The sequence below is a fragment of the Burkholderia paludis genome (genome assembly GCF_000732615.1).
GTDB classification, from domain to species: Bacteria; Pseudomonadota; Gammaproteobacteria; order Burkholderiales; family Burkholderiaceae; genus Burkholderia; species Burkholderia paludis.
The window spans coordinates 1-50,413 of record NZ_JPGL01000074.1 but is presented as its reverse complement, the minus strand read 5'-3'; the positions used below and the strand labels follow the sequence as shown (position 1 = coordinate 50,413).

The following is a 50,413-nucleotide window of genomic DNA, read 5'->3' as shown; positions in this document are numbered from 1 at the left end:
ACTGCCATTGAGCTTACGAATCCGCCGACCAAACGCGTCGTATTCGAAATGCGTCGTCCCGATACCCAGACGATCCTTCGTCACGACGGTCTTCAACTGGTTCCAATCGTCGTACTCCAGAACCAGTTCCTTGGCCGGCCCATGACCACTCACCTTGCGAACCAACCGCCCATACGCGTCATACTCGAAGCGCTTATCCTCGAACATCTTGAGCCGGTTGTGCTCGACGTAGCCACCCGGGTGATCACTCGACACCAGGTTAGCCGCCGCATCCCAGCGAAACACTTCCGACGGCAATCCCGGCCCCGCCGCCTGTTCAATACGACCAGTCGGGTCATACCGATAGTTCGTCGTGCCATAACGCTGATCGCGCTTCTGGATCACATCGCCTGCTGCATCGTATTGCCACTGCTTAGCAAGCAGATCATCAGCCGCATGGCCACGCTGCGCAGCGTGCCGCGCACGACGACCTACCGCGTCATATCCGAAATGACTGGTCAGTTTGCCCTGCGTTCGCAGCACCTCGCGATGCAGATCGTCGCGCTCGATGTCCGCGACCGCTGCGCCGTCAACGCGGATCTGGTGCACGTGTCCCGACCCGTAATGCAGCCAATCGATCGTGCGCTCGCCGGAGATCGTGGTGCTGACGCGATTGCCGAGTTCATCGTAGGTATGCGCGAGCCAGCCGGTCGGCGTGTATTCCTCGACGACCTCACCGCGTGCGTCGTATTTCAAGCTGACCCGATTCTTCAGCGACGGGCCACGAGCAGCCAGTGTGTACAACTCGGCTGATACGATTCGGCTCGCCTTGTCGTACAGATATTCACAACGCTCGTGCGCAGTTTGCTTCGCCGTCAGTCGACCGATCGCATCGCGCTCGTATCGCGTCTCGATCTGCCCGTCCCGGACGCTCGTGCCTTGGCCGCACACGTCATATTCGTACGTACGCTTATGGCCATCGAGGCCGATCTGCGCAGCAACCAGATCGCGGCGGTCATACTGGAATCGATACGTCTCACGATTCTCGTTGGTCAGGCTCGCGAGCCGGAACGCATCGTCGTACCCGAACCGCACGACGCGATCAGCCGCATCCGTGCGAGCTATCAGCAATCCACGCGGATTGAGTTCATAACGCGTGCTGCGCTGATTCGCATCGACAACTTCGACGAGCCGTCCAGCCGCATCGTATCGAAACATCTGCCGCGCACCGTCAGCGGTTCCGATCCCCGTGACGCGCCCCATTGCATCCGTTTCATACACAGTGGACTGGCCCATCGCGTCGGTCACGCGCGCGAGCGCACCCCGCGCATCGTATGCAAACCGCGTGACCTTGCCTGAACAATCCGTGTAAGAGGTCAGTTGCGCACGGCCATTCCATTCGAGGAACTTGTACCCCCCGCGCGCATCGCGGATCGTATGCACGAGCCCACGCTCATCCCGGTGATACTCGGTCGCGAAGCCTGCCGGATCGCGCGTCATCGTCAGGTTGCCGCGATCGTCGTAGCGATAGATCCAGCGCGAGTTGGCCGGATCAGTTTCCGCGACAGGCAGATCGTAGTGCCCGTTCCACTCGGTTCGCTCGACCTGGCCCAGCGCATCGATGCGCTGCGTCTGCCGCCCGCGCTCGTCATACTCGAAGCGGGTCGTGTTCCCTGCCGGGTCGGTCGTACTGACCAACTGCCGCATCGCATTCCATTCGAGTTGCCACACGTGGCCTTCAGCGTCCGTATGACTCGTCGGCTGCTGATCCTCGTTCCACGTCCACTGCGTCACGCGACCGATCTGATCGGTGATCGTCACCGTGCGTCCAGCGAGGTCCGCATTGAACGTGTACGCTTCGCCGTCATTGGTCCAGTGGCGCACGACACGCGCGTTGCGACCAACGCCCTCCCACGCATAGAAACACTGCAAACCACCGCGCAACGTGTGCTGAACCATCAGTCCACGCTCGTACGCAAAGCGTCGCGCGGTATGGCCACTGCGGTCGGTAACAGCCACCAACTCGCCGGCATCGTTGTACGCGTAACGCACCAGCGTATCGGGTTGCTCACCGTCCACACCGCGGGTCAACTCGATCGCGGCAATGCGTCGAGCGTGCGATTTATCGTAGACGAGCGTCAGCATGCGACCCGCGCTGTCATGCAGCCGCGCAGGCCGCATAACCTCACCGGCGGCTTCCTGCTCGACCTCGATCCAGTTGCCGTTGCGATCCTCGAGACGCCACAGCTTGAGCGCCTCGCTGTCCGCATCGCTACGAGCACGGCCAAAGTCGCGATACACACCATCGACCGTTTCGACCACATAGTGGCCACCCGCAGTGCAGATCAGATAAATGCCTTCGGGAACGCTGAAATGGCTCTCGCCGGGCGGCACTGCCGGGAACACGATGTCGCGCCCCTGCTCGTCCCAATACGTGATCGACGTAACCGCGCCATGCTCACGCGCCACCCGCAGCTCGACGCTGATCGGCACGCTCCATCCCGTCCCGAACAGGCTGTCGGCGCGATCGTCGAGGCTGCTATAGAAACGCTGCCACACGATCGGCAACGGCCCCGGCAGTACGAAGTCGGTATCGTCCGTTCCATCGAGAACCTTGCTGCCGGTAATGACGTTGACCGGATGCCCCGCCGACGGCTTCTTCGAACTCCCGAGCCAGGTACCAAACGCGCTCGCCAAAAAATTGATCGCGAGACACGGCACCTTGCTCTTCAGGAACTGCCCCCAGCCCATCTTCCCGCGCCCGCACACCGCGAGCGCGATACCGAGCGCCGCTCCGAGCCACCCGAGCCGGGTAGCCGACTTCACGTCCCGCACCCGCTGCGTACCGCCGCCGATGAAGACGTTGTCCGACCCTTCGGCAATCGTCCCGTCGCACGTCGTCTTGTCCCCGACCCGCGCGGCCGGCTGATCGTTGATATAAACGCTCCCCGACCCGTCGGCGATCATCTGCGGCCCGGGATGATCGGTACACGCAACGGTATCGAGATCGCCCGGCTTCGCCGCCCGCGCCGCCGCCTCGTTGTTGACGTAGACGTTCCCCGATCCGCTCGCGATCCTGCCTTTGATCACGGGCGGCACCATCGAATTGGCCAGTGCCTTCGCGCCGTCGTCGATGGCATCGTTCATGCCGCTCGCTTCCATCAGCGCGCCCGAGCCGACGGCCACCCCCACGCCGATCGCGATCACGAGCGGCGTCGCCAGCCCGGCCGTGCCGATCTCGAGCACGGCGAGGCCGGCGAACACGAGCCCCTCCATGGCCTCCGCCACCAACGTGCCGACGATGGCGCTGCCGACTACCGCCCCGACCGTGCCGACCAGCTCACCCAGGAGCGACGTGTGCTGGATCGGATCTTTGCAGCGAGCGGCCGCGAAGTTCTCCGCGCTCACGACGCATCACCCGGCCCGAGCAGGGTCGGTCGCGCCACGCGCGGCTGGAAACTGGCGAGCATCCGCTCGGCGATCGCCTGCTGCTCGTCGGTCAGCGGCGCCGCGCTGGTCAACGTCATCACCAGCACGCGGCCGGCGTCGTCCGACGGGAACATGGTCTGGACCTGATGCCAGAGCCGGCCGTCCCGCTCGTGCGTGGAATCGATCTGGACGCCCGCGCGCCCTGCGACGGTCACGGGCCGGCGCGCCTTCTCCGTAAGCATCTTTGCATCGCGCGACGCCACGTCCCATTCGCGCGCGACGAACGCGTCGAGATTCTCGCCGTCGCGCAGCCGCCCACGGGCAATCACGAGGTTGAGGCCGCCGGGGCCGGCGTTCATCACAAGAATGTTGACGGTGCGGTCGAGCGCCGCGTCCGGCAGTTCGAAGGTGCCTTCGTGGATTGCGTAGTGCATGGTTCGTCTTGTTCGCTTATTTGTTGAGATCGATGCGCTGGCCGTTGATCATCACGCCGTCGTCGGTCATCAGGATCACGGAGCCCTTGTGCTCGAGGCGAATGCCTTCCGGCGCGAGCGAGATCGAGCTGTCCTGTACCTTCAGCAGGATGCCGCGCTCGGCGACGTGAACCTGCGTGCCGCCGCCGCCGTCCTTGGCCGGCGTCAGCACCTCGACGGTGGTCGCGGTCGTGCTGCGCTTCTCGGCGATCGTCTCGGTCAGGTTGCCCTGCGGAATCTGCTTCTCTTCGCTGCCGGTGGCCACCAGCACGGTACGCAGCGGCCCGAGCACCTTGTGCGTCTCGTTGTTCTCGACGACGGTGTTCATGTCCTTCTGCGCGTGCATGAAGAATTCCTGCATGCCGTTCGTGTCGGTCATGCGGATCTCGTTCGACCCCTGCCCCTTGTGCGTCTGGCTCTTGATCCCCATCGTCTGGCCGGCCGTACCGTGGTACGGGTTGCCTTGCTCGCCGTTGTACACGCGGCCGACGATCACCGGGTTGTCCGGGTCGCCCTGGTTGAACGCGACGAGCACTTCCTGCTTGATCCGCGGAATCGCGGCCGCACCCCAGCCGTCGCCCGCCCACGGTTGCGACACGCGCACCCACATCGAATCGGAGCCGTCCTTCTTGCCGCGCCGGTCCCACGGGAAATGCACCTTCACCGCGCTGCCGTTGGTATAGATTTCCTCGCCCTTCGGCCCGACGACCATCGCCGACTGCGTGCCGTGAATCACCGGTTTCGGCGTGCCGCGCGGCGCGCGATACGGAACCTTCTTCGGCAGAAGCGCGAAGCTGTTGCGATAAGGCAGCTTCGCGCTGTGCTGCGTGTAATCGTTTACCGCCTCGTGACGCACTTGCAGGATCACGTATTCCTGGTTGTTCTCGAGCACCGGATGATTCGCCACGGTGACGGCGCCCGCCGTGGTCATGCGCCACGCGTAACCGCCGCCGGTATAACGGTGGGCCTGCGCCTCCTCGGCCTCCATCGCGAAGCGGGCGTAGCGGTTGCCGTCGTCGCCATGGTCGTACAGCGACTGGTGCTCGAAGCGCTCGGTCGCGTCGAGCCGCGCGTGCTTGAGGTTCTGCGGCCCCGCCTCCACCAGCATCAGCGGCGACGACGGGTTCTGGTGGTTGAAGTCGCGGAACGTGACCTTGCCGACGCCAAAGCGCCGGCCTTCGTGCAACTGGTCGATGCCGCTGTCCTCACTCGCCTCGGTCGCGGCGAACGGCACCGTCGCCAACCCGTCGATCGGACGGAACAGCAGATTCGTATCGCCGATCACCAGGATGTGCTTGTCCTTCTCGTAGCGGTGCGTCCAGACGAGCCCCTCCTGCTCCATCAGCCGCGCGCAGAAGTTGTAGTAGCTCTCCTGGTACATCACGACGTACTCGAGCGGCTTCTCGCTCGTCCGGATGTCGAACACGAAATCGGAAAAGCCGTGTTCCTGGAAAATCTCGGTGAGGATGTCCTGCGCGGTCTTGTTCTGGAAGATCCGGCAGTCGGTCGAGCGGGTCAGGAACCAGAACCACGGCACGGCCGTCAGGTGGTACTGCGTGACGTTGCCGGGGTTGCCGGCCCGGTCGAACGAAGCGACATAGCCGTCGAAGTAGCGGTCGTTGTCGCCGGTGCCGGAGGCAACGACGCGTTCGAGCGTCGACAGGCGCGCCTGCTGGTCGAGCCGGATCTTGACCTGCTGGCCGATCAGGTCCTCGGGGCGCAGGTCGTGGCGATGCGACAGCAGGTCGAGGTGGATTTCCGGCAAGCGGTTCACGTACTCGTCGACGACGGCCGCGCTGACCAGCAGCACATCCGGGCCGAGCGGCGTATCGAGCGTCACGTAGCGGTTGAGCTGGGTCAGGCGCGCGGGGGTGGCGGCGCCGTTGATCGCCTCGGCGACCGCGCCGGGCGTCTTGTCCATCAGCGAGAAGCCGGTCTGCGCAAGCTGCATCGCGCGCTGGACGGTGTCGACGTGCCCGACCAGGCCGGCGAGCGGACCGATGCTACCGGCCACACTCGACGCAACCGTACCAGCCAGGCCGCCGAGCGCGCTCAGCGAGCCCAGCCCGCCACCGCCGAAACCAGTGGGAATACCGCCGTTCGGAGCGAAACTCATTCTTGTTCCTTGCGTGTGATCTCAGGTTCCGTGGGCCGTCTGGCTGGCCCGAAGCCCCGATAATGTAGGACAAATTCCGACAACGCGGAAGCCACCGGCAAACGTTTCCGTTCGCGCCCCCAAAATCGAAAAACTAGACCGGCGGCTGGACGCCGGGGCACGGTTCGCCGCGTCGCAGCAGCGCACCCGTATGCGCTGAAACCAGCACGACCTGCACGAAGCTTGTCGCCGGAACACAGGGTGCGAAAAACCGGTCCATCACGTGCGCGAATACGCCAAGGCTGAATCCGGCGAAACGCTGCTCATCGACCACCAGCCGCACTTCGAGCCCCGGCACGAACGCCGACGCCGGCTTGCCGGGCAGCCAACGCCGGACGCGGGCGATCGACAGCGAGACGAGCGCGTCGAAGCGCCGCCCGGCGTCGACCGAGCAAGCAGCCCAGCGCGCGGCGAGCCGCCTGATCTGGGTCAGGCCGCCGCTGTCGAGCCGGATCGCCTGCGGCACGAGCAGCGACAGCACATCCCACAGCTCGCCGTAGCGGAAAGCCGGCGGCCGGCTCAGGGTCGGCCGGTTCACCAGCGCGATCGCCCCGGCCGAACCGCCCGAGGGCAGGACCAGCTCGCGCCCCTGCATCCCGGACAGATCGCCCTGGGTACAGGAAAGCCGGATCGCCAGCTTGCGCCGCCCGGGATCGGCAGGCCGGCCGTCGCGGTCGATCAGTGCCAGTTCGATGTCGCGGCGCCGCCCTGCCGTGTCGTCCGGAGACGGCGTCATGGCCGCCTTTGTGTCGCCCGGATCGACAGGCTTCTTCACGGCCCGCCCGGCTTCGTCGCGCAACACGGTCCAGAATGGCCCTCGATCAGCTCCCGTCCCGTGCCGCAATGACTCGAACGGCGGCAGGATCGACGCACCGGCATCGGACATCTCGCGAACCGAGTCGACCGACCAGATGTTCGTCTGCGGCCCGCCCTTCCGTGCCAGCGCCTTCACCGTGTAACAAGAACCACCGGGACAAGTCTCGATCGGCTCGGCATCGCTCGGGAATAGATTGATCGCGGGCGTACAGAACAAGCGCACATGTTCGGCCGTCGCGGCGGCCAGGCGCTGCGCCCGACGAGAATCCGGATGCACGGCCGCGATCGCCACGCGCAGCGCGACGCGACGGCTGCCGCCCGCGATCCGCTTGAGCGCTCGCATATCCAGTTCGACGAAATCGAAGCGCTCCGGGACGGCGCAGTACTCCATCAGCAGGTGAAACGGCCCGAGCGCATCGTCGCGCGGCATATCGAGCAGCGCATCGGCCGGCTCGACGCCGACCGCCTTGAATGGCGTGCCGGGAAGTCGCTTCCAGCACCCGGCTTCGTCGGCCTCGGCGAAACCGCGCACGGCAAAAAGCAGGGCGGCGTCCATGAGCGCCGCGACGATTTCGCGCGCGCCGGTGAAATGCAGGCGTAACCTGTCCGGCACGATCGCGAACGTCGCGTCCGGCGAGGTCAGCTCGAACGCGATCGTCAACAGGCCGGTCGCGTCGGACGGCAGCGCCGCATCGCGCGGCGCGATCGCCGACGTCGTGTAACCCACATCCGAAACGGCAAGCGGCACGATCGTGACCCCGTCCGTGATGCGGAATACTTCACGACCAGCCGGTGCGATCAGGTGCTCGCCACGGGAAACGACGCGTGGCCCGGTCTGATTGCCGGTCAGGTCGACATGAAATTGCGCGATCGCACAGGAAGGAAACGGGCGCAGGAATGCGCCGTGCAGCGTCTCGAGCAGGCTGTGCGTAAAAGCGGGCACATCGTCGTCGAGGCGGATATCGTGCAACGACGCCATCAATGCGAACGCCTGCAGCAGGCGTTCGACGTGCGGATCGTCGGAATGCTCGCCGGCGATCGCCAGTCGCGCGGCGATTCGGGGAAAACGCGCCGCGAATGCCTGCATCGAACGACGCAGCAGCGCCATCTCGCGTTCGAAATACGGGAGCAGATCCTGGGGTTCGATGGCCATACACGTTCCGGACGCCGCTTCGCTCGCCCGATGGCGAGCGCGCGCTCAAATAGACAGACGGAACGATTCTATTCGGATAACTGAAAAAATCTTTTTGCATCCGGCGTACCGTACCCGTTCGTCATCGACCGCTTCGGTCGACACTACGTCCCGCGCGCCATGAATGCAGGAGGCCGCTGCTTGCGAACCGACCTCCGGATATCGATATCGCAACGATGGCGAACCGTTACAACGAACTGCATCGCGACGTTCCGGGGTCCGTGTTGCCCGCCGGCAGCCGAACGCCCGCAATCGGCGCGCCGCCCCGCGCGATACTCACCGCGGCGACACCACGATCGCCGCCCGCCGGTTCTGCGCCCGGCCCACCGGCGTCCGGTTGTCGCCCACCGGGTCGAGCTTCCCTTTCCCGACGACCGAGATCCGTTTCGCATCCAGTCCGATATCGACCAGCTCGATCGCCACCACCTCCGCCCGCCGCCGCGACAGCTCGACGTCGTAGTCGGCCGCGCCCTCTTCGTCCGAATAGCCGTAGACCCGCACCCCGTTGATCCCGGCCGAGTGGAGCGTCCGTCCGATCCGCTCGACGATCCGGCGCACATCGGGCTTGAGGTTGTAGCGGTCGAAATCGAACAGGATCGGCCCCGTCGAGCCGAACTCGAAACCCTGTTCGGTTTCCTGGAAACCGGCGGACTTGAGCACCGTGACCTGCGTCTGCGTCAGTCCGCGATGAAGCGGCGGCGTCTTGCAGCCGCCCAGCAGCATGCACAGCAGCAGCAGCGTGCTCAAGACGCACGCACGCCCGATGCCCACAGGAAACGAGTGGTTCATGTCGCATCCCCTTCGAGTGCGCCCGCGCCGGGCGCGCTTGTTGTCATCGACGGCTGCGGCCTCGCCCGCAGCGCGAAGCAATCGGTCAAACCGGTCCCGCGACGCCTTCGGCCAGCTGCCAGGAGCCTGGCCGGGCGCGCTTGGCCCGGTACATCGCTGCATCCGCCGCGCGCAGCAAACCGCTCGCGTCCGACGCGTGGTCGGGATACAGCGCAACGCCGGCACTCATCATGGTGGCCACCATGCGGCCGTCGGACAGCTCGATCGACGGCGCCATGCCTGACAATATCTCGTCGGCGACCCGGCACACGCTGCCCGCTTCGCGCACCGCCGCCAGCATCACCGCAAATTCGTCGCCGCCGAGGCGGGCGACCAGATCGGTCTCGCGCACCTGCTTGCGCAGCCGCGACGCGACGCCGACCAGCACCGCGTCGCCGGCCTCGTGACCGAGACAATCGTTGATCTCCTTGAAGCGGTCGCAGTCGAGATACAGGATCGCGACCCGCTGCCCCGTCGCACTCGCATCGCCGAGCGCGCGCGTCAGGCGCGACTCGAACTGCACGCGATTGGGCAGCCCCGTGAGCGCATCGTGCGTCGCCTGGTGTTCGAGCGACGCGTTTTCGTCGCGCAGCGTGTTCTGCCAGTCTTCGAATTCGTCGAGCAACGCGTTGAAGTCGTCGCCGAGCTCGTTCAGTTCGGCGATCGCCGCCGGCTCGACGCGCCGCGCGAATGCCCGCTCGCGCCGCACCGCGTGCGCGACGCCGGCGAGCGCGCGCAGCGGCGCGACGATGTTGCGCAACAGGCGCTTCGAGCTCACATAGGCGCCGAACACGCTGACGGCCAGACAGCCGAGAATACCGCCGACGCCGCCCAGCAGGAAGCCGAAGAACTGGTGCCCGCGGCCGCGCACGACGACCTGCCCGACAACGATGCCGTCGTGCACGACCGGCACCGCCACGGGCCCGGGCAGCGCGAGGTCGGCAACGACGCGCTCGAGCCGCGCGACCCCGTTTCCGGCGGGCAGTTGCCACGTCGCGAACGACTGGCCCTTGCTGTCGGTCACCTCGACCTGCGCGACGTCCTCCTCGCTCGCGATCAGCCCGATCGCCTCGTTCGCCGCGACACGATCGCCGAACACGAGCGCCGCCTCGACCGTATAGCCGAGCGAGCGGGCGAGCAGGTTCAGGTTGTTGCCGGCATACGCGCGTAACGCGATCACGGCGACGACGATCAACGACACGGCAGCCATCGCGATGGCGACGAATGCGAGACGCAGGTGCGCGCGGCGCAACACGCTTTGCAGCGTGGGGCGCGACATGCGCGACGGGGACACGTGGAGCAAGGGCCGCATCATGGTGCCCCCGGCCGTCGCGCGAGATTGAGCACGTTCGGATGCACGCGCACGCCGCTGCGCGCCACCGCATCGAGATTGATGTCGAACGACACCCGGTCGCCGTCGATATTGAGGCAGAACATGCCACCCGCGGTGCACGACGGATCGTGTTCCGCGATCGTCAGGACCGGATGGCCGGCCAGCGCGGTTCGCACGCGCGTTCTCTCGTCGTTGTTCAAGGTGCCGAGATACACGACGTCGCATGCGATGCCGAGCGAGGGATCGTCGAAACGGACACGCTGCACGTCGACCAGCGTCGAGCCGGCCTGCAGCGTATCGGTCAGGCCGCGCGCGTAGTCGGGCCGGCCCGTGACGCACAGGTGCAGGCGAACGGGCGTGGTCGGCCAGCGCGTGAAGCTGACGATGCCGAGCACGACCTGACGCACGGCGGCATCGTGTGACGAAACGGCATGATCGGGAGCCGCCGCGGGATCGGCAGCGCTTGCGGCGGCGACGATGTGCATGGTGTCGGCCGGATCGTCCGCCTCGGCGGGTACCCCCGCGAGCACGGCCGGCGCCGCACCCAGAACGCAAACGATTGCCAGCAGAGCGTGGCGCAGCGAAGCGGTACGGCCGGGCCGGCCCGTCTTGCGCGCGGCGATCGCCGCCGCGCCCGTTGGCGTCGTTACCGTCGCAAAACCGGCAGCCGCCGCGCATACTTTCGCATCCATGATGGCAACATCCGCTGGCGTCGCTCCGGCGCTGCCTCCCGCCCCCCTCCGTGCGCGAGCAGGCACCGTATCACGCGCACGATTGCTTCATCTTAGGTAAAAATCCGCGTGATCCACCAGTGGGAAACACCCGCTGGGAAGCGGGAGACAGTCTGCCGAATCCGGCAGGCTCGCAACGCCGCGCGTGAATCCGGCAATCGTCTTCGATTCAGCGCCGGCGCCGCGACATTGATCGGCGGATTGGCCGCGACGGGAGATCGTCCGGCACGCCGTTCGCAACCGCATCGCGACAACTCGACGCACACGACCGGGCATTCGCCTGAATGCAGACGGTCGCGCCGGATGAAGCGATCGCTGCCCGGCAGGACGCTCGCGTAGAATGGCCGGCACCCGCGATTCTTCCGACGAAACCGCACACTCTTCCGCATCGCCTTCCGATGAACCTCATCCCCAAGATTTTCGGGGCGCGGCCGCTGTCCGCCGCGCCCGCGCATACGGTCTACCTGCAGCAAGGCCAGCCGATGCCGCTCGCCGCCGCGTTGCAGTCGGTCGCCGCGAGCCGCGACGTCGCGCTGCTCGCGCAGTTCATCGATCACTACTCGGGCTATGTACGCGAAGCGGCGATCGCCCGCGCGGTCGAGCTTGGCGACAGCGCACTGCTCGAACCGATTGCCGCACGCATCAACGACTGGGTGCCCGAAGTCCGGCGCGCCGCGACGAACGCACTCTCCACCCTGCTCGCGACCGTGCCGCCCGAATGCTTCGTCGCGCTGCTTCCCGCGTTGCGCCGGCTCACGTCGGCCACGCGCGACGATCACGGCCCCTGGCTGCATACATTCGAACAGCGGCTGGTGCAGGCGGGCGGCGTCGCCACGATCGTCGACGCGATGCATGCGCCGGACTTCCGGCTCCGGCGCGCCGCCTGCGTCGTCGCATTCGCCCATCGGCTCCTGCCGGCGGCCGAACTGGTCACGTACGGCCTGACCTCGGGCGACATCGTGGTCGCCCGACGCGCGGTGGCCATGCTCGACGACGTGCCGGCAGGCGATCGCATGCGCTGCATCGATCTCGCGGCCGGCTGCCCGTTCGGCCCGGTCCGTCGCGCCGCGCTCGGTCACATGATCGACGCCGGCATCGACGACGGCACCGAGCCGTTTCTGTGGCGAGCGACGCTCGATTCGCAAGGCAGCGTGCGCGCCACCGCCGCCCGGTTGCTCGCCGAACTCGGCCGACAGGTGGCGGACCGCTGCATTGCGCTGCTCGATACGGGCACATTGCCCGGCACCCGGGTTCGCGCGGCGCTGTCGCTGCTCGCCGAACTGCGTGCGCCCGCCGCGACGGCAACGATCGAGCGCTTCTCGACGGATGCCCGCAGCCCGGTTCGCGCGCACGCACTCATGCTGCTTGCCCGGCTGTCGCCGGCCACCCGGGACGAGGTTGCCGCACGCGCGCTGCTGGACCCGGCCCGCAGGATTCGCAAGACCGCCGTGCGCCTGTGCGAGCAAGGCGCATTCGTCCCGCTCGCGCAGATCGAACAGGTGCTCGATCGGTACGGCGATCGCCATGCCGCACGTTCGATCTGCGCGCGGGATCAGTGGGACAGTCTCGTGTGCATCGTGCTGATTGCCGCGCGCAACGAGCCGTCGGACGATCCGGACGACGCACTGACGCGCGACCTGCAGGCGTGGCTGCGCAATCCCGTCGCGATGTGGACACGCCCCGGCGCGGCGCAGCGCGCGATCCTCGGCACGCCGGATGCGGCACGCCTGCTGGCGACGGTTGCACGCGATCATCGCGAGGCGCTGCGCAGCCGGCTCCTGGAACACGGAATCGAGATCTGACGCCCGAGCGGCCGGCGGCCCGCGACCGATGGCCGCCAACACGGCCCGCGCCGTCGCGAGTATGCTTGCAGTTCGAACAACGTCCCATTCGGGCGAAGCAACCGCTGCAATGTCGCGCTTGCCCGGCTAACCGTCACTCACCACCATCGATGGATTTCGACGTCATCGTTCTCGGCGCCGGCATCGTCGGCGTCTCCGTCGCGCTGCACCTGCAGGATCGCGGGCGCAAGGTTGCCCTCGTCGATCGCGGCGCGCCCGGCGAAGGCACGAGCTTCGGCAACGCGGGGCTGATCGAGCGCTCGTCGGTCGAACCCTATCCGTTCCCGCGCAGCCCGTTCACGCTGATGCGCTATGCGCTGAACCGCTCGACCGATCTCTACTGGCACGGCACGTCGCTGCCCGCATTCGCGCCGTGGCTCGCGCGCTTCTGGTGGGAATCGGCGCCGCTGCGTCACGCGGCGGCCTCGCGCGACATGCTGCCGCTGATCGAGCGCTGCATCGTCGAGCACGACGCGCTGATCGCGCGAGCCGGCGCCGGCGAACTCGTCCGCGCGAACGGCTGGCTGGAAGCGTTCCGCACGCCGGCCGCCTTCGAACGCGGCGTGGCCGAAGCCGGCCTCACCGCGCGCCGCCACGGGCTCGGCATCACGCCGCTCGATGCGGCCGCGCTGCTCGCGCACGAACCGAGCCTCGCCCCCGGCTTCTGCGGTGCGCTGCACTGGCTCGACCCGAAGAGCGTCGTCGATCCGTCGGCGCTCGTCAAAGCGTACGCGCAACTGTTCGTGCGGGGCGGCGGCACGCTGCTGACTGGCGACGCCGCAAGCCTCGACGCGCTGTCGCCGGGCTGGCAGGTCGGGACACAGGACGGCCCGGCCGCCGCGCCGGCCGTGGTCGTCGCGCTCGGCCCGTGGTCCGACACGGTGTTCGGCAAGTTCGGCTACAGGATCCCCTTGCGCGAGAAGCGCGGCTATCACATGCACTACGCGCCGTCGGCGCGCGGCGTGCCGTCGGCGCCGATCGTCGATCGCGAATACGGTTACGTGATCGCGCCGATGAAGCGCGGGCTGCGGCTGACGACCGGGGTCGAGATCGCGCGGCGCCGCGTACCGCCCACCGGCGTGCAGCTCGAGCGCGCGGAGCGCATCGCGCGGCCCGTGTTCGGCTTCGGCGAGCGGCTCGACCCGCAGCCGTGGCTCGGCTTCCGGCCGTGCACGCCCGACATGCGGCCGGTGATCGGCCCCGCGCCCGCGCATCGCGGGCTGTGGTTCGCGTTCGGGCATAACCACCACGGGCTCACGCTCGGCCCCGTCACCGGCCGCCTGCTGGCCGAGATGATGACGGGCGACGCGCCCTTCACCGATCCCGCGCCGTATCGCGCCGACCGCTTCTGACCGCCCGATGCGTCAGCGCGCACTCAATCGAGCGCGCGCCCGAAGATGCGGATCACTTCGTCGAGATGGTCGGCCATCGCGCGGCGCGCGGCCTCCGGGTCGCGCGCGCGGATCGCGTCGAGGATCGCGCGGTGCTCCAGTTCCGACCGGTGCGGCATGTCGCTCGGCATGTACAGCGACTGCAGCCGCTGGAACATCAGGTCGTACTTGTGCGCGAGCAACTGCTTGATCATCAGCGCATACGCGGCGTTGTCGCTCGCTTCCGCGATGCGGATGTGAAACAGCCGGTCGCCCGGATGCGTGAGCGAACCGCTGCGGTTGTCGTCCTGGTTGCGCAGGAACGCTTGGTGTATCCCTTCGATCTGCTCGTCCGAGCCGTGCCTCGCCGCGAGCGACGCGGCTTCCGGCTCGATCAGCCTGCGCGCCTGCAGCAGCGCGAACGGCGGGATTTCGGTATCGAGATCGAGTGCGATGCCGAGTTCCGGATCGATCTCGACGCCCGTGAACGGCGCGGCCTTCGCGGCGGCTTCGGGCGCGGGCCGGGGCGCCGCGGCCGGTTCGGGGTGGCGCACCTTCACGCCGTCGCCAACGCGCACGCTGACGAGCCCGCTCACTTCGAGCGCGATCAGCGCCTCGCGCACCGACGTGCGCGACACGCCGAACCGCTCGGCCAGTTCGCGCTCGGGCGGCAGATAGCTGCCCGGCGGGAAATCGCCGGACTCGATCATCGCGCCGAGCTTGTCGGCGATCTGCTGGTAGAGGCGGCGGTTCTGAATCGGCTGGATGGACATACGTTGATGCAGGTGATCGGTTTCGTTGCGGACGGTCTGACGAATCGCACCGACCGTTCGCGCCTATTCTATATGCCGCGCTTCGCGACGGCCGGAACCGCGTAGCAGCGCGCGGCGGTGCCGCCCCACAGCGCGTTGCGCTCGGCCGCCGACAGCCGCGACTCGGCCCAGCGCTCGACGATCGACGCGACTTCGTCGTACGACGCGGCCAGCAGGCAGACGGGCCAGTCCGACCCGAACATCAGCCGCTGCGGGCCGAACGCGTCGAGCGCCGCATCGAGACACTGCTCGATGTGCCGGAGATCCTTCCCGCGCAGGCCGCGCGTCCAGTCCACCTCGGTCACGAGCCCCGACAGCTTGCACACGACATGCGGCAGCGCGCCCAGCTCGCGCAACGCCGCGCGCCAGCGCGCGAGCGCGGTGTCGTCGCGCTCGAAATCGGCGAGCGCGGGCTTGCCCGCATGATCGAGCACGAGCCAGTGCGCGTCGTGCCGCGCGCAGAACGCATGCACGTCCGGCAACTGGCGCTCGAACACGAGCACGTCGTACACGTAGCCGTGCGCCTGCAGCCACGCGATACCGCGACCGAAGCCCGGATCGGCGACGAATGCGCCGACCTCGGCTTCGTCCTGGATCTGGTGACGAAAGCCGCGCAGCTTCGGGCTGCCCCATTCAGCGACGCGCTCCGCGAGCTGCGGCGCGGCGAGATCCTCCCAGCCGACCACCGCCGCGATGCGCGCGTCGTCTCGCGCGAGATCGAGCAGGAATGCCGTCTCGTCGCGCCCGGCGCGGGCCTGCACCGCGATCGACGCGCCGAGCGCCTGCGCGTGCATCAGCGGCCACGATGCGTCGGGCAGGTAGTCGCGCGCGAGCACGCCCATGCCGGCGCCGATCCACGGATAGTCGGCGGCGCGATAGCGCCAGAAATGCTGATGGGAATCGATACGCACTGCACCCATGGCGTCCTCGTGCTCCGTTCGTCGCGCGGCGGCGGCCGCGACACGCGCTGCCGCCCGCGACGTTCAGTCGTATAGCGCGGCGGCCACCTTCGGATCGTCGATGTTGGTCTTGTCGTACCAATAGAAGCCGGTATCGATGACCTTCGGCAGCTTCTCGCCCTTGATCGCCTTCACGGCCGCCTCGACCGTCCTGTAGCCGATCCCGACCGGGTTCTGCGTGATCGCGCCGGCCATCAGCCCGCTGCGGATCGCGTCCTTCTGCTGCTTGCCGGAATCGTACCCGACGATCACGACCCTGCGCTTCATTTCGCGCACGCCGTTGACCACGCCGATCGCCGAGCCTTCGTTGGTGCCGAACAGGCCCTTGAGCTTCGGATACGCCTGCAGGATCGACTTCGTCACCTCGGTCGATTTCAGCTGGTCGCCTTCGCCGTACTGCACGGTCACGACCTGCACCTTCGGGTGCGCCGACTTCATCCGTTCGAGAAAACCGTCGCGACGATCGATGCCCGTGCGGCTCGTCTGGTCGTGCGCGACCACCGCCACCTCGCCCTCGTCGCCGATCAGCGCGGCGAGCTTGTCGGCGGCGAGCGACGCGGCGGCCTTGTTGTTGGTCGCGGCCGTCGTGACCGGGATGTCGCTGTCGACGCCGGAGTCGAACGCGATCACGGGAATCTTCTCGGCTTGCGCCTTCTTCAGGAGCGGCAGCGCGGCCTTGCTGTCGAGCGCCGCGAAGCCGAGCGCGGCCGGCTTCTTCGCGATCGCGGCCGACAGCATGTCGATCTGCTTGTCGACCATCGCCTCGGTCTCGGGCCCTTCGAACGTCACCTTCACCTTGTAGTCTTTCGCGGCCTGCATCGCGCCCGATTTCACGGCCTGCCAGAACTGATGCTGGAAGCCCTTCGAGATCAGCGGGATGTAGGTTTCCTGCGCCTGCGCGCCGGCCGTGACGCCCGCGGCGAACGTCAGCCCGACGATCGCGTTCAACACCTTGCTCCTGATCACTTCGCGTCTCCTTTCTTCGTATCGACTGGAACGACTGGAACGCCGGCCGGAACCGGCGGTGAAGCGCATGCCCGCGCGGGTGCGCGCGTCAGCGGCGCCGCCGGCGCAGGATGTCGACGTAGACGGCGAGAATGATGATCACGCCCGTCACGACCGTCTGCCACTCCTGCGCGACCGACATGATGCGCAGGCCGTTGGTCAGCACGCTCATGATGAACGCGCCAATGATGGTGCCGAGGATGCTGCCCGCGCCGCCCGACAGCGACGTGCCGCCGATCACGACGGCCGCGATCGCGTCGAGCTCGTAGCCCTGTCCGAGCGCGGGCTGCGCGGAATTCAGCCGCGACGCGATCAGCAGGCCGGCGATGCCGCACACCGCGCCGCTGAACGTGTAGACCGCGATCTTCCACGCGTCGACGTTCACGCCCGACAGCCGCAGCGCCTCCTCGTTGCTGCCGAGCGCGAACGTGTAGCGGCCGAAGATCGTGCGGTTCAGCACGATCGACGCGCCGATCGCGACGAGGAACAGGATCAGCACCGCGTTCGGAATCGGCAGCGCGGGGATCAGGTTGCCGATCAGCGAATCCTGCGCGATCGACGTGAAGCCCGGCGTGTCGTTGAAGTAGATCGGCCGCGTGCCCGAGATCACGAGCGACAGCCCCTTGAGCAGCATCATCATGCCGAGCGTGGCGATGAACGGCGGCACCTTCATCTTCGCGATCACGAAACCCGATACGCAGCCCGACAGCGCCCCGAACAGCAGCGCGGCCAGGATGCCCAGCGGCAGCGGCATCCCCCAATTGGTCAGCACGACGCCGGCCATCACCGCGCAGAACGTCATCAGCGTGCCGACCGACAGGTCGATGCCCGACGTGATGATCACGTAGGTGCACGCGACGGCCAGCACGCCGTTTACCGCGGTGGCCTGCAGGATCGACACGAGGTTGTCGACCTCGAGGAAGTTCGGCGACGCGATGCTGAAGAACACGATCAGCAGCACGAGGCTCGCGAACGCGAGCAGCTTCTGCCGCGCGGCCGGGTTGAAGAAGCGGGCTTTCAGGCTCGCGGTCGCGGCCGGCGTGTCGCCGGGCGCAAGGGGCGGGACGGGATGCGTATCGTTGGACATGGTCGGATGGACGTCTGGATCAGGACAATACGGTCGACTCGCGCTGCGTCGCGAGCTGCATGATCTTTTCCTGCGTGGCGTCGGCCGCGCGCAGTTCGCCGGTGACGCGCCCTTCGCACATCACGAGGATGCGGTGGCTCATGCGCAGCACCTCGGGCAGTTCCGACGAGATCATCACGATCGCCTTGCCCGCGGCGGCGAGCGCGTCGAGCAGCTTGTAGATCTCGCTTTTCGCGCCGACGTCGATGCCGCGCGTCGGCTCGTCGAAGAACAGGATGTCGCAGTCGCGCAGCAGCCATTTCGCGATCACGATCTTCTGCTGGTTGCCGCCCGACAGGAGGCGCGCCGGCTGCGTCACCGACGGCGTGCGGATCGCGAGCTGCCGGACGTAGCCCTGCGCGGCGTCGCGCAGCGCGCGCGAGTCGAGAAAGAGGCCGCGGCGCACGAAGCGGCGCATGCTCGACAGCGCGATGTTGTTCTGCACGTCCATGCCGACCGCTAGCCCGAAGTGCTTGCGATCCTCGGACAGGTAGCCGATCCCGTGCCTCACCGCGTCGGCCGGCGTGCGGATCGTCACGAGCCGGCCGTGCACGCGGATCTCGCCCGCGTCGACCGGATCCGCGCCGAACACCGCGCGCGCCACCTCGGTGCGGCCCGCCCCCATCAGCCCCGCGAAGCCGAGGATCTCGCCGCGCCGCAGCGTGAAGCCGACGTCGCGGATCGCGCGGCCGCGCGACAGCCCGCGCACCTCGAGCGCGACGTCGTTCGCGGACGTATCGGGCGGCGTGCGCGCGTCCGTATCCAGCGGGCGGCCGACCATCATCGCGATGATCGCGTCCATCGACGTGTCCGCCATCGGCACGGTCGCCACGTACTTGCCGTCGCGCATCACGGTCACGCGGTCGGCGATCCGGCGCAGCTCGTCCATCTTGTGCGAGATGTAGACGATGCCGACGCCGTGCGCGCGCAGGTCGCCGATGATGCGGAACAGCTCGGCGATCTCCGCGTCGTTGAGCGCGGCGGTCGGCTCGTCCATGATCAGCACGCGCGAGTCGAACGACAGCGCCTTCGCGATCTCGACCATCTGCTGCTTCGCGACCGTCAGCCGGCCGACCGGCGTGCGCGGGTCGAGATCGAGCCGCATCCGCCGAAAGATCGCGGCCGCGTCGCGGTTCAACCGGTCCTCGTCGACGAACACGCCGAAGCGGCCGCGCGGCTCGCGGCCGATGAAGATGTTCTGCGCGACGCTCAGGTGGTTCATCAGGTTCAGTTCCTGATGGATGATGCCGATCCCGAGCGCCTGCGCGGCGCGCGGATCGGCGATCTCCACCGCGCGGCCCGCGATCCGGATCTCGCCGTCGTCGCGCGGGTACACGCCCGCGAGGATCTTCATCAGCGTCGACTTGCCGGCGCCGTTCTCGCCCATCAGCGCGTGCACTTCGCCGGCGCGCAGCTCGAAGCGGCAATCGTCGAGCGCCTGCACGCCCGGAAAGCGCTTGCCGATGCCGCGCATGGCCACCAGCGGCGGCGCGGCGTTCAGGTTCGGATCGGGTTGCATGGGTTCGGGGTTCCGCCGCATTCAGCCGATCGCACGGTCGAGATGCGTATAGCCGCCGTCGACGAACAGCCACTGGCCCGTCGTGTGCGACGCGCGCGCCGACAGCAGGAACACCGCCGTGTCGGCGATCTCGTCGGCCATCGTGAAGCGCTTGCCGAGCGGCACCTTGCCGGCGATGCCGGCGAGCTTCGCATCGGGATCGTCGAAGCCGGCGAGCCAGCGCCGGTACAGCGGCGTCATCACTTCGGCCGGAATCACCGCGTTCACGCGCACGCCGTCGTCGCGCAGCGCAACCGCCCATTCGCGCGTCAGCGCGAGCTGCGCGCCTTTCGATGCGCAATAGCCGCTCGTGTCGCCCTGCCCGGTCACGGCCGTCTTCGACGAGATGTTGACGATCGCGCCGCGCGCGGCCTTCAGGTGCGGCACGCAGTAGTGCGCCATCACGTAGTAGTGGATCAGGTTGCGCTCGAGCGATGCGACGAACGCGTCGCGGCCCGCGTCGAGGCCCACGCCGTCGTTGATGCCCGCGTTGTTGACGAGGCCGTCGAGGCGGCCGAATTGCGCGACCGTCTGCGCGACCGCGTCGCGGCATTGCGCGTCGTCCTGCAATTCGACCGGCAGGAATACGGCGCGCGGCTGCCGGCGCGCGAGTTCGCGCCGGAACGCATCGTCGGGCGCGTGGCGCGCGAACACCACCGGAATCGCGCCTTCGTCGGCCAGCCGCGTCGAAATCGCGGCGCCGATGCCCGATGCGCCGCCGGTCACGATCACGACCTTGTCCTGCAGGTTCAAATCCACTTCGCGTCTCCGTCGTTCATGTTGTCGCCGCGCACGACGCGCGTCGTACCGCGTGCGTTGCCGTGCGTCAGCCGCGGAACCGGTATTGCTCCAGCGATTCGGGCTTCATCTCGATCGAGAAGCCGGGCGCCGTCGGCGGCAGGTAAGCCGCGCCGCGCACGACGCACGGCTCGACGAAATGCTCGTGCAGATGATCGACGTATTCGGTCACGCGCCCCTCCTTCGTGCCGGACAGGCACACGTAGTCGATCATCGACAGGTGCTGCACGTATTCGCACAGCCCGACGCCGCCCGCATGCGGGCAGACCGGCAGCCCGTACTTCGCGGCCATCAGCATCACCGCGAGAATCTCGTTCACGCCGCCGAGCCGGCACGCGTCGATCTGCACGACGTCGATCGCGCCGCGTGCGATGAACTGCTTGAACAACACGCGGTTCTGGCACATCTCGCCGGTCGCGACCTGCACCGGCGCGATCGCCTCGCGGATCTTGCGATGCCCTTCGACGTCGTCGGGGCTCGTCGGCTCCTCGATGAACCACGGCCGCGCGAACGCCAGCTCGCGCACCCAGTCGATCGCCTCGTCGACCTCCCACACCTGGTTCGCGTCGATCATCAGCTTGCGCCCGGGGCCGATCACCTCGCGCGCGATCGTCACGCGGCGGATGTCGTCCTCCAGGTTCGCGCCGACCTTCAGCTTCACGTGGTCGAACCCCGCGTCGACGGCTTCGCGGCACAGCCGGCGCAGCTTGTCGTCGCCGTAGCCGAGCCAGCCCGCCGATGTCGTATAGCACGGGTAGCCGTCGCGCTCCAGCGTCGCGATCCGCGCGGCCTTGCCGGGCGCCTGGCGGCGCAGCAGGTCGAGCGCCTCGTCCGGCGCCAGGCAGTCGGTCAGGTAGCGGAAATCGATCGCGCGCACCAGCGCCTCGGGGCTCATGTCGGCGACGAGCCGCCATAGCGGCTGGCCGACGGCCTTCGCCCACAGGTCCCACACCGCGTTGACGATGGCGCCCGTCGCCAGGTGGATCGCCCCCTTGTCGGGTCCAATCCAGCGCAACTGGCTGTCCGACGTCACGCGCCGCCAGAAGCGGCCCATGTCCTCGCGGATCCAGTCGAGGTCGAGGCCGACGACGAGGTGGCGCATCGCGTCGATCGCCGCGCAGCAGATCTCGTTGCCGCGCCCGATCGTGAACGTGAGCCCGTGGCCTTCGAGCCCGTCGCGGTCGGTTTCGAGCACGACGTACGCGGCCGAGTAATCGGGGTCCGGATTCATCGCGTCGGAGCCGTCGAGCTGGCGCGAGGTCGGGAAGCGCACGTCGAGGACGCGCATCGATCGAATGATGGGCATGATGGACTGTCCGTTATGGGAAATCAGGCCTGCACGGTGCGCTGGCGCTGCTCGCCGAGCCCGTCGATGCCGAGCGTGATCACCTGCCCGGCTCGCAGGTAGACGGGCGGTTTCTGCCCGAGGCCGACGCCCGGCGGCGTGCCGGTCGAGATCACGTCGCCCGGCTGCAGGCTCATGAAGCGGCTCAGGTAGCTGATCAGGCAGGGCACGCGAAACACCATCGTCGCGGTCGTGCCGTTCTGGTAGCGGTGGCCGTCGACGTCGAGCCACAGCCGCAGCGCATGCGGATCGGGCACTTCGTCGGCGGTCACGAGCCACGGGCCGAGCGGGCCGAACGTGTCGTTGCCCTTGCCCTTGTCCCACGTGCCGCCGCGTTCGAGCTGGAACGCGCGCTCCGACACGTCGTTCACGACGCAGTAGCCGGCGACGTGCGACAGCGCGTCGGCCTCGTCGATGTACCGGCCGCCCTGGCCGATCACGACGCCGAGCTCGACTTCCCAATCGGTCTTCTCCGAGCCGCGCGGGATCTCGACGTCGTCGTTCGGCCCGGAGATCGCGCTCGTCCACTTGCCGAACACGACGGGCTCCTTCGGCACGACCATCCCCGATTCGGCCGCGTGGTCGGAATAGTTCAGGCCGATGCAGATGAACTTGCCGACCCGGCCGACGCACGCGCCGAGCCGCGGCGTGCCGTCGACGCGCGGCAGCGACGACGGCGGGATATCGCGCAGCCGCGCGAGCGACGCCGGCGTCAGCGCATCGCCGGCGATGTCGTCGATCACGCCGGACAGGTCGCGAAGCTGGCCCTGCGCGTCGAGCAGGCCCGGCTTTTCATGATGTTTGTCGCCGAATCTGAGCAGTTTCATGTTGTCTGTCCAAATGGGAAGGGGCAGGAAGAGGCAATCGGCTCGACGCGCTCAGTTGGACCAGCCGCCGTCGATCAGGTGAATCGCGCCGGTCGTAAACGCCGCCTCGTCGGACGCCAGGTACAGCGCGAGCGCGGCCACTTCGTCCGCGCTGCCGATGCGGCCCATCGGCTGGCGCGCGACGAACGCCTGGCGCACCTCGTCGGCCGGCACGTGGCGCGTGCGCGCCTGCTCCGCGATCCGCTGCTCCAGCGACGGCGACTCGATCGTGCCCGGGCAGATCGCGTTGCAGCGGATGCGCTGCTCGACGAAATCGGCGGCCACCGCCTTGGTCAGCCCGATCACCGCCGCCTTGGTCGTGCCGTACACGAAGCGGTTCGGCACGCCCTTCACGCTCGACGCGGCCGACGCCATGTTCACGATCGACGCGCCGCCGGCGTCGAGCATCGCGGGCAGCAACGCACGGATCAGCCGGTACATCGACGTGACGTTCAGGTTCAGCGAGAACGCCCAGGCGGCTTCGTCGCAATCGAGAATCGAGCCGTGATGCACATAGCCCGCGCAGTTGAACAGCACGTCGAACGCGCGTTCGCCCGCGGCGAGCGCCACGACGTCCTGCGCATCGGTGACGTCGAGCCGCCGCGTGGCCAGCCGCCCGCCCGCGCGCCGGGCGTCGGCCTCGAGCCGCACGAGCGCGGCTTCGTTGATGTCGGTCGCCAGCACGTCGGCGCCCTCGCTCGCGAACCGCAGCGCGGTCGCGCGGCCGATGCCCTGCCCGGCCGCCGTCACCAGCGCGCGCTTGCCCTGCAATCTCATGAGCACCTCTCCCGGAAAAGCCGGCCGTCAGTCGGCCGATTGGCACAAAGGACTAAAGGTCCAACCAATCATAGGAAGGGATCCTGCGTTTGTCACGAAATCGCGATTCAGTATTTACCCGGCCGCGCCAATCCGGCGGATGGAGAAAAAACCGGCGTCCGCCGGCGATGCCGGCGCGCATCGGGAATCGCGTCAACCCAGTATCGGCGAGGCTTTCCGCCGGTTCCTCGCAGGCAACCGGCAGGCCCGCCGCGCCAAACTGACGAAACAGTCATGTTCGCGTCAGGATCTCAACGGCATGTGCGCGCCATCATGGCGTGCCGGACCGCGCTTCCGGACCATCGCCTCCCGCCCGCTCAGGATCTCGCGGGCATCTCCGTCCCCCGGCGATGGACGCCGTGACTGGGCGAGCAGACACGGTGCGCGGGCCGATTTTCCGCCCCGGACTTCGCGTCCGGGGCACTTTTGTCCGTGGTTTCCAAGAAAATAAGCGTGGATTGTTTCTAATTCAGAAAAAGGTAATTTGAGCCAGACAGGATGTTTTTTCCGGTCACAGACGCTTACATTTAGCGGACCACTCATGGAAACCGCTACGGATTCGCCATCGGGCAGTGACATCCACTGCCACGGCCGAAACCGCACGAGCTTTAGGAACCGGCTAAATGAAGGCATCCCAATCCCTGCCTGCGCTCGATCCCGCCGACGTCCACGTCGAAATCCTCGAACGTTCCGATACGCTGCTCGTTGTCCGCTGGGTCGAACCCGGCCGCTGTCACTACGGTGAGCAGCGCTGGCGCCGCCGCTTCGCGCAACGTACCGGCACCTGCGCACTGTCGCGCCAGGTCATCCAGCGCGGCGACGAAGTCTTCCGTCCGGCCGAACGCCCGGCGCCCGCGAACGCGGCCGCGATGATTTCCGCCGCCGAAGTGCTCGCGCTGGCCGGGAGCAGGTAACGCCCGCCCGCCGCGCGACACGGCACGTCGCGCCACCCCACGCGCCGGCCCTAGAAGCGCCGGTCTAGTTCCCCCGCTTGTCTGCCATGTCTGCGACCACTATCGTTACAGCAATCAATGTAACGATGAAGCGCCGCGGCCGGCCGGTCGCGCCGATGGAGGCAGACATGCATGCATGGAGCGCGCGCCACGTCCCGGCGCAGGGCGGCAAGGTCGCGGTCGTGACCGGCGCCAACAGCGGGCTCGGCTGGCAGCTCGCGGAAACGCTGGCCGCGAAAGGCGCGACGGTCGTGATGGGCTGCCGCGACGCCGCCCGCGCCGCGCAGGCGGCCGACGCGATCCGCCGGCTCCATCCCGACGCCCGCGTCGAAGTCGATGCACTCGACCTCGCCGATCTCGCGTCGATCGCGCGCTTCGCGGCCGACGTCGCCGAGCGCCACGGCCGCGTCGATATCCTCTGCAACAACGCCGGCGTGATGTTCCTGCCGCTGCGCCATACCCGCGACGGCTTCGAAATGCAGTTCGGCACCAACCACCTCGGCCATTTCGCGCTGACCGGCCATCTGCTGCCCGCGCTGCGCGCCGCGCGCCGGGCGCGCGTCGTGACGATGTCGAGCGGCCTCGGCCGCGGCGGCCGGATTCGCGTCGACGACCTGCGCGCCGAACGGCGCTACAACCGCTATCTCGCCTATTGCGACAGCAAGCTCGCGAACCTCGTGTTCGCGATCGAACTGCAGCGCCGCTTCGAACGCGCGGCGTTCGCGGGGATCAGCGTGGCCGCGCACCCGGGCTACGCGGCGACCAACCTGCAGTTCGCGGGCCCCGCGATGGACAGCGCGCCCGCCCGCGCGGCGCTGATGCGCGCCGCGAACCGTTATCTCGCGCAGCCGGCCGACCAGGGTGCGCTGCCCGCGATTCATGCGGCGACCGCGCCCGATCTCGCGGGCGGCGCGTACATCGGGCCGTCCGGCTGGTTCGAATCGCGCGGGCTGCCGGCGCCCGCGAGCGTGCCGCGCGCGGCCCGCGACGCCGCCGCGGCGGCGCTGCTGTGGGACGCATCGGAGGCCGCGACGGGCGTGCGCTTCCTCAGTTCGGGCGCGCCGGCCGGACGTGCGCCGGGCCGGCCGTTCGACGCAACGGCCGAGGCGCGCTGAAACGCGCCCGCCTGCCGCAATATTCGTCATACTTATTACAAAGGCTGAAAAGAAAGCAGATTGCAAGACTGGATCGACTCGCTACTGTTACGGCGCAGGAAACAATCTATCGTCAAAATCAGCGTTTACCCTGAACCTTCCGATGACTAAGATTTCGTCAATCGCTCAAGACATGGTGTCGAGAGCGAACCCAATAAAACACCGGAGGTCATCATGAAATCGCTCGTTTCCGCAGTCGTTGCCGCTGCCGCCCTGTCCGCTTCGTTCGGCGCATTCGCTCAAAGCACCGTGACCCGCGCACAAGTGAAGAACGAACTGGCGCAGCTCGAACAAGCCGGCTACAAGCCGGGCCTGTCGAGCCCGTACTACCCGAACGACATCCAGAGCGCCGAAGCGCGTGTTCATGGTGCCGATACCAGCGGCTACGGCGCGCAACCGGCACCGGCCGTCCACTCGGGCGCACCGGCTGCAGCGTCGAAAGCACGCGACTCGATCTTCTTCGGCCAGTAAGCCGATGCGCCCGTGACGGGCGCCGCGCGATCGAAGCGTATCCGGACGAGCCCCCTTGCGGGGCTCGTCCTTTTTTATGAAACCCATACCTCCGCCGCCCGGCAGCGGGTGGCTTCGCCCGGGCGCCTGGCGTCCGGGCGCTTTTTCACCCGCGGAGGAATGCCCCCCAGCGCCGACTGAGTGACGGACTGAGTGACGCTCAGCGCGACGCGGCCGCGGCAGGCGCCGAGCGCGACAGCACGCGCCATCGCGACAGCAGCTCGTCGCGATCGACGTAGCAGCCCTGCAGGTGCCGGCGGCCGGTCGACGGATCGAACTCGGTGCGCGCATGCAGGACGCGCCGGTTGTCGAACGCCCACATGTCGCCCGCCCGCAGCCGTCGCTGCACGCGAAAGCGCGGCTCGCGCGCGAGCGCGAGAAACCGCCGGTATGCGCGGTAGACCGCCGCGACCGAGCCGGCCGGCGCATCGAGCGGCCCGCGCAGGAAATTCGCGACGCGCACCTCGGTCACGTTGCCGCGCGTATCGAGCCCGATGACCGGCGCCGAACAGCGGTAGTCGCTGTTCGCACTCTTGTTCCAGAACTCGAACGGCGTCGACGCGAGCCGCTCGAAATCGGCCGGATGCTCGCGCCGCAGCGCGTCGGCGAGCGCGAAGCCGTCGAGGAACACGCTGTCGCCGCCCGTCGCGTCGTTCGCGAGGCAATGCAGGAACTGCACGCCCGGCTGCAGTTCGCGCGTCGGCAGATCGGTATGCGGCGGCAGGTTCAGCGACGTATACGCATTGCTGTCCGGGCGCGGCTTCGATTCGACGTCGAACAGCACGCCGAAATTGCTCTCGCGGATCAGGCCGACCCGGCGCGCGACTCCGTCGACGCGGCCGCGCTCGGCCGGCACGCCTTCGACGAGCGTGAGCCCCGTGCGTTGCAACGCGGCGAGCCATGCGAGCAATGCGCCGTCGTCGTGCATCACGTCGCGCCAGGCGAACACGCCGATGGCCGTCGCGTCGCCGCCGGCCCATACGTGCCGCCCGTGCGCGGACTCGCGCTCCGCGCGCGACGCGTCGTCGTAGGCATGCGCGCGCAGCCACCCCGGCGACCACGCGCTGCGATGCCCGTCGTTCCAAGCGACCTGCAATGCGCCGTCGGCGTCGACCTGCACGGCGAGCGCGCACAGGTCCTCGCGCGCATCCGCGATCTCGAATACCTGTTCGCGCGTGACCGCGTGCACGCATGCGGGACACGCGCAGTTGTCGCGCAGCCAGTCGAAATGAAACGGCGATCGTCGCGTGTCGCTCCACTCGACGTTCACGGCTCCGTCGCCGATCGTCGCCGTCGCGATGGCCGCGTCCGCGGCAAAGGTCCGCCAGTCCTCGATACGGTGTTGCGCTGCCTGCATCGTTGCCTCCCGGAAACGCCCGCTACGCCAGTGGTGCGAGCAGAAACCCGCCGACCGTGCGGTGCAGCCGCGCCGCCTGCGGGCTCGTTCCGAGCGCGCGCCAGCAGCCGTGCACCAGCCCCTCTCCCATCCAGTAATGCGCGGCGCCGCCGGCCGCGCGAATCCGTTCGACGTATGCGCGCGCGTCGTCGCGCAGCGGATCGTGTTCCGCGCCGATCGCGAGCACGGGCGGCAGGCCGTCGAAACGCGCCGCCGCGAGCGGCACCGATGCACGCAGCAGCGGCGTGCCGCCCGCCGGCGCTTCCGGCAGGTCGGCACCCCAGTACTGCGCGCGATAACGATGGACATCGTCGAGCGTCAGCATCGGCGCATGCGCTTCCGTCTCGCGCGCGGGCGACTGCGGCTCGAATCCGAGCATCGGATAGACGAGCGCGATGCCGTCGATACCGTCTTCGCCCGCGTCGCGCAGCGCGGTGGCCACGGCCGCCGCGAGCGTGCCGCCCGCGCTGTCGCCCGCGAGCGTCAGCGGCCGTGCGCACGGCCCGAACGGCAACACCGCATCGCGCGCCGCGCGCGCGACGTCCAGGCAATCCTCCAGCGCGGCCGGCGCACGGTGTTCGGGCGCAAGCCGGTAGTCGACGGCAATCACGTCGAGCCCCGTATCGGCCGCCAGCCGCGCGGTGATCAGCGCATGACTGTCGAGCGAGCCGACGACGAAGCCGCCGCCATGAAAGAACAGCACCGTGCCGCGCGGCGTGCCGTGCGCGGCCGCGTAGCGCCGCAGCGCGATCGCGCGGCCGTCGGGCGCGTGCCACACCGCGTCCTGCTGCACGATGCCGGCCGGCAGCGCAGCCGGCGTCCAGGCCGCCGCGAAGCGGTCGTACAGGCGGCGCTGCTCGTCGGCCGAACGCGCCGCCGCGCCGGCCGGGTACCACGCGTCGACGGCTGCGACGAATGCCGCGATTTCCGGTTCGAGCATCGTGCGCTCCAGGGTGGACAGTTGACGCCGGTTAGCGGCGCGGCGGCAGCCCGATCACGCGGCCCGCGTACGCGGGCGCCGGGCAATCGCGCTGCAACGCATGCAGCCCGGCCACGTGCGCGGCGACATCGTCGTCGAACGGCGCCGACTTCGCGCCGTCGCGCGTATCGACGTGCAGCAGCATCTGCTCGCTCGCCGCTACCGCGTCGTCATGCCCGTGTGCGAACAGTTCGAGATACAGGTGCAGCCGCTTCGCGTCGTGCGCGAGCACGCGCGCGTCGACGCGCACGGGCGTGCCTTCCTTGATCTCGTGCAGGTAGTTCACGTGCGCCTCGAGCGTATAGACCGAGCGCCCCCGCTCGCGGCGCGCGGCGTCGTCGAGCCCGATGCGATCCAGCAATGCATCGGTCGCGAAGCTGAAGATCAGCAGGTAGAACGCATCGCGCAGGTGGCCGTTGTAGTCGACCCATTCCGGCCGCACCACGTCGCGGTACATCGTCAGCGGGGTATCGCCCGTCATCGTCTAGTCCTCGAATCGCATCCCGTGCCGCGCCTTCACCGCGGCGATCGCCTTCAGCACCTCGGTGATGCACTCGTCGCGATAGCGTTCGAGTTCCTTGATGCTGCGCGCGCCCTGCTGTTCGGTCGTGCCCTCGACGACGCTGTCGATCAGCGCGTCGGTGAGCGTCGGCGCGACCAGCTTCGTCCACGGCAATTCGAGCGCGGGGCCGAACTGCTGCATGAAGTGTCGCATGCCCGCATCGCCGCCGGCGAGCGTGTAGGTCAGGAACGTCCCCATGAACGACCAGCGGATGCCCGCGCCGAAACGGATCGCGTCGTCGATCTCGCCGGTCGTCGCGACGCCTTCGTTGACCAGGTGCAGCGCCTCGCGCCACAGCGCCTCGAGCAGCCGGTCCGCGATGAAGCCCGGCACTTCCTTGCGCACGTGCAGCGGCCGCATGCCGAGCTTGCGATAGATCGCCATCGCGGCCTCGACCGCTTCCGGCGACGTATGCTCGCCGCCGAGCACCTCGACGAGCGGCAGCAGGTAGACGGGATTGAACGGATGGCCGACCACGCAGCGCTGCGGATGCGTCGCCCGCGCGTAGAAATCCGTCGGCAGCAGCCCCGAGGTCGACGACGCGATGATCGCGTCGGGCTTCGCCGCGCGGCTGATCTGTTCGTGCAGTTCGAGCTTCAGCGCCTCGCGCTCCGGTGCGCTTTCCTGGATGAAATCCGCGTCGGCGACGCACGCCTCGATCGTCGACACGAACCGCAGCCGCGCGGGATCGGCGCCCGGCGCGAGGCCGACGCGCTCGAGCGCGGGCCACGCGTTCGCGACGTTCGCGCGCAGCCTCGCCTCCGCGCCCGGCGCGGGATCCCACACGACCACGTCGAGACCGTGCGCGAGCGCGCGGGAAATCCACCCGCTGCCGATCACGCCGGTGCCGATCGCGGCGAACGTCTTGATGTCGGTAATCACTGCCATGTCCACGCATCCTTCGAATCAGGGGAAATCGGTGGGCGGTCGCGCTCGTGCGCGCCGCCGGGTCGTATCGGCCGGTCGACCGGCCTACTCACGCGAACTCGGCGATCGCGCGACGTTCGAGCGGACGTTCGCCGCGCGCCGGCAGGCCGAGCTTGCGACGGCCTTCGGCGGGCGACAGCACGCGGCCGCCCAGCCGCTCGACGATCTCTCTCGCGCGCTCGACGAGCGTGCCGTTCGTTGCATGCACGCCGCGATCGAGCCAGATGTTGTCTTCCAGGCCGACGCGCACGTGACCGCCCAGCAGCATCGCCTGCGCGACCATCGGCATCTGCATGCGGCCGATCCCGAAGCCGGCCCAGTGCGCGCCCGGCGGCAGGTTGTCGACCATCGCCTTCATCGTGCCCGTATCGGCCGGCGCGCCCCACGGAATGCCGAGACACAGCTGGAACAGCGGCGGATCGTCGAGCAGCCCTTCCTTCAGCAACTGCTTCGCGAACCACAGATGGCCCGTGTCGAAGATCTCCAGCTCCGGCTTCACGCCGAGTTCCTGGATGCGCTTCGCGCCGGCGCGCAACTGCGCGGGCGTCGACACGTAGATGTAGTCGCCGTCGCCGAAATTCAGCGTGCCGCAGTCGAGCGTGCAGATCTCGGGCAGCAGCTCCTCGACGTGCGCGAGACGCGTGAGGCCGCCGACCAGGTCGGTGCCCTTGCCGAAACGCATCGGGTCCTCGCCCGGGCCGATCTCGAGATCGCCGCCCATGCCGGCCGTCAGGTTGATGATCACGTCGACGTCGGCCGAGCGGATGCGGTCGACCACTTCGCGGTACAGGTTCGGGTCGCGGCTGCCGCGCCCCGTCTGCGGATCGCGCACGTGGCAGTGCGCCACCGTCGCGCCGGCCTTCGCGGCCTCGATCGCGGCGGCCGCGATTTCCTTCGGCGTGACCGGAATCGCCGGATGCTTGCCGACCGTATCGCCCGCGCCGGTGACGGCGCAGGTGATGATGACTTCATGGTTCATGCTGGATGCCTCGCTTGATTCGGGTTGTGTCGCATTGCGGGGGTGGCGCGGACCGTCACAGGCCGAGATACGCCTTCACGGCCGGCAGCCCGTCCTTGCCGTCGAACGTCTTGACGCCCGCGAGCCACGGTTCGAGCACCTGCGGATTCTTCTTCAGGTAGGCCTTCGCGGCGTCGGACGGCTTCGTCTTGTTCATCACCGACTGCATCAGCTGGTTCTCGAGCTGCGTCGAGAAGCGCAGGTTCGAGACGAGCTTGCCGGCGTTCGGGCAGCGCGCGATGAAGTCGGGCGCCGTCAGCGTGTACACGCGCGCCTCGCCGTAGTTCGGCCCGAACGCCGCGTCGCCGCCGGACAGGTAGTTCATGCTGAACTGGATGTTCATCGGGTGCGGCTCCCAACCGAGGAACACCACCCACTTCTTGTCGCGGATCGCGCGCTCGACCGTCACCAGCATCCCGGCCTCGCTCGATTCGACGAGCTTGAAGCCGCCGAGCCCGTACTGGTTCGTGTCGATCATCTTCTGGATCGTCGCGTTCGCGCTGCTGCCCGGCTCGATCCCGTAGATCTTGCCGTCGAGCTCCGCGCGGTGCTTCGCGATGTCCTCGAAGCTCTTCAGGCCGGCCTGGTATTCGTAGCTCGGCACCGCGAGCGTCGCCTTCGCGCCCGACAGGTTCGGCGGCTCGACGACGCTGATCGACTTGCTGTCGAGGAACGGCTGCAGCTGCTTCTGCTGCACGGGCCACCAGTAGCCGAGCGACACGTCGAGCTGCTTGCTCTTCAGGCCGGCGAACGAGATCGGCACCGACGCGATCGTCGTGGTCGGCTTGTAGCCGAGCGCCTCGAACACGGTCGACGCGAGCGCCGTGGTCGACGTGATGTCGGTCCAGCCGATATCCGCGAAACGCACGGTGCGGCAGGTCGCGGCATCCGTTTCGGCAAACGCCGCGTGCGTGAACGCGCCGCTCGCCAGCACGGCCGCGGCAAGCGCGGCGATCTTCGTCGACTTCATGGTTCGGTTCCTCCCGGTTGGACGCGCGGCAGCCGGTGCGCGGGGTGTGCGCCGGCCTGCATCGTGGGAGTAAAAGTAACGAGCCATATTCGCCGCAAGAAGACCGGCGGCGACCTGTTCTTGCCTGTTTGCGACTATGAGTGGAAACCATTAGGGTTTCGAGGAGGCTTTCTGGACGGGGCTTTCACGCACATTTCAGGCGACGCCGGCTTGTCCGCATGCGGCGCGCGCAGTCCGCTTCGACCGGGACGAACCGGCAGGCCCGCGCGGCTGCCCGCGTGTCGCGCTGACGGCTGCGTGTCACGGCCCCGTGTAAAAGTGGTCGCGCCTCCAGCAGCCGAAAGGGCATTTCGTATTGCGGAATCTCGGCCGAATTCCTGCGCCGTCGCCTTTTCGTCGCTTGAAAACATGTTTTACATCGCAAAAATCGCAACGTATCTCATTGAAAAACAAGAAAAAATAATGTCTTATGTCTTATATAAGACATCGACAAATTCCCGGCGGCTGGCGTTACTATTCAGTCATGCCGTTCGCTGCAACAGACGTAGCGGGCACGCTCAACCAGTTACTCAAACGCGATTTGCTCCCAGGAGATTGACATGGCCCAGTATCAAGACGACATCAAGGCAATTGCCGGTTTGAAGGAAAACAACGGCAGCGCATGGAATGCGATCAGCCCCGAGTACGCCGCCCGCATGCGTGCCCAGAACAAGTTCAAGACGGGCCTGGACATCGCCAAGTACACCGCGAAGATCATGCGCGCCGACATGGCCGCCTACGACGCCGACCCGGCCAAGTACACGCAGTCGCTGGGTTGCTGGCACGGCTTCATCGGCCAGCAGAAGATGATCTCGATCAAGAAGCACTTCAACAGCACCGAACGCCGCTACCTGTACCTGTCCGGCTGGATGGTGGCCGCGCTGCGCTCCGAGTTCGGCCCGCTGCCGGACCAGTCGATGCACGAAAAGACCTCGGTCAGCGCGCTGATTCGCGAGCTGTACACGTTCCTGCGCCAGGCCGACGCCCGTGAGCTGGGCGGCCTGTTCCGCGAGCTGGACGCCGCCAAGGACGCAACGGCAAAGGCCGCGATCCAGGACAAGATCGACAACCACGTCACGCACGTGGTGCCGATCATCGCCGACATCGACGCCGGTTTCGGCAACGCGGAAGCCACCTACCTGCTGGCCAAGCAGTTCATCGAAGCAGGCGCATGCTGCATCCAGATCGAAAACCAGGTGTCCGACGAGAAGCAGTGCGGCCACCAGGACGGCAAGGTCACCGTGCCGCACGAGGACTTCCTCGCGAAGATCCGCGCGATCCGCTACGCGTTCCTGGAACTGGGCGTGGACGACGGCATCATCGTGGCCCGTACCGACTCGCTGGGCGCCGGCCTGACCAAGCAGATCGCCGTGACCAACACGCCGGGCGACCTGGGCGACCAGTACAACGCGTTCCTCGACTGCGAAGAACTGTCGGCCGACCAGCTGGGCAACGGTGACGTCGTCATCAAGCGCGACGGCAAGCTGCTGCGTCCGAAGCGCCTGCCGAGCAACCTGTTCCAGTTCCGCGCCGGCACGGGCGAAGCGCGCTGCGTGCTCGACTGCATCACGTCGCTGCAGAACGGCGCCGACCTGCTGTGGATCGAAACCGAAAAGCCGCACATCGCACAGATCGGCGGCATGGTCAGCGAGATCCGCAAGGTCATCCCGAACGCGAAGCTGGTGTACAACAACAGCCCGTCGTTCAACTGGACGCTGAACTTCCGTCAGCAGGCGTACGACGCGCTGAAGGCCGAGGGCAAGGACGTGTCGGCATACGACCGTGCGCAACTGATGAGCGTGGAGTACGACGAGACGGAACTGGCGAAGCTGGCCGACGAGAAGATCCGCACGTTCCAGGCCGACGCATCGCGTGAAGCAGGTATCTTCCACCACCTGATCACGCTGCCGACGTACCACACCGCCGCGCTGTCGACCGACAACCTGGCCAAGGAATACTTCGGCGACCAGGGCATGCTGGGCTACGTGGCCGGCGTGCAGCGCAAGGAAATCCGCCAGGGTATCGCCTGCGTGAAGCACCAGAACATGTCCGGCTCGGACATCGGTGACGATCACAAGGAATACTTCAGCGGCGACGCAGCGCTGAAGGCGGCAGGCAAGGACAACACGATGAACCAGTTCTGATACCGGTCATCTCCAGGCAAAAAGCCAACCCGTTACGGGTTGGCTCAGACTGCTGACGAACCCCACGTTTTTCGGAGCGTGGGGTTTCGTTTTTCCAGGAACAGGCTCGGAGGGTCGCGGGGAGCAAGCAGGCCGATCGGCTATGCAAACGGCTAACGCGGCGCAGTTTTCTTGTCCTGCAAGATCGCTCGCGGCGTGCCCGTCAATCGTCGGCCTGCCTGCGTCCCGCGACCACCCGCACGAACGCGTCCGCCGCACCGTCGGCTCGACCGGCAACACCGGCGCGCAACCCGACCGTGCGTCTTCATCGGAAATCGGCACGAAGACGACCCCGTCGATACCGAGACTCGCCATCCGTTCCGGCACGATCGCGACGCCGTGCCCGGCGCGACGAGATTCAGCATCGACGTCTTCGGCGACACGATCCGGGCGGTAGCGGGCACGAATCCCCGCTTCAGGCAGAGATCGATCACGACGCGCGCCAGCCCGCCCCGCTCCCGATGCACGGCCGATACGAACGGCTCGCGCCGCAGCCGCGAGCTCGCCGTGCACTTGCGCCCCGCCAGCGGATGATCGGCCGGCACGGCCGCGCATAAACGCTCGGCCGCGAGCTCGACGAAGCGCACGCGCGGATCGCGGCGCGGCGCGGCGCCCGCACACGAACGATCACGATATCGGCGTTGCCGTTCGCGATCTCCAGGTCTCCCTGATCAGGTTCCCTTGATTTTTTGAATGAGTCGCTCAGTAGCGATCCGTGACGCCGTCGATCCCGCGCGCCTGCAACGCGCGGACCAGCCCGGCGCGCACGGTCGCGACGTCGGCAAAGGCGGGACGGCGCTGCGCGGCGACTTCGGCGGCCGTATAAGGCTTGAAGTCGCGCGGCAGCGCATCGCGGTTCATGGTCGTGAGCACCCAGTTGAGCACGTCGGCCAATTCCTGGTCCGACAGCGCCGAGTTCGACGCGCCGGGCACGCGCATCACATACTCGCGCCCGGCCGGCAGATGCGTGAAATAACCGAGCGACTTGGCGAGCGGCGGCACCTTGCCGGGAATGCCGCCGCCCGTCGCCGTGTGGCAACCCATGCAGTTGAGCACCCAGTGCTGCCGTGCGAGCGCCGCGTCGGCCGTGCCTTCGGCATGCGCGGGCGCCGCGGTCATCAAGCTGACGACCGCCCCGGCCAGCATCAGCAGCGGCGACAGGCGGCGCGTCAGGTTGCCGAGCCGCAATACCGCCGCGCACCGCGTGCGCGGCGCGGCGTCGCAAACGCGAGACGCGCGGGCAACGTTCACAGGCCGAGCCCCTTGATCACGCCATCGCGTTGCGCATGCACGGCCGTGCCGTCCATCTGCTTCGTGCGCGCCGCGCGGATCTCGGCCGCCGTGAACGGCTTCGCATCGCCGTGCTGCGCGTTGAGATCGAACACGACATAGTTGAGCACGTGCGCGATATCGTCATCGCTCGCGCTCGCAAACGACGGCATCTTGAAGTTGTAACGCTTGTCGTGCACCTTGATCTCGCCGAACATGCCGTGCAGCAGCGTCGCGACCAGTTGCGCCCGCCCCGGCTCGGCCGCCGCGTACTTGCCCGGATACTCGGTCAGCGGCGGCGCGAGCCCGTCCTGCCCTTTGCCGCCCGCCTGGTGGCACACCGCGCACTGCGCATCGAACAGGCTCTTGCCGGCCGGGTAGTGCACGGCTTCCTGCGCATCGGCGGCGCCTGACCATGCAAAGGCTGCCGCGGCCGCAATGCACGCAACCGCAATCCTTCCTGCTTGCTTCCCTTTCATTGCTTCGCCGCTCCCAGCAGAACCGAAACCGAACAGTGATAGTTCGAATTACCGTTGGCCATGCACCAGTTGATGTCGTTGTTCAACGACAGCTTGTACAGCGGCTTCTCGCGCTCGTTGCGGTTGCAGAAGCACTTGCCGCATGAGGTCTTGCCGCAGCAATCGTTGTACGACACGATGTAGTCCGAACCGTCGTGCGGATTGCGGCAGGTGCCGATCCACGTGATCGGCGAAGGCGTCGTGCCCGGCGGGCAACTGCTCGACGTGCCGCCGCAACAGCTGCACAGCCAGCCGTCGATCGCGCAGTACTTCCAGTAGTCGCAGCTCGTCGGGTCATCGCTCGCGCCCGATGCGGCGCCGGCCCCGGCCGCCGTGCCCGACGCCGCATCGGCCGCATACGCGGTGCGATCGACGGGCAGCAGCGGCAGCATCGCCGATCCCACCAGCACCTTGCCGAGCTTCGCCATCGCACTGCGCCGCGAACTGTGCTGGGCGACGCCGCGCGCCGACCGCTCGAACCATGAATCAAACAGGCCCATGTCGTTGTTCTCCCTTGACGTTGAAAGAGGTTCGGCCGGTCATGCGTGCTGCGCGTGCGCGTCGTGGCTGTGATCGCCGTGCACGAACTGCTGCAGCGATGCGACGCCGCGCTCCTTCGCTTCGAACAGGCTTTCGAGATGCTCGCGCGTATTGACGAGCCCCTTCGCGCGCACCGTGCCGGTTTCGTCGAGCAGCACCGCGTAGGGCAGCTTGCCGATCTGGTACGCGAGACCCAGCTCCTGCGACAGCACGTACGGGAAACGCCCGAGGTCGTGCTTGCGCGCGAAGCGCGTGTGTTCGTCCGCATCGCCGTCGCTCGCGAGCACGATGTTCACCGGCGTCGCTTCGCTCGCCTGCAGCGACGGCAGCAGCGGCAACAGCTTCTTGCAGACGGGGCACGTCGGCGACAGGAAGAACAGCAGCGTCGCCTTGCCCGATGCATCGATGCCGCCGACCTTCACGTGCGAGCCGCGCAGGTCGGTCAGTTCGAACGTCGGCGCGATCGCGCCGACCGCCGGCCCCTTGTCGATCATCAGCGCGCCGGCCGGCATGATGCGTTCGTACAGGATGCCGATCTGGCGCACGAGCGCGAGGCAGATCGCGCCGAGCGCGAGGACGGCCACCCACAGCAGGGCGGTGGAAACGGTGAGAGCGGTTTGCATCATGAATTCCTCAGGTGGGAAAGGCGCGGCACGTTGGCGAGCAGCACGTCGACGGTGAGCAGCGCGCAGACGGTCAGCAGCACGGAAAAGCACAGCGTCAGATAGTCGAACCACACGACGGCGCGGCCGCCCGGCTCGACGAGCGCGGCCGCGACCAGTGCGACGAGCAGCAGCGCGCGTCCGACATGCAGCCAGCCGATGCCGCGCGGGGCATCCGCCCGCGCAGCGGAGAAGCCGGAACAGCCGCAGTCGATGTCGGTTCGGCCGCGCAGGAGGTTGATCGCCATCGCGGCGGCAAAGGCGAGGAGCAACGCGATCAGGCCGATCGCGCCGGCCGTGCGCGTGTCGGGAAACAGCAGCGCGGCGGCGCCGGCGAGTTCCGCGAGCGGAATCGCGAACGCGACGGGCGCGGTCAGCGCGTCGGGCAACAACCGATAGCCGGCGAGCGCCTGGCTGAACGCGGCGGGCCGGCGCATCTTCGCGAAGGCTCCGAGCAGCACGACGACGGCGGCGCCGGCCGGCGCGCCGGTGGCAAGGACGGGATCGAGGATCATCGCGGCCTCACGGGTTGACGAGCAGCGACGACGTATTGCCGATCTGCTTCTCGACGTGCTGCAGCCGGCCGGTGCCCGCATCCATCACGACGAGGTCGGACGTCGCCGTCAGCCCGTAGAACAACGGCCTGTCGTCCTCGCTGACCTGGATCGACACGAGCGGATCGACCTTCTGCTGCGCGAGATCCCAGCGCGCGACGCGCTGCCTCGACTTCAGGTCGTACACCCACACCTGCGTGCCGGGCTCCTTGTGCGAGCCCTCGCCGCCGCGGTGCATCAGCACGTAGTAGCGGTTCTGCCGCGCCTGCACGGCCGTCTGCTGCATGCCGCCGGGGCGCCAGCCCTCGGCGCGCTCGGCGTCCGTCAGCAGCGGCCACGGCTTGCCGAACACCGGCTTGTCGCCGCCGAAATCCGCGCTTCGCACGTTGCCGCCGTAAGTCGTGAACAGATAGCCGCCCGCGTAGCGCGACGCGTTCACGAACGCCGGATCCTTGTCGACGTCGATGAACGCGTCCGACAGCGCGCGCCCGGTTTCCTTGCCGTTCGCGTCGAGCGTCACGGTCAGCGCCTTGCCGCTTTCGCACAGCGCGGTGAAGCGGTCGTTGCCCGACGGATACGCGAGCACGCAGGCCGCCGTGTCGATCTCCGACAGCACCTTCTTCGACACGGCGTCGATCACCGTCACCGACGCCGCCGGCGTGATGTTCGCGACGTACAGCCGCCGGCCGTCCGCGCTGAACGCGGTGTTGTACGGCGACGGCACGTGCTGCGCGTGCTTCGGCGGAATCTCGATCTCGCCCGCATGATCGAGCGTCGTGTTGTCGGTGATCTCGACGACGTCGGTGCGCGTGCCGTGCGAGCCGCGCGAGAAGTAGGTCGTCGCGACGAAGCTGGTCTTGCGGTCGGGCGAAATCGCGAGGCCGGGGCCGAAGCCGCCGTCGATCTGGCCGAGCAGCCGCTTCGCGTCGGCGTCGTACACGTAGATGCGTCCGTCGGTCATCGACGGCATCGAGATGTCGACGATATAGACCTCGTGCGGATGCCACGGCGGCATCTTCTGCACGACCAGTTCCTCGGGCTTTTCCGTCGCGTTCGCGCCGCCGGCCCATGCCGCCGCGAACGCCAGCGTCGCCGCGAGCGCCGCGGTTCGTCGCCTTGTCCTCATGTCGCCTCCAGTGGGGATTCACGTAATGTGGGGCGACTGTAGTGCGACAAAAAAACCGTCCAGCACCCGGACCGGCACCGCGTGCGTGCCGATTCGGGATATTGGAAATCCGCCTGAAAGCCGCGCCGGCCGGTGGTTTCCGACCCTCGAACGAAGACCTGCCGGATAGCGCGGCCCCTTATTGCGCCGACCGCCCGGCCGGTTTAACCTTGCGCGATCCTGATCGATACGCCCGGAGGCGCCGTGTTCGTGTTTCACGAGAGGTTCGACGACGCGGACCGGCATGCCGACGCGCTGCGCGGCTGGAACCAGCGCTACGACCAGATCGGCCCCGGCGCGTATCGCAGCACCGTCAAGCACGCGTTGCTGGACGGCCTGCAACTGTTCCAGGAAACCGCCAACGTCCGCATCATCCAGCGCGGACGATTGCCGCACGACCATACGGTGTTCGGCATGCCGCTCACCGGCTCGGGGGCGTTCGCATTCGGCGGCGTGCGCATCGAACGCGGCACGATGGTGATGGCGCGCGGCGGTGCACCGTTCGAGCTGCATTCGCCCGACGACATGTCGCTGATCGGCGTCGTCGCCGATCGCGCGCTGCTGCAGCAGGTCGAGGATGCGGCCGATGTCCGGCTCGATGAAGCCACGTTGCGGCGCGGCGTCGTCGACATGCCCACTGCCGCGCTCATGCGTGCGGGCGTGCAGATCGCGACGCAACTCGAACGCGTGCTCGGCGCGCCCGACATGTACCGCGACATGCGCGCGCAACGCGCGTTGCGCGGCGAAATCGGCAACGTGCTCGTCGATCTCCTCACGTACCGGATGCCCGAGCCGTCGAACCGGCTCACGCATGCGTGCCGCGCCGACATCGTGCGCCGCGTGCACGACTACGTGATCGGCCATCCGGAAGCGCCGGTCGACGTGCTGAGCCTGTGCGCGCAATTGCGCGTGAGCCGGCGCACGATGCAGAACAGCTTCCAGTCGGTCGTGCAGATGAGCCCGCTGCACTACGTGCGCTCGCTGCGCCTGTCGCAGGTGCGGCGGATGCTGCTCGACACGCGGCAGGCCGACCTGCCGATCAGCGATGCGGCCGCACGCTGGGGCTTCATCCATCTCGGGCACTTCGCGAATGCGTACAAGGCGCAATTCGGCGAATTGCCGTCGGCCACCGCGCGCCGCTCGATGCGCGGCGCGAAAACGCGCTGAGGCCGCGCAAAACCCGCGATAATGTTCCGCTGACCGCCCGGCGCGCGCCGGACGCGGCGCATGCCCGGCACGTTCGCCGGGCCGCGCGATGCCTGACGACCACCGGACTCCATCCCCCGCCCCGATGCCCGAGGATTTCCATTTCCTGCTGCTGCCCGGCTTCTCCGCGCTCGGCTTCATGTCCGCGGTCGAGCCGCTGCGCGTCGCGAACCGCTTTCGCACCGAGCTCTACCGCTGGCACGTGATCAGCGCCGACGGCGCGCCCGTCGCCGCGAGCAACGGCATTCCGGTCGCCGCCGAGGCCGCCTGCGAGGCGGTCGGAAAGGTCGATACGGTCTTCGTCGTCGCGGGCTTCGATCCGCTCGTGTGCTACACGCGCACGCTCGGCGACTGGCTGCGGCGCCAGCACCGTCATGGTGCGACGCTCGGCGGGATCGACACGGGCAGCTTCGTGCTCGCGGAAGCCGGGCTGTTCGACGCGTCGCAGCCGCTCACGCTGCACTGGGAAGCGCTGGCGGCGTTCCGCGAACGCTATCCGGGCCTGAACGCGACACAGGAGCTGTTCGAAATCGACGACCGGCGCATCACGTGCGCGGGCGGCACCGCGTCCATCGACATGATGCTCGACCTGATCGGCCGCCGGCACGGCGCCGATCTCGCGGCGGCGATCTCCGAGCAGTTCGTCGTCAGCCGCATCCGCCAGCGCTCGGACAGCCAGCGGCTCGAGATCGCCGCCCGCTACGGCGTGCACAACCGCAAGCTGATCCAGGTGATCGGCACGATGCAGCGGCACATGGAAAATCCGCTCGGCTCCGACGCGCTCGCCCAGGACGTCTCGATCACCCGCCGCCAGCTCGAACGCCTGTTCAGCGCGACGCTGAACGACACGCCGACGCATTTCTACCTGAACCTGCGTCTCGATCGGGCACGCGAGCTGCTGCAGCAGACCGACATGAGCATCACGTCGGTCTGCGTCGCGTGCGGGTTCGAATCGCCATCTCATTTTTCTCGCACGTATCGCGCGCGATTCGGCTTGAGCCCGCGCAGCGACCGGCGTGCGACGCGCTGATCGTCCCGCGTTTCAATCACAATGCCGCGCGGTATTGCACGTTCTGGCAGCGTTTTCCGCTGTTCGTTGAACAATGCCGGCGATTGATCGGCGGCCCGAAGCGGCCATCGAAAATAAATTGCAATCCCGTTGAAAATATTCTGTAACATATCTCGAAATTAGATAGGCAGCCTAACGAGGCGTGTGCCGCGCAGCCGACGACGATCGGGCTGCGCAGGCTGCCGACCGATATCCGAACCGATCCGAGGGGTATGACATGACGATGCTCGATTCGCCATCGCTGCACCTGCCTGCCGTTCGCTTCTTCGCCTGCTTCCCTGCCCGCTTTTCCTCCGCCCGTTTCTTTTCGACCTGACATTCAGGTGTACTAAGTCAGTCGAGGTTCCCAACACCGCTTCGCCGCGCCGGCTCGATCGAGCCGGCGCGCGGGCCGTGTCGTGCCTGCGCGCCACGAGCGCGCGGGCGTGTCCAACCGTTCAGATGAGGATCACCCATGCAGACATCACGCAAAGCATTGCCGATCGCCCTGGGTCTCGCGCTCGGTTTCGGCATCGTCGGCGGCAGCGCGGCCGATACGAAAGTCTCGAACCCGCAAGTCACGAGCCTGCGCGAAAGCCTGACGCGCGGCGTCGCGCCACCGGCCGCGAAGGCCGATACGGCCGCCGGGCAGTTCCGCGCGGACGGCGTCGCCGTCACGCTGTACAACCCCGCGTATCGCGCGAAGAAAGCCGCCGCGACGCCCGCGGCCGCCGCGCGCGACTTCGTTGCGTCGCAGGCCGCGCAGCTCGGGCTCGACCAGGTCGCGCTCGCGAGCCTCGCCGTCACGTCGGAGCGCAGCGACGCCGACTTCACGGTCGTGCGCCTGCAGCAGCAGGCGGCCGGGCTGCCCGTGTACGGCAGCGACATCGCGGTGACGGTCGCGAAGGACGGCCGCATCCTGTACGTCGCGAGCAACACGATCAACGGCGCGGTCGCGACGTCCCGCAAATCGCAGGCGGTCGACCAGCAGCAGGCGTACGACCGCGCACGCGCGTATCTCGGCGTGAGCGGCTTCACGAATCTGGACGCACAACTGGTCGCCTTCGTCGACAAGGCCGGCACGCATACCGCGTGGAAAGTGCGCGGCCGCCCGCAGGACGGCCCGAAGGGCGACTGGGAACTGCTGATCGACGCGGGCAGCGGCGAAGTGCTGCGTGCCGAGGACAAGGCGTTCTACGCGACCGACGGCACCGGCTTCGTGTTCCGGCCGGACCCGCTGTCGTCGACGAAAAGCAGCTACGGCAGCACGGGCTACAAGGACAACAACGACGCCGATTCGCCGCAGCTCACCGCCGCGCGCGTGCGCGTGACGCTGAAGGATCTCGCGCAGTCGGGCGGGAGCTATACGCTGACGGGCCCGTACGCGGCGTGCATCGATTTCGACGCGCCGCTCGACAAGGCGTGCCCCGCGCAGACGACGCCCACGTTCGAGTTCACGCGCGGCAACCTGTACTTCGAGGCGGTGAACGCGTACTACCACATCGACACGTTCCTGCGTTACGTGAACCAGACGCTCGGCATCAAGGCGATGCCGTACCAGTACAAGGGCGGCGTGCAGTACGACCCGCACGGCGAATCGGGCGACGACAACTCGTCGTATTCGTCGAGCAGCGGCCGGCTGACCTTCGGCCAGGGCGGCGTCGACGATGCGGAAGATGCGGACGTCGTGATCCACGAGCTCGGCCACGGCATCCACGACTGGGTGACGAACGGCGGCCTGTCGCAACAGGAAGGGCTCTCCGAAGGCACCGGCGACTATCTCGCCGCCGCGTACAGCCGCGACTTCAACCAGTGGAGCCCGTCGGACGCGCAGTACCACTGGGTTTACAACTGGGACGGCCACAACGAGTACTGGGGCGGCCGCGTGACCAACTGGAACGTCGGGCGCACCTACGCGCAGGCGCGCGGCGCGGAGATCCACACGGCCGGACAGTACTGGGCGTCGTGCAACCTCGTCGCGCGCGATGCGATCGGTGCGCAGGCGATGGACAAGGCATTCCTGAAGGGGTTGTCGATGACCAACAGCTCGACCAACCAGAAGGCCGCCGCGCAGGCCGTGCTGACGGCGGCGTCCGCGCTCGGCTACAGCAGCGCGCAGCTCACCGCGATCGGCAACGCGTACAACCAGAGCTGCACGTACGGCGTGACCGTGCCGAAGAAGTCGTAATGCCGCAGCAGGCGGGGGCGCGCCGCACGACCCGCGGCACGCCCTCTTCCTCGACATCGCCCTCCTCACGAGATCGAACATGCCTACTCCGAAACTCACCCGCCTGAGCGCCGCGCTGGGCGGCATGCTGCTGACCGCCGCCGCGCACGCCACACCGGTGTGGATCACGCTCGGCGACGCGGCGTTCCGCCAGTTGCAACGCATCGACGCAAGCGCCACCGCGCAATACAGTACGACCCTCGACGCCGGCAAGACGGCCGACGGCGCCGCGCGCCGCGACACCGTTCACGTCGTCGAAATCGACGATTCACGGCTCGGCGAACTGGCCCACGCCGTCCACCATACGCGCGGCCACGGGCCCGGTTATGTCGTGCACGACTCGTTCGACGAAGCGCGCCAGGCACTGCAGCCGTTGCCGACGACGCTCGCGAAGCAGGCCGCGGCTGCCACGTACAAGGTTTCCAACGCGCCGCAGATCGGCACATGGATCCAGCAGCTTCAGGCCAGCAACATCGTCGGCACGATCACGTCGTTGTCCGGCTTCACGAACCGCTACTACACGACGTCGCACGGCGTCGCCGCGTCGGACTGGCTCGCGCTGCAATGGAAGCAACTGGCGGGCTCGCGCGCCGACGTCGCCGTCGAGCAATTCGCGCACACGGGCTTTCCGCAGAAATCGGTCATCCTGACGATCAAGGGAAGCGATCCCGCCGCGGGCACGATCGTGCTGGGCGGCCACCTCGATTCGACCGTCGGCCGCACGACGGAGAACACGCGCTCGCCGGGCGCGGACGACGACGCATCGGGCATCGCGAGCCTCACCGAAGCGCTGCGCGTGCTGCTCGCGAACAACTACCGGCCGAAACGGACGATCAAGTTCGTCGGGTACGCGGCCGAGGAAGCGGGCCTGCTCGGCTCGAAGGCGATCGCGAAACAGTTCCGCGCGCAGAATGCGAACGTGGTCGGCGTGCTGCAACTCGACATGACGAACTACAAGGGCGACCCGAAGGATATCTACCTGATCACCGACTACACGAACGCGGCGCAGAACACGTACCTGACCAACCTCGCGAAGACTTACCTGCCCGAACTCGCGGTCGGCACGTCGCAGTGCGGGTATGCATGCTCGGATCACGCGTCGTGGAATGCGCAGGGCTACCCGGCCTCGTTCCCTTTCGAGGCGGACAAGAACGACAACCCGTACATCCATACCGTGAACGACACGCTGGAGAATTCGGACCGGCAGGCGAATCACGCGCTGAAGTTCGGCAAGCTGGCGCTGGCGTATGCGGTCGATCTCGGCGGGGACGGTTCGGCGCCCGCGAAACGCTGACGGCATTCGCTTGAAACGCCGTTCCGTCACCCCCGGCGGCGTGTGCGTGCGGTCCGCACACGCCGCCTCCGCGCAGGGTGCGCGGCCGGCGTCGCGCGTCGCGCCGGCCGCACGACGTCCGGCAGCCGAACCGGGCGCCCGCACGCATCCGGATAGAATCGCCGTTCGACCACTTCGCCGGATGCGTCCCGCCATGACCGATACCTCCCGCTCCTTCGACGACCTGTCACCCGCCCGCGTCACGACCGCGTTCGACCTGCCCGGCCATACGACTGTCCGCTCGCTCGGCGTCGCGCAAGGGATCGTCGTGCGTTCGCGTTCGATCATCGGATCGTTCGGCGCGGCGCTACAGACGATCTTCGGCGGCAACATCACGCTCTATACGTCGCTGTGCGAGAAGGCGCGCCAGCAGGCGTTCGACAAGATGCTCGCCGACGCCCGCAAGCTCGGCGCGAACGCGATCGTCGCGATGCGTTACGACTCGACCGAGATCGGCGCGGGCGTGACCGAAGTGATCTGCTACGGCACCGCCGTGCACGTGACGCAGGACGCGTAAGCACAACGCACCGGCCGGCACGCACGCTCACGCGTTACCGGTTCGCGAGTCCGGACAGCGCCTGCACCAGGCGGCCGTCCGGGTTCGCCAGCGTGTCGAGCACCGAGAAGTGCGTGCAGCCCGGCAGGTGGATCAGTTCGACCGTCTCGCCGGCCGCCCGGCACGCGGCCGCGTAATCGTCCGAATGACGCACGAGTTCCGCAAGCTCCGCGCCGCCCACCGCGACGACCGTCGGCACGCCCCTGCCGACATGCCGCAGCGGGCTGAAGGCGTCGATCTCATGCGCCGACAGCTTCAGTTTCTTGTCGAGCCAGGACAGGCTGATCGGCTCCAGGTCGACGAGCGCGGAGATCGGCAACGCGGCCGTGACGGCCGGGTGCGAGCGATGCTGCAAAGTCAGGTGGCCGCCGGCCGAATGACCGCTCAACACCAGCGGCCTGCCGGCGATCCCGAGCCGGTCGCGATCGCTCGCCAGATGGTCGAGCAGGCTGCCGATCTCGCCGACGATCTGCGTCATCGACGCATCGGGCGCCAGCGTGTATTCGGCCAGCGCGACGTTGAACCCGGCGGCCAGCGGCCCGCGCGCGACGTATGCGAAATCCTCCTTCGCGCAGTTCTGCCAGTAGCCGCCGTGAATGAACACGAACGTCGGCGCGTCGTGCCGGCCGCAGTCGATCCAGTCATAGCGCGTGCGGGGACGATCGCCGTAGCGGAGATCGCGCCGGCACGACGCCGTGTCGTAAAACTTCGCGCTGCGCGCCTGGCAATCGGCCAGCACGGCCGGGAAATCCGGCACGGCCCTGGTGTTGTCGTACGCGGCGTCGAGTGCGATGCGATCCATGCCGCGATAAAGGTAGGTCATGCTCATGCTCCGATGAGGGGGTCTGTCGAGACAGGAAGTCTCCGTGCGGCGCGCGGTCAGACGGTCGGTGTATTGATGCAGGCCGCGCGCCCGCGAATTCACGCATGGCCGTCGACGAGCAGGATCGGCTTGAGCGTCGAGCCGGCTTCGCCACGTGCGGATGCGCCGTCAGCGCGGCCCGGGTCTCGTACGACGTCGCCTTCCAGGCCGGCAGCGCGCGCCGTGCGGCCTCGACCGCCGCGGCGACGTCGGCCGCGCCGCATCGCGCGATCTCCGCAAGATGATCGCCGGTGGCCGGGTTGACGGCGTCGAAGGTCGCGCCGCCGCGCGGGCGGACGAACCCGCCGTCGATGTACGCCGTATAATTTCCGCTCATTGAATGCTCCATGGTTCCGTTGCGATCCGCTCAGCATCCACACGGCCCCATGATTCCCGGCGCGGACGCGGGCGACTATCGCTTCGACGCCACCGGCATCGGAAACGCGCCACTATTCGATGCGGCGCCCCCGCTCCCGCAGGAAGGGACCCCATGAACGATCGACTTCCCCGGTCCGGCCTGTCGCTGCCGGTGTTCCCTCCGCCGCTGTCCGACGGCGACATCCCGCGCGGCGCGATGCTGTTCGAATCCGACGATCTGGAAGTCGCCCGGCGCGAAATCGGCAAGGTCTATCGTCCGTATGCGTTCAGCGCGGCCCGGCACCGCGCGATGCCCGCCACCATGTTCAAGCTCGACGGCGACGATGTCGCACTGTCGTGGTTCGCCTACGGGACGGAAATCGCCATCCGGCCGGAAGTCTTCGGCAATTTCGTCCTGGTGCTCACCACGCTGGCCGGAGAGTCGGACATTCGCAGCGGCCGGGTCGCGCACGCCGGTGGGCGCGGGTCGACCGTGCTCGTCACCTCGAACGAGCGCGCGCAATTCCGCTACAGCGAGGACAACGTGCAGATGGGCGTGCGCATCGACGCGCAGCGCATCGCCGATCTCTGGCGTCGTGTCTCGGGACGCGCGCCGCCGCCCTCGCTGCCGTCGTGCACGCTGCCCGACGCACACCGCAACCGCTGGCTGGCATCGGTGCAGACGTTGCGGCAATTGCTGGACCCCGGCACGCCGCCCGCGCTGAAGGCGATGCAACTGCCGCTGGTGGAAGAGTTGCTGATCATGAGCCTGGTCGGCGAGCAGCTTGCGAGCGCGGCGCCGGCCCGCGACGACGTCGCGCCGGCGTGTGTGAAGCGCGCCGTCGCGTACATCGACGAGCACGCCGGCGAGCCGCTGACGCTGTCCGACATCGCGGCCGCCGCGCATTGCAGCGTGCGCACGCTGCAGCGCGCGTTCAGGCAATGGCGCGACACCGGCACGATGCGCTACCTGAAGGAAATCCGCCTGCAGCGCGCCCGGGCGGCGCTGCAGGCGCCTGACGAAACCGCGTCGATCACCGAGATCGCGGCACGCTGGGGCTTCGGCCATCTCGGCGAATTCGCCGCGGATTACCGGCACATGTTCGGCGAACGCCCGTCCGATACGCGCACGAAGCGCTGAGCCGTCGCTGCGGCGCGGTCGGGCAACGTTCCACGCACGCATCGCATTCGCCGCCGCCGCGAGCGTCGCCAACCGCGCAACCCGCCCCGTCGATCGGGCTGCGCACGCCTGTCTCGAATTTGCTTCGGCACACTGACCGAATCGGGTCGCGTGCGTTCGCCGATACGATCGCCCCGGGCACATCCCGCTATCGACCCCACCCACGCTCGCCGGAGCGAAGTGCCCCCGAACGCCGCACGAAACGCCCGCGAAGTTTTCGATTGACGCGCCGCGCGGTTCCCTCTTAACATCGCACTCGTTTTCATTCATGGAGGCTTCTGTGCCTACCGATGCGAGTTGTAGTTGGTCCTGCACCAACCTGACTGCCGCCTGAGGAAGCTTCGCAGAGCCTTGTCTTCTGCCGCATCCCGGGATAGCAGGATGCGGTGTCTTTCAGGATCGGCATGCCGTCGATCCGAAGTTCCCGTACTCGACAATTCAGTGGCCGCTCGACACCCGGGCGGCGTCCGTACGTGACCCGCGTCACGTGCGTGTGTCCGGCCGCATGCCCGCGCGTGTACGGCCCGGGGGCGCGCACGTGCCGTCGAAATGAAAAGGAGTTCGAAATGGACGACGACAGTAGCCGATTAAGCTGCGCCGGCGCGCGTTCGCACGCCATGCCGGCGGCCACCCGATTCCCAGCCTCTTATCAGCCGATCGCGCCCGACGCGACTCGGCGGGAAGCGCTCGTCCGTCGTTGACGTCATGACGCTCCCGCCGTGTGCCGTCCGGCGCCTGGAGCACGCATGACACGACTCGACATTTCCCTTCAGCCGAACCGGCAACACCGGCTCGTCCACGACAGCCGCAAAGGCGCTCACCCGCGCCGCCATCCCACCCGTCATTGGCATCGAGCCGCCGCGGCGCCGTCACGCGCGCCGCGGTGACACAGGCCCGATCGCGCACACCACGCCTCGCCTTCCCATGCGCCGGCAATGCGGCAATGCCCGCCTTTCGGCGCCACGCCTTGAACGATGTACCGGGAGAACACCATGCAAAACCGTATGAAACTCCATGCCAGCCGGCTGATCCGCGACAGCTACGTCTACTTCAAGATGCCGTACGCGCTGCTCATGCATTTCGACCGGCTCGCGGCCGCCTACGACCAGCTGGATCGCCGGCAAAAGCATGCCTTCTCGTTTCCGGAGCAGACCGACGGCTTCCTGCCGTTCGGGCTCGAATACTCGCATACGCCCGAGCGGCCGGATCTATGCGACCGGTTCTGCTACTGGGTCGCACGGCGCGACGCGCATCACGGCTTCGCGCTGACCAGACACGCGTTTTATCGCGAGATGGCCGCCTACGAAGCCTGCATCAACGCAATCGCGCAGGACCTGCTCGATGCGGTATGCGACAACCTCGGCGGCACGGCGCAGCCGCCGGTCCGGCACAGCTCGTACCTGCAGTTCTGCGCGTACGAGCAGCAGCACGACAGCCACGACCGAGCGTACCTGCAGGATCCGCACGAAGACGGCCACCTGCTGTCGTTCATCCGGCCGACCGCACCCGGCCTGGTGCTCCTGCCCGACGCGTCGCCGGTTTCCGCGCTGCCGCGGCCCGACGAAATGATCGTGCTGGCCGGCTCGCTCCTCGAGGCGCTCACCGACGGCGAAGTGCCGGCGATGCAGCATGCCGTCGAACGCCCGCGCACCCGCGCGCGCCGCCTGTCGCTGATGTACTTCGTCAATCCCGACCTGTCGGCCGGGCCCGCCAGCTCGATCGTCAACCGGCGGCCGCTCGACCTGCGCGCGCTCGCCGAGCGCCGGCACGTCGCGTTCGGCAACAGCACGCTATGCCGCCCGTGCACGGCCTGACCCGGCGCATTCCGCTCACCCTTTCCCCGGAGAATCCATGCTTGGACGCTTCCTCCCCGTCGAAACCCGGTTTTTCGACCTCTTCGATACGCATGCGCAGCACATCGTCCTGGCGGCATGCGAGCTTCAGATGCTCCTCGAGAATCTCGACGATGCCGAGCTGGCCATGGCCAACGTCCAGACCACCGAGCGAACCGGCGACAAGCTCGCGCACGAAGCGATCGACCTGCTGCACAAGACGTTCATCACGCCGCTCGACCGCGACGAGATCCACAAGCTGATCACGACGATGGACGACATCCTCGACCTGATGGAAGACGTCGCGACCACCGTCGTGGTCTACGACCTGAAATCGGTGACCGGGGAAGCCAACGAGCTCGCGGACATCGTCGTGCAGTCGGCGCTGCAGACGCAGATCGCGGTCAACCGGCTGTCCGACATGAAGCAGTCGCCGCAGATCCTCAAGGCATGCGAAGAGATCGACACGCTCGAAACCCGCGCCGACCGCGTGCTGCGATCGGCGATATCGAAACTCTTTCGCGACGACATCGACGTGAAGACGCTCATCAAGCTGAAGGGCGTCTACGACCTGCTCGAACGCATTACCGACAAGTTCGAGGATGTCGCGAACATCATCGAAGGCATCGTGCTGGAAAACGCCTGAGCGAATCACGAACATGCATTCGATCCAACTCGCATTGTGGATGGTCGCGACGCTCGTGCTCGTCGCGCTCGTATTCGACTTCATGAACGGCTTTCACGACGCGGCGAACTCGATCGCCACCGTCGTGTCCACCGGGGTGCTGAAGCCCCAGCAGGCCGTGGTGTTCGCGGCCGCGTTCAACGTCATCGCGTACTTCATCTTTCACCTGAAGGTCGCGCAGACCGTCGGCAAAGGCACGATCGACCCCGGGATCGTCGATCACTACGTCGTGTTCGGCGCGCTGGTCGGCGCGATCGGCTGGAACGTGATCACCTGGTACTACGGGATTCCGTCGA

46 protein-coding genes and 1 pseudogene are annotated in these 50,413 nt (G+C 67.7%); 16 read left to right on the top strand and 31 right to left on the bottom strand.

The annotated features are described in order from the left end of the window. From GQ56_RS0133570 to GQ56_RS0133540, 7 genes are all read right to left on the bottom strand, one after another. The coding region (locus tag GQ56_RS0133570) for a DUF6531 domain-containing protein (protein WP_031402826.1) at positions 1 to 3,387 on the bottom strand (3,387 nt) is incomplete at its 3' end. Beyond that, entirely contained in the window at positions 3,384 to 3,842 is a 459-nt protein-coding gene (locus tag GQ56_RS0133565; RefSeq protein ID WP_034198716.1) for a DcrB-related protein, read from the bottom strand. The genes GQ56_RS0133565 and GQ56_RS0133570, both read right to left, overlap by 4 nt. A gap of 16 nt (positions 3,843 to 3,858) precedes the next feature. Continuing rightward, positions 3,859 to 5,997: a type VI secretion system Vgr family protein gene (locus tag GQ56_RS0133560; protein ID WP_031402824.1), complete on the bottom strand. Its 2,139-nt coding sequence runs from the start codon at positions 5,995 to 5,997 to the stop codon at positions 3,859 to 3,861. Between the two features lie 133 nt (positions 5,998 to 6,130). Continuing rightward, positions 6,131 to 7,939: a type VI secretion system baseplate subunit TssF gene (gene tssF / locus GQ56_RS0133555; RefSeq protein ID WP_235212807.1), complete on the bottom strand. Its 1,809-nt coding sequence runs from the start codon at positions 7,937 to 7,939 to the stop codon at positions 6,131 to 6,133. Between the two features lie 381 nt (positions 7,940 to 8,320). Continuing rightward, the gene (locus GQ56_RS0133550) at positions 8,321 to 8,833 is read right to left on the bottom strand and encodes an OmpA family protein (protein ID WP_031402822.1); all 513 of its coding nucleotides are present in this window, start codon (positions 8,831 to 8,833) and stop codon (positions 8,321 to 8,323) included. Between the two features lie 85 nt (positions 8,834 to 8,918). Continuing rightward, positions 8,919 to 10,187: a diguanylate cyclase domain-containing protein gene (locus GQ56_RS0133545; RefSeq protein WP_031402821.1), complete on the bottom strand. Its 1,269-nt coding sequence runs from the start codon at positions 10,185 to 10,187 to the stop codon at positions 8,919 to 8,921. Beyond that, complete coding sequence (locus GQ56_RS0133540) at positions 10,184 to 10,897, bottom strand: YfiR family protein (RefSeq protein WP_031402820.1); 714 nt, start codon at positions 10,895 to 10,897, stop codon at positions 10,184 to 10,186. Before GQ56_RS0133540 ends, GQ56_RS0133545 begins: the two co-directional genes overlap by 4 nt. A 437-nt stretch (positions 10,898 to 11,334) precedes the next feature. Between GQ56_RS0133540 and GQ56_RS0133535 the strand changes: the two genes are divergently transcribed. Both GQ56_RS0133535 and GQ56_RS0133530 read left to right on the top strand, forming a co-directional pair. After that, positions 11,335 to 12,738 carry a hypothetical protein gene (locus GQ56_RS0133535; RefSeq protein WP_031402819.1) on the top strand — a complete coding sequence of 468 codons (1,404 nt, stop codon included), beginning with the start codon at positions 11,335 to 11,337 and terminating at the stop codon, positions 12,736 to 12,738. Between the two features lie 149 nt (positions 12,739 to 12,887). After that, on the top strand, positions 12,888 to 14,129 hold the full coding sequence (locus GQ56_RS0133530; RefSeq protein WP_031402818.1) for an NAD(P)/FAD-dependent oxidoreductase: 1,242 nt from the start codon (positions 12,888 to 12,890) through the stop codon (positions 14,127 to 14,129). A gap of 23 nt (positions 14,130 to 14,152) precedes the next feature. Here GQ56_RS0133530 and GQ56_RS0133525 read toward each other — a convergent pair whose 3' ends face one another. From GQ56_RS0133525 to GQ56_RS0133480, 9 genes are all read right to left on the bottom strand, one after another. Continuing rightward, positions 14,153 to 14,920 (bottom strand): FadR/GntR family transcriptional regulator, encoded by a 768-nt coding sequence (locus tag GQ56_RS0133525; protein ID WP_031402817.1) that lies wholly within the window; start codon positions 14,918 to 14,920, stop codon positions 14,153 to 14,155. Between the two features lie 68 nt (positions 14,921 to 14,988). Next, entirely contained in the window at positions 14,989 to 15,879 is an 891-nt protein-coding gene (locus GQ56_RS0133515; RefSeq protein WP_031402816.1) for an L-fucono-1,5-lactonase, read from the bottom strand. A 63-nt stretch (positions 15,880 to 15,942) separates the two neighbouring features. Beyond that, positions 15,943 to 16,884: an ABC transporter substrate-binding protein gene (locus GQ56_RS0133510; RefSeq protein ID WP_031402815.1), complete on the bottom strand. Its 942-nt coding sequence runs from the start codon at positions 16,882 to 16,884 to the stop codon at positions 15,943 to 15,945. 88 nt (positions 16,885 to 16,972) lie between these two features. Continuing rightward, entirely contained in the window at positions 16,973 to 18,010 is a 1,038-nt protein-coding gene (locus tag GQ56_RS0133505) for an ABC transporter permease (protein ID WP_031402814.1), read from the bottom strand. A gap of 19 nt (positions 18,011 to 18,029) precedes the next feature. After that, positions 18,030 to 19,568 (bottom strand): sugar ABC transporter ATP-binding protein, encoded by a 1,539-nt coding sequence (locus GQ56_RS0133500; protein WP_031402813.1) that lies wholly within the window; start codon positions 19,566 to 19,568, stop codon positions 18,030 to 18,032. A gap of 21 nt (positions 19,569 to 19,589) precedes the next feature. Further along, complete coding sequence (locus GQ56_RS0133495; RefSeq protein WP_031402812.1) at positions 19,590 to 20,366, bottom strand: SDR family oxidoreductase; 777 nt, start codon at positions 20,364 to 20,366, stop codon at positions 19,590 to 19,592. A 67-nt stretch (positions 20,367 to 20,433) separates the two neighbouring features. Further along, on the bottom strand, positions 20,434 to 21,711 hold the full coding sequence (locus GQ56_RS0133490; RefSeq protein ID WP_031402811.1) for an L-fuconate dehydratase: 1,278 nt from the start codon (positions 21,709 to 21,711) through the stop codon (positions 20,434 to 20,436). A 23-nt stretch (positions 21,712 to 21,734) separates the two neighbouring features. Next, complete coding sequence (locus GQ56_RS0133485) at positions 21,735 to 22,577, bottom strand: ureidoglycolate lyase (RefSeq protein ID WP_031402810.1); 843 nt, start codon at positions 22,575 to 22,577, stop codon at positions 21,735 to 21,737. Between the two features lie 51 nt (positions 22,578 to 22,628). Further along, positions 22,629 to 23,393 (bottom strand): SDR family oxidoreductase, encoded by a 765-nt coding sequence (locus GQ56_RS0133480; RefSeq protein WP_031402809.1) that lies wholly within the window; start codon positions 23,391 to 23,393, stop codon positions 22,629 to 22,631. A gap of 662 nt (positions 23,394 to 24,055) precedes the next feature. On the opposite strand from GQ56_RS0133480, the gene GQ56_RS0133475 reads away from it, so the two are divergent. The 3 genes from GQ56_RS0133475 to GQ56_RS0133465 all read left to right on the top strand — a co-directional run bounded on the left by GQ56_RS0133475 (position 24,056) and on the right by GQ56_RS0133465 (position 26,010). Next, the gene (locus tag GQ56_RS0133475) at positions 24,056 to 24,346 is read left to right on the top strand and encodes a DUF3331 domain-containing protein (RefSeq protein ID WP_031402808.1); all 291 of its coding nucleotides are present in this window, start codon (positions 24,056 to 24,058) and stop codon (positions 24,344 to 24,346) included. Positions 24,347 to 24,513: 167 nt separating this feature from the next. Further along, entirely contained in the window at positions 24,514 to 25,500 is a 987-nt protein-coding gene (locus tag GQ56_RS0133470) for an oxidoreductase (protein ID WP_031402807.1), read from the top strand. A 213-nt stretch (positions 25,501 to 25,713) separates the two neighbouring features. Further along, positions 25,714 to 26,010 carry a DUF4148 domain-containing protein gene (locus GQ56_RS0133465; protein ID WP_031402806.1) on the top strand — a complete coding sequence of 99 codons (297 nt, stop codon included), beginning with the start codon at positions 25,714 to 25,716 and terminating at the stop codon, positions 26,008 to 26,010. 199 nt (positions 26,011 to 26,209) lie between these two features. Here GQ56_RS0133465 and GQ56_RS0133460 read toward each other — a convergent pair whose 3' ends face one another. The 6 genes from GQ56_RS0133460 to GQ56_RS0133435 all read right to left on the bottom strand — a co-directional run bounded on the left by GQ56_RS0133460 (position 26,210) and on the right by GQ56_RS0133435 (position 31,901). Next, entirely contained in the window at positions 26,210 to 27,406 is a 1,197-nt protein-coding gene (locus tag GQ56_RS0133460) for a TauD/TfdA family dioxygenase (RefSeq protein ID WP_031402805.1), read from the bottom strand. Positions 27,407 to 27,428: 22 nt separating this feature from the next. Continuing rightward, entirely contained in the window at positions 27,429 to 28,385 is a 957-nt protein-coding gene (locus tag GQ56_RS0133455; RefSeq protein ID WP_031402804.1) for an alpha/beta hydrolase, read from the bottom strand. Positions 28,386 to 28,416: 31 nt separating this feature from the next. After that, entirely contained in the window at positions 28,417 to 28,905 is a 489-nt protein-coding gene (locus GQ56_RS0133450) for a thioesterase family protein (RefSeq protein ID WP_031402803.1), read from the bottom strand. Positions 28,906 to 28,908: 3 nt separating this feature from the next. Next, on the bottom strand, positions 28,909 to 29,874 hold the full coding sequence (locus GQ56_RS0133445) for an L-carnitine dehydrogenase (protein WP_031402802.1): 966 nt from the start codon (positions 29,872 to 29,874) through the stop codon (positions 28,909 to 28,911). An 88-nt stretch (positions 29,875 to 29,962) separates the two neighbouring features. Beyond that, positions 29,963 to 30,892: a BKACE family enzyme gene (locus GQ56_RS0133440; protein WP_031402801.1), complete on the bottom strand. Its 930-nt coding sequence runs from the start codon at positions 30,890 to 30,892 to the stop codon at positions 29,963 to 29,965. A gap of 55 nt (positions 30,893 to 30,947) precedes the next feature. Further along, complete coding sequence (locus GQ56_RS0133435) at positions 30,948 to 31,901, bottom strand: choline ABC transporter substrate-binding protein (RefSeq protein ID WP_031402800.1); 954 nt, start codon at positions 31,899 to 31,901, stop codon at positions 30,948 to 30,950. Positions 31,902 to 32,500: 599 nt separating this feature from the next. Here GQ56_RS0133435 and GQ56_RS0133430 point away from each other — a divergent pair. After that, positions 32,501 to 34,084: an isocitrate lyase gene (locus GQ56_RS0133430; protein WP_031402799.1), complete on the top strand. Its 1,584-nt coding sequence runs from the start codon at positions 32,501 to 32,503 to the stop codon at positions 34,082 to 34,084. Positions 34,085 to 34,236: 152 nt separating this feature from the next. Here the strand turns inward: GQ56_RS0133430 and GQ56_RS42325 are convergent, their stop codons facing one another. From GQ56_RS42325 to GQ56_RS0133400, 7 genes are all read right to left on the bottom strand, one after another. Beyond that, a complete protein-coding gene (locus GQ56_RS42325; protein ID WP_235212805.1) occupies positions 34,237 to 34,710 on the bottom strand; it encodes a LysR substrate-binding domain-containing protein in 474 nt (157 codons plus the stop codon). A gap of 115 nt (positions 34,711 to 34,825) precedes the next feature. Next, positions 34,826 to 35,269 carry a c-type cytochrome gene (locus GQ56_RS0133425; RefSeq protein WP_235212806.1) on the bottom strand — a complete coding sequence of 148 codons (444 nt, stop codon included), beginning with the start codon at positions 35,267 to 35,269 and terminating at the stop codon, positions 34,826 to 34,828. A gap of 101 nt (positions 35,270 to 35,370) precedes the next feature. Continuing rightward, entirely contained in the window at positions 35,371 to 35,871 is a 501-nt protein-coding gene (locus GQ56_RS0133420; RefSeq protein ID WP_031402797.1) for a c-type cytochrome, read from the bottom strand. Next, entirely contained in the window at positions 35,868 to 36,410 is a 543-nt protein-coding gene (locus tag GQ56_RS0133415) for a methylamine dehydrogenase light chain (protein ID WP_031402796.1), read from the bottom strand. Before GQ56_RS0133415 ends, GQ56_RS0133420 begins: the two co-directional genes overlap by 4 nt. A 39-nt stretch (positions 36,411 to 36,449) precedes the next feature. After that, complete coding sequence (mauD, locus tag GQ56_RS0133410; RefSeq protein ID WP_031402795.1) at positions 36,450 to 37,076, bottom strand: methylamine dehydrogenase accessory protein MauD; 627 nt, start codon at positions 37,074 to 37,076, stop codon at positions 36,450 to 36,452. Next, complete coding sequence (locus GQ56_RS0133405) at positions 37,073 to 37,627, bottom strand: MauE/DoxX family redox-associated membrane protein (protein WP_031402794.1); 555 nt, start codon at positions 37,625 to 37,627, stop codon at positions 37,073 to 37,075. Before GQ56_RS0133405 ends, mauD begins: the two co-directional genes overlap by 4 nt. Positions 37,628 to 37,634: 7 nt before the next feature. Beyond that, a complete protein-coding gene (locus tag GQ56_RS0133400; RefSeq protein ID WP_031402793.1) occupies positions 37,635 to 38,792 on the bottom strand; it encodes an amine dehydrogenase large subunit in 1,158 nt (385 codons plus the stop codon). Between the two features lie 243 nt (positions 38,793 to 39,035). Between GQ56_RS0133400 and GQ56_RS0133395 the strand changes: the two genes are divergently transcribed. The 5 genes from GQ56_RS0133395 (at position 39,036) to GQ56_RS0133375 (ending at position 45,162) form a co-directional block, all read left to right on the top strand. Beyond that, entirely contained in the window at positions 39,036 to 39,998 is a 963-nt protein-coding gene (locus tag GQ56_RS0133395; RefSeq protein WP_031402792.1) for a helix-turn-helix domain-containing protein, read from the top strand. A gap of 124 nt (positions 39,999 to 40,122) precedes the next feature. After that, a complete protein-coding gene (locus GQ56_RS0133390; RefSeq protein WP_031402791.1) occupies positions 40,123 to 41,067 on the top strand; it encodes a GlxA family transcriptional regulator in 945 nt (314 codons plus the stop codon). Between the two features lie 493 nt (positions 41,068 to 41,560). Beyond that, entirely contained in the window at positions 41,561 to 43,273 is a 1,713-nt protein-coding gene (locus GQ56_RS0133385) for a M36 family metallopeptidase (RefSeq protein ID WP_031402790.1), read from the top strand. A gap of 79 nt (positions 43,274 to 43,352) precedes the next feature. Further along, a complete protein-coding gene (locus GQ56_RS0133380) occupies positions 43,353 to 44,606 on the top strand; it encodes a M20/M25/M40 family metallo-hydrolase (RefSeq protein ID WP_031402789.1) in 1,254 nt (417 codons plus the stop codon). Between the two features lie 193 nt (positions 44,607 to 44,799). Continuing rightward, positions 44,800 to 45,162, top strand: coding sequence for a YbjQ family protein (locus GQ56_RS0133375; protein ID WP_031402788.1), 363 nt, complete (start codon positions 44,800 to 44,802; stop codon positions 45,160 to 45,162). A 34-nt stretch (positions 45,163 to 45,196) separates the two neighbouring features. On the opposite strand, the gene GQ56_RS0133370 is transcribed toward GQ56_RS0133375, so the two are convergent. Next, positions 45,197 to 46,030, bottom strand: coding sequence for an alpha/beta hydrolase (locus GQ56_RS0133370; RefSeq protein ID WP_031402787.1), 834 nt, complete (start codon positions 46,028 to 46,030; stop codon positions 45,197 to 45,199). A 98-nt stretch (positions 46,031 to 46,128) separates the two neighbouring features. On the opposite strand from GQ56_RS0133370, the gene GQ56_RS45950 reads away from it, so the two are divergent. Beyond that, a complete protein-coding gene (locus tag GQ56_RS45950; protein ID WP_031402786.1) occupies positions 46,129 to 46,308 on the top strand; it encodes a hypothetical protein in 180 nt (59 codons plus the stop codon). Here the strand turns inward: GQ56_RS45950 and GQ56_RS45025 are convergent. Next, a pseudogene (locus GQ56_RS45025) lies at positions 46,254 to 46,400 on the bottom strand (hypothetical protein); the annotation flags it as partial. The gene GQ56_RS45950 and the pseudogene GQ56_RS45025 sit on opposite strands and share 55 nt — an antisense overlap. 153 nt (positions 46,401 to 46,553) lie before the next feature. Between GQ56_RS45025 and GQ56_RS40280 the strand changes: the two are divergent. The 4 genes from GQ56_RS40280 to GQ56_RS0133345 form a co-directional block, all read left to right on the top strand. Next, the gene (locus GQ56_RS40280) at positions 46,554 to 47,561 is read left to right on the top strand and encodes an AraC family transcriptional regulator (RefSeq protein ID WP_031402785.1); all 1,008 of its coding nucleotides are present in this window, start codon (positions 46,554 to 46,556) and stop codon (positions 47,559 to 47,561) included. A 1,043-nt stretch (positions 47,562 to 48,604) separates the two neighbouring features. Next, a complete protein-coding gene (locus GQ56_RS0133355) occupies positions 48,605 to 49,414 on the top strand; it encodes a 2OG-Fe(II) oxygenase family protein (protein ID WP_052001389.1) in 810 nt (269 codons plus the stop codon). A gap of 37 nt (positions 49,415 to 49,451) precedes the next feature. After that, the gene (locus tag GQ56_RS0133350) at positions 49,452 to 50,078 is read left to right on the top strand and encodes a DUF47 domain-containing protein (RefSeq protein WP_031402783.1); all 627 of its coding nucleotides are present in this window, start codon (positions 49,452 to 49,454) and stop codon (positions 50,076 to 50,078) included. A gap of 13 nt (positions 50,079 to 50,091) precedes the next feature. Continuing rightward, on the top strand, positions 50,092 to 50,413 hold a 322-nt coding region (locus tag GQ56_RS0133345; RefSeq protein ID WP_031402782.1), incomplete at its 3' end, for an inorganic phosphate transporter.

Bases quoted from the DNA above. Each gene is read 5' to 3' on its own strand.
- GQ56_RS0133565 (WP_034198716.1), bottom strand. From the start codon at position 3,842: ATGCACTACGCAATCCACGAAGGCACCTTCGAACTGCCGGACGCGGCG.
- GQ56_RS0133560 (WP_031402824.1), bottom strand. From the start codon at position 5,997: ATGAGTTTCGCTCCGAACGGCGGTATTCCCACTGGTTTCGGCGGTGGC.
- tssF (WP_235212807.1), bottom strand. From the start codon at position 7,939: ATGCAGGCATTCGCGGCGCGTTTTCCCCGAATCGCCGCGCGACTGGCG.
- GQ56_RS0133550 (WP_031402822.1), bottom strand. From the start codon at position 8,833: ATGAACCACTCGTTTCCTGTGGGCATCGGGCGTGCGTGCGTCTTGAGC.
- GQ56_RS0133545 (WP_031402821.1), bottom strand. From the start codon at position 10,187: ATGATGCGGCCCTTGCTCCACGTGTCCCCGTCGCGCATGTCGCGCCCC.
- GQ56_RS0133540 (WP_031402820.1), bottom strand. From the start codon at position 10,897: ATGGATGCGAAAGTATGCGCGGCGGCTGCCGGTTTTGCGACGGTAACG.
- GQ56_RS0133535 (WP_031402819.1), top strand. From the start codon at position 11,335: ATGAACCTCATCCCCAAGATTTTCGGGGCGCGGCCGCTGTCCGCCGCG.
- GQ56_RS0133530 (WP_031402818.1), top strand. From the start codon at position 12,888: ATGGATTTCGACGTCATCGTTCTCGGCGCCGGCATCGTCGGCGTCTCC.
- GQ56_RS0133525 (WP_031402817.1), bottom strand. From the start codon at position 14,920: ATGTCCATCCAGCCGATTCAGAACCGCCGCCTCTACCAGCAGATCGCC.
- GQ56_RS0133515 (WP_031402816.1), bottom strand. From the start codon at position 15,879: ATGGGTGCAGTGCGTATCGATTCCCATCAGCATTTCTGGCGCTATCGC.
- GQ56_RS0133505 (WP_031402814.1), bottom strand. From the start codon at position 18,010: ATGTCCAACGATACGCATCCCGTCCCGCCCCTTGCGCCCGGCGACACG.
- GQ56_RS0133500 (WP_031402813.1), bottom strand. From the start codon at position 19,568: ATGCAACCCGATCCGAACCTGAACGCCGCGCCGCCGCTGGTGGCCATG.
- GQ56_RS0133490 (WP_031402811.1), bottom strand. From the start codon at position 21,711: ATGCCCATCATTCGATCGATGCGCGTCCTCGACGTGCGCTTCCCGACC.
- GQ56_RS0133485 (WP_031402810.1), bottom strand. From the start codon at position 22,577: ATGAAACTGCTCAGATTCGGCGACAAACATCATGAAAAGCCGGGCCTG.
- GQ56_RS0133480 (WP_031402809.1), bottom strand. From the start codon at position 23,393: ATGAGATTGCAGGGCAAGCGCGCGCTGGTGACGGCGGCCGGGCAGGGC.
- GQ56_RS0133475 (WP_031402808.1), top strand. From the start codon at position 24,056: ATGAAGGCATCCCAATCCCTGCCTGCGCTCGATCCCGCCGACGTCCAC.
- GQ56_RS0133470 (WP_031402807.1), top strand. From the start codon at position 24,514: ATGCATGCATGGAGCGCGCGCCACGTCCCGGCGCAGGGCGGCAAGGTC.
- GQ56_RS0133465 (WP_031402806.1), top strand. From the start codon at position 25,714: ATGAAATCGCTCGTTTCCGCAGTCGTTGCCGCTGCCGCCCTGTCCGCT.
- GQ56_RS0133460 (WP_031402805.1), bottom strand. From the start codon at position 27,406: ATGCAGGCAGCGCAACACCGTATCGAGGACTGGCGGACCTTTGCCGCG.
- GQ56_RS0133455 (WP_031402804.1), bottom strand. From the start codon at position 28,385: ATGCTCGAACCGGAAATCGCGGCATTCGTCGCAGCCGTCGACGCGTGG.
- GQ56_RS0133450 (WP_031402803.1), bottom strand. From the start codon at position 28,905: ATGACGGGCGATACCCCGCTGACGATGTACCGCGACGTGGTGCGGCCG.
- GQ56_RS0133445 (WP_031402802.1), bottom strand. From the start codon at position 29,874: ATGGCAGTGATTACCGACATCAAGACGTTCGCCGCGATCGGCACCGGC.
- GQ56_RS0133440 (WP_031402801.1), bottom strand. From the start codon at position 30,892: ATGAACCATGAAGTCATCATCACCTGCGCCGTCACCGGCGCGGGCGAT.
- GQ56_RS0133435 (WP_031402800.1), bottom strand. From the start codon at position 31,901: ATGAAGTCGACGAAGATCGCCGCGCTTGCCGCGGCCGTGCTGGCGAGC.
- GQ56_RS0133430 (WP_031402799.1), top strand. From the start codon at position 32,501: ATGGCCCAGTATCAAGACGACATCAAGGCAATTGCCGGTTTGAAGGAA.
- GQ56_RS0133425 (WP_235212806.1), bottom strand. From the start codon at position 35,269: ATGCTGGCCGGGGCGGTCGTCAGCTTGATGACCGCGGCGCCCGCGCAT.
- GQ56_RS0133420 (WP_031402797.1), bottom strand. From the start codon at position 35,871: ATGAAAGGGAAGCAAGCAGGAAGGATTGCGGTTGCGTGCATTGCGGCC.
- GQ56_RS0133415 (WP_031402796.1), bottom strand. From the start codon at position 36,410: ATGGGCCTGTTTGATTCATGGTTCGAGCGGTCGGCGCGCGGCGTCGCC.
- mauD (WP_031402795.1), bottom strand. From the start codon at position 37,076: ATGATGCAAACCGCTCTCACCGTTTCCACCGCCCTGCTGTGGGTGGCC.
- GQ56_RS0133405 (WP_031402794.1), bottom strand. From the start codon at position 37,627: ATGATCCTCGATCCCGTCCTTGCCACCGGCGCGCCGGCCGGCGCCGCC.
- GQ56_RS0133400 (WP_031402793.1), bottom strand. From the start codon at position 38,792: ATGAGGACAAGGCGACGAACCGCGGCGCTCGCGGCGACGCTGGCGTTC.
- GQ56_RS0133390 (WP_031402791.1), top strand. From the start codon at position 40,123: ATGCCCGAGGATTTCCATTTCCTGCTGCTGCCCGGCTTCTCCGCGCTC.
- GQ56_RS0133385 (WP_031402790.1), top strand. From the start codon at position 41,561: ATGCAGACATCACGCAAAGCATTGCCGATCGCCCTGGGTCTCGCGCTC.
- GQ56_RS0133380 (WP_031402789.1), top strand. From the start codon at position 43,353: ATGCCTACTCCGAAACTCACCCGCCTGAGCGCCGCGCTGGGCGGCATG.
- GQ56_RS0133375 (WP_031402788.1), top strand. From the start codon at position 44,800: ATGACCGATACCTCCCGCTCCTTCGACGACCTGTCACCCGCCCGCGTC.
- GQ56_RS0133370 (WP_031402787.1), bottom strand. From the start codon at position 46,030: ATGAGCATGACCTACCTTTATCGCGGCATGGATCGCATCGCACTCGAC.
- GQ56_RS45950 (WP_031402786.1), top strand. From the start codon at position 46,129: ATGGCCGTCGACGAGCAGGATCGGCTTGAGCGTCGAGCCGGCTTCGCC.
- GQ56_RS40280 (WP_031402785.1), top strand. From the start codon at position 46,554: ATGAACGATCGACTTCCCCGGTCCGGCCTGTCGCTGCCGGTGTTCCCT.
- GQ56_RS0133355 (WP_052001389.1), top strand. From the start codon at position 48,605: ATGAAACTCCATGCCAGCCGGCTGATCCGCGACAGCTACGTCTACTTC.
- GQ56_RS0133350 (WP_031402783.1), top strand. From the start codon at position 49,452: ATGCTTGGACGCTTCCTCCCCGTCGAAACCCGGTTTTTCGACCTCTTC.